This window comes from Leucogemmata humicola, from assembly GCF_055379415.1.
Genome location: NZ_AP040875.1, coordinates 4656419 through 4714089 on the forward strand (window position 1 = coordinate 4656419; position 57671 = coordinate 4714089).

Here is a 57671-nt window from a genome sequence, read left to right on the forward strand (position 1 = left end):
TTGCAGTCCAAGGAGCGTTTGCGCGATTCGAACGACGCGAAGCTTGTCCGAGCGATCGACGAACCAGCCTGCGTGCATCGAGACCAGCAGGATCGGAAACGACGACGCCGACGCGACCAGTCCGACCATGAACGGGCTATTCGAGAGCTCTAATGCAAGCCATCCCTCGGACATCGACTGCATCCACGTACCGACGAGCGACAGCGTCTGCCCGAACCAGAACAGCCGGAAATTCCGATGCCGCAGGAGGGTCTGAAAGGGATTGAGCGACGCGGGCGCAGGCACTTTGAATAGTAAGTCCGTCTTTCACCGATGACGTAACGGCCACAGATTCTTTGTTCGAACATCCCAACGAGGATAACGTGCACGCAGCTCGATTTGGTTTCGCCGTCGGCGCATTGCTCGTCGCGGGAATCGGTCCGTCCCGCGCGAATGCCCAGCAGCCGCTCGCCTTCTCGTGCCACTTCGCGATGGTACCGGTGCGTGACGGTGTGAAGCTGCACACGAGCATCTGCGAGCCGCGCGGCGCTCATGGACCGCTGCCGATCCTGATCGCGCGCACGCCGTATGGCATCGCTGGCGATACGGTCGTAGCGGCCGGATATCGCTTTCTCGCCGCCGACGGCTACGTGATCGTCACCCAGGACATTCGCGGCCGATACGGCAGCGAGGGCCAGTTCTTCATGAATCGGCCGCTGCACGATCCCGCCGACACCAAGGGCACCGATGAGAGCACCGACACGTACGACACCGTCGGCTGGCTGCTCAAGAACGTCCCGAACAACAACGGTCGCATTGGAGTGCTCGGCGTTTCGTACCCGGGCTTCTTGGCGACGATGGCCGGGATCAATCCGCACCCGGCGGTCAAGGCGATTTCGCCCCAAGCGCCGATGACGGACACCTGGATGGGCGACGACTTCTTCCATCAAGGTGCGTTCCGGCTGTCGTATGGATTCGAATATGCCGGCGACTTGGAGCTCAGTAAGAATCAGTCAGTGCCGCTGCCAATCAACCGCTGGGATACGTACGACTGGTACCTCGAGCTCGGGTCGTTGGCCAACGTGGAGTCGAAATACTTCCACGGGAAAGTGCCCACGTGGAAGGCGTTCACCGAGCATCCCACGTACGACGCGTATTGGCAGGCGCGAGCTGTTGAGCGTGTTCTCAAGGCGCCGACGGTGCCGACGCTGACCGTCGGCGGATGGTGGGACCAGGAAGATCGCTGGGGACCGCTCGCGACGTACAAGGCGCTCGAGCTGGGCGACACGAAGCATTTGAATTTTCTCGTCATGGGCCCGTGGAATCACGGCGGGTGGCGAAATCCGGCGCGCGCTATGCCCGTGGTCGATCCGGGCACGGCAGACGCGTACCTGCGCGACGTCGAAGCACCGTGGTTCGCGTACTATCTGCACGACAAGGGCAAGCTCACGGAGCCCGAGGCATATCTCTACGACGCGGGCACCAAGGCGTGGCGCTCGTTCGACGCCTGGCCGCCAAAGAACGGCACGGCACGCAAGCTGTACCTGCACGCCAACGGCGTGGTGTCATTCGACGCGCCGGCCGCGAGTGAAGCGCAGTTCGACGAATACGTCTCCGATCCGGCGCATCCAGTTCCGTATCGCCCGCGACCGATCGAGCAGACGTACGATGCGCGCGGATCCAAGTGGCGCACCTGGGAGACACAGGATCAGCGCTTCGTGCAGGGACGACCCGACGTGCTCTCCTGGTCATCGACTCCGCTGACGACCGACGTGACGATCGCAGGCGATGTGATTGCACACCTCGTCGCGTCGACGACCGGCCAGGACGCCGATTGGGTCGTGAAGCTCATCGACGTTTTCCCCGACAGCATTCCCGACAACTGGGCGCTTGGTGGATATCAGCTCATGGTGGCGCACGAGATCATGCGCGGCCGATATCGCGAAGGCTTTTCCACGGCGAAACCGATTCAGCCGAACACGCCGCTGCCCTTCACGGTCGATCTGCACCAGCAGAGCTACACGTTCAAGAAGGGCCACCGGATGATGGTTCAGGTGCAGAGCACGTGGTTCCCGATCTATGACCGAAATCCGCAGACGTGGGTACCGAACATTTTCCAGGCGAAGGCAACTGACTTCAAGGCGCAGACGCATCGGGTATGGCACACCGGACCGAACGCGTCGTACGTCGCGGTGACTGTGCTGCGGTGAAGGATCGCGTCGACCGACGGCTGAGCTTCGGCTCGCCGTGGGTCGGCGCCGTTCCGTGGCACTCCCGTCTTCCAGAGGGTATTGTTCGATAGGAGGATCGCCATGCGCTTCCACACGTATAGCAAGTTCAGCCCCGAGTTCGCCGACGCGGTCGACCTGCAGGCGCTACTCGACAAGCTCGCCGACTTCCTGTTGCAGTCCGGCTTTGCTGGCGGCGACAACCAGTCGTACTACGACTGGGAGGGTGGCGACGAGGGCAATCGCTCTCTGGACGCGCTCAAGCAGGCGATCCTCGACGCGCTGATGGAGAGCGGTCAGTTCACGCCCGAAATGCTCGAGGCGCTGCGGGGCGGCGACGACGAAGAGGGTCAGGCGAAGCTCGCGAAGCTGCTCGATCAGCTCGTCCAACGGCTGATGGAAGAGGGCTACCTCAACCTCGAGAACGCACCGCAAATGCCGGGTGCGCATCAGCCCGTCACAGGACCCGGAAGTCTCGCCAAAGCCGCCGCCCGCGACGTGCAGTTCAATCTCACGGACAAGGGCATCGACTTCCTCGGCTACAAGACGCTCCGCAGCCTACTCGGTTCGTTAGGCAAGTCGAGCTTTGGCAGTCACGACACAGCGTATCTCGCGACGGGCATCGAAGCGGACGGCTGGAGCAAGCCGTACGAGTTCGGCGACGTCCTGAACATCGACGTTAACGAAACGCTAAAGAACTCGCTGGCGCGCACCGGCAAGATCGAAGTCCCGATGGACCTCGACTACTCCGACCTCATGGTGCGACAGGCGGAGTATCGATCGTCGTGCGCCACGGTGTTGATGCTCGACTGCTCGCACTCGATGATCCTGTACGGAGAGGATCGCTTTACGCCGGCAAAGAAAGTCGCGCTCGCGCTCACACACTTGATTCGCACACAGTTCCCCGGCGACACGCTCAAGGTCGTACTCTTTCACGACTCGGCCGAGGAGATTCCGCTCGCAACGCTCGCCACCGCGCAGGTCGGACCGTATCACACGAATACGGCCGAAGGATTGAAGCTCGCGAAGCGCTTGCTGATGGCGCAGAAGAAAGACATGCGCCAGATCATCATGATCACGGACGGCAAGCCGAGTGCGCTGACGATGCCGAACGGTCAGATCTACAAGAACTCGTTCGGGCTCGATACGACGGTGATCTCGCAGACGATTCGCGAAGTGGCCAACTGCCGCCGCGCCGGGATCATGATCAACACGTTCATGCTGGCGCGCGACCGTACGCTCGTCGAGTTCGTGAAGCGCGTTTCCGAGATCAGTCGCGGAAAGGCTTACTTCACGTCGACGATGACGCTGGGTCAGTTCATTCTGATGGACTTTCTCAAGCGCAAGACAAAGAAGGTCAGCTAGGCAGGTCTGAGGTCTCTGGTCTGAGGTCTGAGGTCTCTGGTCAAACCGCAGCGACCTGAGACCAGTGACCTGAGATCTGAGACCTGAGACCAGTGACCAGTGACCTGAGACCTGATCAGATCTCTTTCGCCAGAACGCGGCGCAGTGTTGCGCTGTCGATGTTTCCTCCGCAAAAGATCACGCCGACACGCTTTCCGGCGAGGCGATCGCGGAGCTTCGAGAGCGACGCAACGCCCATCGCCCCGGCGCCTTCCACCAGATTGTGCGTCAGCGAGACGATCGTCCGAAGACCTTCGGCGATCTCGGCGTCGGTAACCGTCACGAAATCGGTGAGTCCAGCCTGGAGTGCGGGGAACGTGAGGTCGTAGGTCGTCCGAGTCGCGACGCCTTCGGCGAACGTGTCCGCGCGCGGCGTGGTCAAACGCTTCTTCGCGTGCCACGAGTCGTGAATTGCCGACGCGCCCGCGGCCTGAACACCGTAAACCTCGAGCGACGGCGCTAGTTCGCGCGCGACGGCGAGAGCGCCGACGGCCTGCGAACCGCCTCCGACGGCGATCACGAGCGCGTCGAGCGTCGGTTCCTGCTCGAGAATCTCGAGGGTCATCGTCGCCGCGCCGGCAATGATGCGCGGATCGTTCGTCGAGTGCGCGAGCACGCGCCCCTGGTCGGACGCGAGTGACAGCATGACTCCGACGGCTTCGTCGTAGTCCCTTCCCTGCTCGACCACTGTGGCACCGAGCGCGCGCATTGCCGCGTTCTTTTCCGGGTTGTTTCCGGCGGGAACGCAAATTGTCGTTTCGATGCTCAGCAGTTGCCCGCCAAAGGCGATTCCCTGTCCGTGATTTCCCGTCGATGCGGCAACGACGCCACGAAGTCGCTCGCGAGCGGAAAGGGCCGTCATGAACGACAGACCATTACGAATCTTGAATGAATTCGTCGGCTGATAGTTCTCGTGCTTGACGAACACCTGCGTTTCGCCGCCAAGCAACTCGCTCAGTTGCGGGTAGTGCCGAAACGCCGTCGGCGCGATGTACGGGCGAATGCGATCGTGTGCGGCGCGTACGTCATCAAGCGTAACCGGCCACTCGGCGGCAGTCAGAGGCGACGCGTTGGTCATCTGCAAAGTCAGGCCTGTGGGAGCGCAGTTGCGACGAGGAGTGCCGTGATCGCAAGGATCACTGCGCCGATGATCAGCTCACCCGTTGCGCTGCGGCGGAAACGGAAACTCGTGTCGTCATCCCATTCGGGCGTAACGACGCGCTTCCAGTGGAAGAGCCCGAAGCCGAGCGCGATGAGCACGAAGATGATCTTTCGGAACAGCATACTGCCGTACGCCGTCGTCCAGAGATCGGAGAACGCGTTGAGACGCATCCAACTCGCGCCCACGGCGGTGGCGATCACCAACGTGACGCACTGGACCGCGGCGTTGTGATAGGCACGAACCAGCTGACGTCCGGCAGAGCGCCGCGTGCTTCCACCGAGCTTTCGCATCGCCGGAAGTCCACACATCACGACGGCGGCGAGGCCACCCAACCAGCCACCCGCGCTCAGCACGTGAGCGACGTCAAACGAAACAGCGAGGGCCATTTGGCGTGCCGCGGCCGCATGGCCGGTAAGCGCCTCGCCGACGCAGATCGCGACAACTCCAATTCCGGTGACGATCCAACCGATCATCGATTCGGAGGCGACGAGAAGTCCGATCGCAGCGACTGCGACGCCAACGCCGCCAATGAGCCAACCGTGACCCCAGCGCGTATCTCGCACCACGGAAAGCATTGCTGAAAAGCGCGCCGAGCCCGCGGTGGGAATGAGATCGGACTGCGCCGCCACGCGCCACACCGTAGTAATGGCGAACAGGAGCAGAACGGCGTTCGCCAACCGGCGCGCCCGATCGATCGCGTCGGCGTTCACGTCGCCAGAGAGCCCGGCTTCGCGCAGAACGAACAGGCGGAAAATCACCGTACCGATGAGCGTGAGCAGCGCCACGAGCTCTGCCCATCTGAATTCTGGCGAGAAGCCGGCGTAGTACGATGGCGTCGCGACCGAATTCGGAATCACGCGCGCCGTGGGTGCCTGGCCGGCGAAGGTAGTTTCGTGGACGACCGGGGCGGGCGTCGTGGCGGTTGTCGGCACGACTGCCGGAGCAGTCGTCACGACGAAATGGAATTTGCCCGAACTCGCGTGACCGTCTGACGCAGCGGTTTTCCATGAGACGGTGTAGCGGCCCGCCGTCATTGCGCCCGTCACCGGCACGGTGACGCCCATAGCGTCGCCCTGAACGATCGCGACGGTGCCGAGGGGGACGACGACTCCCGTTGAATCGAGCAGCTGAATTGTGGTGAAGCGCAGCTCTGGCGCTTCGGAGAACCAGAGGCTCAGGGCGGTCGGAGGCGCGGAGAGTCGGCCATCAATCGCAGGCGTGCTGCGGACGAGGCGCGCGTGGGCATACAGAAGCGCCGGCGTCACGATCACCGCCAGCGCTGCGATGAGCCCAGCGAGGGCTCGCATTCGAGACGAGAGTTGCACGCACATAGATTGGCCAGCGCGGGGTCGCAACGCAACGCACGAGAGCGCCAAGCTGTGCTTTCTTCTACTTTGACGCATGCCTCCAACGATCGCCCCCGCGGTCCGCATCGAGTTTGGCCGGAAGCTTCGGGCTTGGTACCGTCGCAACGCTCGCGACCTTCCCTGGCGACGAACACGCGATGCCTACGAAATCCTGGTTTCGGAGCTGATGCTCCAGCAGACCCAGGTCTCTCGCGTCGTCACACGCTATGGCGAGTTTCTGGAGCAGTTTCCGACCCTCGGCGACGTTGCTCGCGCCAAACCCACTCAGGTAACCGAGGCGTGGGAAGGACTTGGCTACTACGCCCGGGCGCGGAATCTTCATCGCCTCGCCCATGAGGTGACCGACGGTGGCCGCGAGCCTCAGCGCGCACTGCCGGCGGACGCCGACGCCCTGCGCAAGCTTCCCGGAATCGGCGCCTACACGGCCGGTGCGGTATCGTCGTTTGCCTACGAGCGTCGCGCTGCCCTGGTCGACACGAACGTCGCGCGTGTTCTCAAGCGAGTCTTTGCCCCATCGGCGGACCTCAAAACGACCAAGGGTCAAAAGACTGTTTGGCGATTGGCCGAGCTGCTTCTGCCTCGCACTGGCCGTGTCACCTGGACGCACAATCAGGCGCTCATGGAGCTCGGCGCCCTGGTCTGTACCGCGCGAGTGGCCCATTGCGACCGCTGTCCGGTCCGAACCCTTTGCAAGACCGCTTCGAAACAACCAGCCGCCTCTCGTCCGTAGTCAGAACGAGAGTCAGGCTGGTCATTATTTCGAAGGAGGAAGTGTGGATCGGAACGTGTTGCAGGACATGATGCTCTTCGTGTGCATCATCGTTGGCATGGGCTGCTTTACGGGCATCGTGACTACCTATCTCCGCCGCCGCAGCCGTCAGGTCGTCAGTACCGAGCTTGGCGCGCGACTGGAAGAGATCGCCGACCGCCTGAACCGGATCGATACCGCGGTCGACACCGTGGCGGTGGAAGTCGAGCGGATCTCCGAGGCCCAGCGCTTCACGGCCAAAGTGCTGGCAGAGCGAGCCGCCGCGCCGGCGGCGTTGCCAGAAAAGCGACCAGGCTTCGTGACGCCCCACTAGAACAACGGCAGGCTTAACCCTTCCCGCTCCGGCCTAGGTAGATTTCCCCCAACGTCAAAAGACCAGACCATCTAGGGAGATCGTGAGCATGGGTAACACGCCGCCATCTGGCGAGCTTAAGGCGACGGGAACGCTGGAAATCAAGGATTCTCGGACCGACAAGAACTACTCAGTTCAAATCGTACAGGGCGGCGTCGAAGGTGATACGGCGACGCGCGCCATGGATCTTCGACAGATCAAAACGTCGCCCGAAGAATTCGGGCTCATGACGTACGATCCCGCGTTTATGAACACTGCATCGTGCAAGAGCGCGATCACGTTCATCGACGGCGATAAGGGTATTCTCAGATATCGCGGCTATCCGATCGAGCAGCTCGCCGAGAAGGCGACGTTCCTCGAAGTCGCGTGGCTGCTCCGTCATGGAGAGTTGCCCGCTCAGCCCGAGTACGATCAGTGGGTGCACGACATCACGTACCACACGTACGTGCACGAGAACATCAAGACGTTCTTGCAGGGCTTCCGCTACGACGCGCATCCGATGTCGATGCTGTGCTCGGCGGTGGCTGCGATGTCGTCGTTCTATCCGGAAGCCAAAAACATTCACGATCCGGAAGCGCGCAACATCTCGATCGTGCGCTTGCTCGCCAAGCTGCCGACGCTTGCCGCGTTCTGCTATCGCCACGTGAAGGGTCTTCCCTTCATCTACCCCGACAACGATCTGAGCTACACCGAGAATTTCCTCTCGATGGTCGCTCGCATGTCGGAGTCGAAGTACGAGGCGAATCCGGTGTTCGTGAAGGCGCTCGAGATTCTCTTCATCCTGCACGCCGATCACGAGCAGAACTGCTCGACGAACGCGGTTCGCGCCGTCGGCTCATCGGGCGTCGATCCGTTCTCGGCGACGGCAGCCGGTATCGCGGCGTTGTACGGTCCGCTGCACGGCGGCGCGAACGAGCAGGTGCTGCGAATGATCAGCGAGATCGGTCATCCGAAGAACGTCCCCGCCTTCATCGACGAAGTGAAGGGCGGAAAGGGCAGCCGCTTGATGGGCTTCGGCCATCGCGTGTACAAGAGCTACGATCCGCGCGCCAAGATCGTGAAGAAGCTTGCCGACGAGATTTTCAAGATCGTCGGAATGGACAAGGATCTCGAGATTGCGCTCAAGCTCGAAGAAGCCGCGCTGAACGACGACTACTTCGTGTCGCGCAAGTTGTATCCGAACGTCGACTTCTACACGGGCCTGATCTATCGCTCCATGGCCTTCCCCACCGATTTCTTCACCGTGCTGTTCGCGGTGGCGCGCACGGCGGGATGGTTGGCGCAGTGGGAAGAGATGCTCACGGACAAGGAGCAGAAGATCGCTCGTCCGCGTCAGATCTACGTCGGCTACGGAGAGCGTCCGTTCTCCAGCCAGCTCACTGATCGTTTTCCGAGCGCCAAGAAGGACGCGATCCGGAAATAAGGTCTCTGGTCTCTGGTCTGAGGTCTCAGGGAGGGCTGACGCGTACGCGTCAGCCCTTCTTTTTTGCAGCCATTTTGATCACCGTCTCGTACTCCTCGGCTGTAACCGGCTGAACTGACAGACGCGACAGGCGAACAAGCGCCATGTCGGCGAGCGCTTTCGTTTTCTTGACCTCGTCGAGGCTCACGGCGTTCGGCAGCGGTTTCACGGCGCGGATGTCGACCATGAACCACGTTGGATCGTCGCGCTTGCTCTTGGGGTCGTAGTGCGAGTCCTTTGCATCAAACGCGGCGGCGTCGGGGTATGCCTCGCGAGCCACCTCGGCCACACCGACGATGGCGCTCGGATTCGCGTTGGAGTGGTAAAACAAGACCAGGTCACCGAGCTTCATGGCGCGAAGGTTGTTGCGCGCGGTGAAATTGCGGACGCCGTCCCAATGCGTCGTCTTCTTGGGTGCGGCAACGAGATCGTCGAAGGAGAATACGCTCGGTTCTGATTTCACGAGCCAGTGCTGGCGAGTTGGCATCTTTCAAAGGATTGGGGTAAGGCGGTGACGCTGGTCGCGCGTTTTTCACGCACTAGTGAGCAGTCGCACAGTTAATTTGCCTCGTTGGCGGTTTCATTCCAGGAGCATGGCGTCCCCTTTGGTCGCACGGTTGATCCGAATGGTGCTTCGCCTCCCGGGCAAAGCAGTCCTCCGGCACGCGAGTGTTGCGGCCCTGGGGGCTGGCGTGCTGGCTGCGCAGGCACCGCAGCCAGGCAGCGTCGGGGGGCACTACCCGCCGTCGGCTCGTGGGGCGCAGGCCGATGATCTGAACGGCATTCGGGTATCCGACCCGTACCGATGGCTCGAGGCCGTGAGCTCCTCTGCCGTTCAGGGGTGGGTCGCCAGCCAGAACGCGTTCACCGAAGCCTATCTCGCGCAGTTGCCGCAGCGCGCCGCGGTGCTCGAGCAGGTCACGCGCTCCTGGACATATCCGAAAATCCGCGCGCCCTTCGCCGCCGGGGACCGGCTGTTTTTCTACGAGAACAGTGGCCTGGAAAATCAGTCCGTGCTCTACGTGCAGGAGCGGACGGACGCGTTGCCGCACGTTCTGATCGATCCGTACAGCTTTTCCAAAGACGGTTTGATCCCCGTGCTCGACCAGGCACCGTCGACAGACGGACGCTACCTCGCCTACGCGACTTCGACTCGCGGTGGATCATCTCGGACGGTGCGCATTCGCGACGTTCGCACCGCGCAGGACATCGGCGATGAACTCACGGGAATCAAAGACGGTCCGCTCTCCTGGACGCGCGATGGCCGAGGGTTTTTCTATGTGCGCTCGGATGCTGCGCAGCCGGCCACGCCGGCCAATCCACTCGCGCCGGATGGCCGACAGCGATTGTTCTATCACCGCGTGGGAAAGCCGCAGTCGGACGATCAACTGATTTATGAAAATCCTGATCATCCTGACTGGCGGCTTCGCGCCGACGTCAGCGACGACGGTCAGTATCTCGTCCTTGCGTTGCGCTCCGGCACCGAGCTACACAATCGCCTGTACTTTATCGACCTCGACAATCCGAAGCGGCCGAACCTTGGCGCGCCGCTCGTAAAACTGTTCGACACCGGCGACGCCCTGTACGACTTCGTCGCCAACCAGGGTCCGGTGTTTTATCTCCGCACCTCAAAGGGTGCGCCGCGAAATCGGCTGGTCGCCGTCGACATCAACACGCCCGACGTGAACCGCTGGACGCCCGTAATTCGCGAGACATACGATCCCTTGATCGACGTTCGTCGAGTGGACGACCGTTTCGTGGCGCACCACCTTCACGACGCGCACTCGGTACTCGAGCTCCTTGCGCTGGACGGTGGCGTTCGAGGCACCGTGCAACTTCCTGGCGTCGGCACTGTCACCGAGCTCAATCCGCGCGCGGAGTTGCGTGAGTTCTACTTCACATACACGTCGTTCGTGCAGCCGCCGGTGATTTATCGGTACGACCTCGAAACGCGAACCGCGTCGCCGTACAAGGAGCCGCGCACCGACGACCTTGGAGCGCATTTCGAGACGACGCAGCTGTTCTACACGAGCAAGGATGGAACACGTGTGCCGATGTTCATCACGGCAAAACGCGGCCTCACGCTCGATGGAACGCGGCCAACACTACTGAGCGCCGTCGGGAGCATGAACGAGTCGGCAACCCCGGTGTTTTCGCCCGAAGTCGCTGCCTGGCTCGAACTCGGCGGCGTGTACGCGGTCGCAAACGTGCGCGGTGGCGGCGAGTACGGACGTGCATGGCACGACGCAGCGACCGGAGCGCGGAAGCAGGCGGCAATCGACGACTTCATCGCGGCGGCTGAATTCCTGATAAGCCAGCGCTACACGCGGGCAGCGTCGTTGGGCATTTCGGGCCGCGGATTCGGGGGCCTACTCGCGGGCGCGGCGATGACGCAGCACCCGGAGCTCTTTGGCGCGGTGGTCACCGACGCAGGACTCTTCGATATGACGCGCTTTTCGCGCTTCACCATCGGCGCCACCTGGATACCGGAGTTTGGCTCGCCGGACCGACCGGCCGACCTACGAGCGCTGCTCGCCTACTCGCCCCTGCAGAACGTCCGAGCGGGGACGCGCTACCCGGCGACGCTCGTCTCCGCCGGCGAGCGCGACGACGTGATCGCGTCGGCACACAGCTATAAATTCGTGGCGGCACTTCAGGCGGCCCAGGCTGGCCCTGCTCCGATTCTGTTGCGCGTGGAGCCCGACCAGGGCGACGCCTCGACGATTCCGATCTCCCGGCAAATCGCGGCGAGCGCTGACAGGCTGGCGTTCCTGATCAATGCGCTCAAGAAATAGGGTTCGGGTCCTGAGCCCCTCCCACCCTGAACTCTGCACTAGGTTTACGGCATGAGCGTGCTCGCTGCATACGCCGAGGCAGTCGCCGTCACTCGGACCGTCCTGCTGTATCTCGCGATCCTCGTCGCGGCGGTCTGCGCATTCGATTGGGCGGTCCGAACGCGCCGCATCAATCCGTTCAACCGCGTCGCGCGTTTCTTTCGCGGGCGGATCGAGCCGATGATGGTTCCTGTCGAGCGCGTGGTGCTGCGATCGGGCGGCTCGCCGTCGGCAGCTCCTTGGTGGGCGCTTGCAGCTGTCATCGTTGGCGGGATTCTCTTGATCTCGCTCATGCAGTTGGTCGGCTCCATCCTCGCGCAGGCACTGTTCGGACTGAACGAACCGTCGCGGATCCCGATGATTCTCCTCTCCTGGGTCTTCTCGATTTTCCGGCTCGCGCTGCTGGTTCGCGTGCTGGCGTCGTGGCTGCCGATCTCACCGTTCTCGAAGTGGATTCGGTGGGCGTTCGTGCTCACGGAGTGGATGCTGGCGCCGCTACGCCGAATCATTCCGCTCGTCGGTATGATCGATCTGACGCCGTTGATCGCCTGGTTCCTGTTGAACCTGCTGCAGAGCGCGCTCGGAATTCCTTGAGCGGTCTGAGCATCACCGAGGCGCATGGCCGAGTGCGCTTTCAAATTCGTATACAACCGCGCGCGTCGCGCACCGAAGTCGCTGGACTGTACGGAGATGCCATCAAGATTCGTGTCGCTGCCCCGCCGGTTGATGGCGCGGCGAACGACGCACTCGTGATTTTTCTCGCGAGCATCTTCGCAGTGCCGAGAAGATCTGTTAGAATTCTCGCCGGTGAGGCCTCGCGCTCGAAGGTTGTCGAGATCGACGGAGTGACCGCCCAAGCGGTGCTTGACGTCGCACAAACCACCGGACGTTGATGCAGGAGTCCATGACGCAGATTCTGTTGGTCGGTGGAGAGCTCGCGCTCCTCGAGGGGCTCGCTCAATCATTCGCCGCACTCGGATTCACGCCGGTCGTCGCGCAGACACTGCACGACGCGCGAGAACTCGCGACTCACGAGGCGCCGCTCGTCGCCGTCATCAGCCGACGACTTGCCGCCGAGTCGAGCGCTGAAGCGCTGAGCGTTCCGCTCGCGCCGGGTGGAGCGTTGGTGCTCTTTCGCGAGGTCAGCAGTTCGCTCGTCACGCTGTCGCCAACGGTACAGCGCGTCGTGCTGGCCGACCTGACGCTTCCCCTCGAACGCAACCGTCTGTTCGCGCTCGTGCAGCACGTCGGTGAGCGCGCCAAGGCGCGAGGCCGCGAAATCGACGACGGCGACAACCTCCGCGTCGAGCGCTAAGCAACGCCGTAATAGCTGGTCGTTGGGCGACACTCTAGACGCCCAACCTTTCCCGATCGGACCGTGTCAGAAGGGTTGGTAAATCAGTTCACCACCTGCCCTTCACCGACCGGATCATGCTCCGACCTTGGACCCAAGCGGCGCGGAGTCTTGCCCGCCGCCCCGGATTTGCCATCAGTGCAATCCTCATCCTCGGCGCCGGCATCGCCGCCACCACCGGCGTCTTTTCGATAGTCGACGCGGCCGTCCTCAAGACGCTGCCCTATCCTGAGCCCGACCGCCTGGTCCTGGTTCTCGAAGCCAATACATCGAAGACCGACGCGGCCGGATTGCTCGCGCCAGCGCGAATCGAGGACTGGAACAAGCTCAATCGCACGTTCGACGGAATCGCCGGGAGCTACGGCGAGAATGTCACGGAGACGAGCGGCGATTCGCCGGAGCGTCTGGCGTCGCGACGAGTGTCGCCAAGGTACTTCTCCGTCTTCGGCGTTCGTCCGGTCGTAGGCAGAACGTTCGTACCTGAGGAAGACGTGAACGCCGGACCTGCCTCGGCGGTGATCAGCGACGATCTATGGGCGCGCCGATTTCAGCGCAGTCCAAACATTCTCACTCGACGGCTGACACTCGGTGGTCGCAGCTACGCGATCGTCGGCGTCATGCCGCCGACGTTTGCCGACCGCGGCGTGGACCTCTGGATTCCAGCGCAGACGCCAGCGTCGCTGATGCAAATTCGCGACGCCCGGTTCTACACGGGCGTTGGCCGCATGAAGCGCGGCGTTACGATCGCGGCCGCGCAGCGCGATCTCGCGCGCGTGCAGGGCGAGCTGGGCAAGCAGTTTCCGAGAACTGACAAGGACTGGTCTGCGCAGCTCACCGACCTCAAGACAAGCCGCGTCGGCCAGTACCGCGATCCGCTCGTGTTCATTCTCGGTTCGGTCGCGCTGCTGCTGCTGATCGCGCTCGCCAACACGGCGGGACTGATGCTGACGCAACTACAGCGCAGAGAGGGCGAGCTCGCGATTCGCGGTTTTCTCGGCGCCACGCGCGCACAGGTGGTGTCCGGCGTCGTTCAGGAAGTTCTCATTCTCGTCGGCGTTGCGACGCTCGTCGCGATTGTCGCCGATATCGTGCTCTTGCGCGTTGCGTCTGCGGCGCTGACATCGCTGCCTCGAACGGCCGGGCTGTCGATCGACTGGCGCGCGCTCGCCGTCGCGTCGCTCAGTGGAGCATTGGCCGCTCTCGTTTGCGGCGCCGTGCCGGCTTGGAGATCCACTCGGCGCCAGGCGGGCGCCACTCTATCACGAACGAGCCGCGGCAATTCATCCGATAGTCGGTCGCAACAGCTTCTCGTCGGTGGTCAGATCGCGATCGCGACACTACTGCTCTGCAGTACTGGGCTGATGCTTCGGAGCTACTACGCGCTCTCACACACGGATCCCGGCTTCGACGCGTCGCGCTCGGCGACATTTCATGTTGGAGCAGCGTGGGATGAGAATCGCACCGCAGTCGGACAGATGCAGCAGCGGTTCGTCACCGAGCTCGCAAACCTTCCCGGCGTGACCGCAGTGGGCTTTAGCAATTTCTTACCAGCTTCGAACGCGACGATTCGCTATCAGGTGCATCTACAAGATGCTCCTGATGCCGACGGACCTTCCAACGCGGACAAGCTCACCGTCGGCGAGCGCAGCGTCACGAGCGGATACTTTCAGGCACTCGGCGCTCGAATGTCCAGCGGGGCAACGTGTCCCGAGATCACGAGCATTCGTGGCGCGACACCCAAGGCAATCGTCAATCGCCGTTTCGTGGAGACGTACACCAAGGGCCGGGGCGTCGTCGGACGCTTCGTGCGATTGGAGGGACAGCCGGGCGCTCCGATGGAAATCGTCGGCGTCGTCGACGACATTCGCGAGGACAATCTTCGATCACCGGCCGTTCCGTATCTCTACGCGTGCATCGGCCTGGGCGACTGGCCCGACCCGGAGTACGTCGTGCGCGGCGCGGGTGACCCGCGCGCTCTACTCGCGAGCATCCGGTCCGTGGTGCACAGCATCGACCCGAATCGGGCCGTCTTTGGCATCATGCCGCTCGAGGACAACCTCGGCGCGACGCTCGGGCAGACGCGGTTACAGACGCAGATGATCGCCGCATTTGGTGCGGCGGCCGTGGCACTCGCGGTTGTCGGACTCTACGGTCTCGTTGCACTCGCGGTGACCACGCGACGTCGAGAGATCGGAATTCGGATTGCGCTGGGCGCAGATCCGAAGCGCGTCGTGTGGGATCTGGTGGAGCGAGTGAGTTGGCTCGTCGGCGGCGGTGCCGCAGCGGGGCTTTTGATGACCGTTCTCGCACAGCGCCAGCTCCGCGCGGTCGTGTTTGGTGTCGCTCCGCTCGACCCAGCGACCCTGATCGGCGCCGTCGTCGGTCTCGGCGTCGCAGCAACCGTGGCGACGCTCGTTCCGGCACTGCGCGCGGCCAAGATCGATCCAGTCAGGGCGATGCGCGAGGGCTGAGCGTCTTTCGGGCCTGACCCTTCACCGTCGGCCCACACGTGACTACACTATAGAGAACAACCGTTGTATGTGGCGATTTCCGGCAACTTGCGGCCACACTAAAAACTCCGCTAAAGCGCCAGCCCGGGCGCTTGCGTTCCGGGCATTTCTTTTTGTCCGACCAGGTCGATGTCGCAAACGAGCAGTGTCATTCCGGCTAGCACGCCTCACACCACGGAGCCAAGCGCTTACCTGCGCGCCCTGGCGGATCGCGTGTTGGTATACGACGGCGCGATGGGGACGAACATTCAGCTGCACCATCCTACGCCAGAGGACTTTGGCGGGAAGGCGCTCGAAGGCTGCAACGATCATCTTGTCCTGACTCGCCCCGACATCATCCAGTCCATCCACGAGTCGTTCCTCGCTGTTGGATGCGACGTCGTGGAGACGTGCACCTTCCAATCGACTCCGCATCGGCTGCGCGAATGGGGAATCGAGGAAAAGACGCGTGAACTGAACGTGGCCGCAGCGCGACTCGCGCGTGCGGCGTGCGACAAATACTCCACGCCCGACAAGCATCGCTTCGTCGCCGGATCCATTGGCCCAACGGGGCTGCTGCTCTCGAGCAGCGATCCGGTACTGTCGAATACGACATTCGGCGAGTTGGTCGAGAACTACTACATCCAGGCGAAGTATCTCGTCGAAGGCGGTGTCGACGTACTGCTCGTCGAGACGGCCCAGGACATTCTCGAAGTGAAGGCAGCAATCGCCGGCTTCGAGCAGCTGTTCGCCGAGATCGGACGGCGTGTCGCGATTCAGGCGCAGGTAACGCTCGATACGAGCGGACGCATGCTGCTCGGCACCGACATCGCCAGCGCGATGACGACGCTCGAATCGCTGCGCGTGGATGTGATCGGTCTCAATTGCTCGACGGGACCGGAGCACATGCGCGAACCGATCCGCTTCCTGGCCGAGAATTCGACGCGACCGGTGTCGTGCATTCCGAATGCTGGACTGCCGCTGAATACCGGAACTGGCGACGCCGTCTATCCGCTCGAGCCCGAGCCGATGGCTGACATGCTCGGCGAATTCGTCGAGCAGTTCGGCGTGCGGATCGTTGGCGGGTGCTGCGGTACGAGGCCGGAGCACCTTGCCGCGATCGCCAGTCATCCTCTGATCGCGAAAGCGATCGGAGGACCTAGTGTGCGTACCGCGACGTCTGTCACAGGCGCGACGAAAGTAGATCCTCCGGTCGCTTCGCGACCAGAGGATGACTACCGCCCGGGAGCAAACCACACCTCCAAGGTCCCGCGCGCTTCGAGCGCCATGCGCGCAACCGACTTCGATCAGAATCCCAAGCCGCTGCTCATCGGCGAGCGCGTGAACGCGCAGGGGTCGCGTAAGGTCAAGCGACTCTTGTTGGCCGACGACTACGAAGCAATCGGCGATGTGGCACGCGAGCAGGTGGAGTCAGGCGCCCACGTGCTCGACGTGTGCGTCGCCGTTACCGAGCGCGCTGACGAAGCGGAGCAGATGGCGAAGGTCGTGAAGCTGCTGTCGATGACCGTCGACGCGCCGATCATGATCGACTCGACCGAGCCCGCGGTGATCGAGCGCGCGCTCGAGGCAATTCCGGGACGCGCGATCATCAACTCCATCAACATGGAGAATGGTCGCGAGCGCATCGATCGTGTCGTGCCGCTCGCCAGAAAACATGGCGCGGCGCTCGTCGCGCTGACGATCGATCCGATCGGCATGGCCAAGACACGCGAGCGAAAGCTCGAGGTCGCGAAGAAGATCTACGATATCGTCGTCGGAGAATACGGTCTCGCAGCCGGCGATTTGATTTACGACGATCTCACCTTCACGCTCGCGACGGGCGATCCAGAATGGATCGACTCGGCCGTCGAAACGATCGAAGGCATTCGGCTCATCAAGCGAGAGTTGCCGGGTGTGTTCACGAGCTTGGGCGTGTCGAACGTGAGCTTTGGTCTCGCGCTCGAAGCGCGCGCCGTGCTCAACTCAGTGTTCCTCCACCACTGTGTCGAAGCAGGACTCGACATGGCGATCGTGAATCCGGCACACGTTCAGCCTTACGCTGAGATCTCGGCCGACGAGCGCGCGCTGGCCGACGACCTGGTGTTCAATCGCCGGCCCGACGCGCTGCAGCGCTTCATCGAGCACTTCGACAAGAGCGGCAAGCGCGAAGCGGCGGCGGAAGGCAAGGAAGATCCGACTGCGGGGATGACGCCGGAGCAGAAGGTGCACTGGATGATCGTGCACCGGAAAAAGGAAGGAATCGAAGCGGCGCTCGATCTCGCGAGAGTGCGCGAAGAACCTGTACGCGTGCTCAATGAAGTGCTGTTGCCGGCCATGAAAGAAGTCGGCGACAAATTCGGTGCGGGCGAGCTCATTCTTCCGTTCGTGCTGCAGTCGGCCGAAGCCATGAAGAAGGCCGTCAAACATCTCGAACAATTTCTCGAGCGCGCCGAGGGTTACACCAAGGGGCGCGTCGTGCTCGCGACGGTGTACGGCGACGTGCACGACATCGGCAAATCGCTCGTCAATACGATTCTCTCCAACAACGGCTACACGGTCTACGATCTCGGTAAGCAGGTGCCCGTCAACACGATCGTCGAGAAGGCGATCGAGGTGAACGCCGACGCGATCGGTCTGTCGGCGCTGCTCGTGTCGACGTCGAAGCAGATGCCGTTGTGCGTGCAGGAACTCGATCGCCGGGGACTCAAGTTGCCCGTGCTCATCGGCGGCGCGGCGATCAATCGACGGTTCGGCCGTCGTGCGCTGTTCGTCGAGGGCGATCGCACTTACGGTCCGGGCGTGTTCTACTGCAAAGACGCGTTCGAAGGCCTCGAGACGATGGACCAGCTGCAGGACGAGGATCGACGCGACGCATTCGTCTCCAAGCTCATGGACGACGCGCGCAATGACAAATTCCTCGCGACCAACGTCGGCAAGGATACCTCGGCCGGAACGTCTGGCGGCGCGCGCAGTGACGTGTCGAGCGACAATCCGGTACCGGCGTCGCCGTTCTTTGGAACGCGCACGCTGAACGACATTCCCCTCGACGAAGTCTTTTCGCTGCTCGATCTCGACGAGTTGTATCGCCTGCAGTGGGGCGGCCGCGGATCGGGGCCCGAGTTCGAAGAGATGGTTCGCCGCGAATTCGAACCGACGCTCGCACGTCTCAAGGAATCGGCGAAGTGCGACGGCTGGCTGAAACCGCGAGCGATCTACGGGTTGTTCCCCGTGCAAACGCGAGGGAACGATCTTGTCGTCTACGATCCAGACGCATACGCCAAGGATGGCAGCACGGCCGAGATCGCGCGCTTTCACTTTCCTCGTCAGGAAGGTCGCGATCGCCTCTGCATCGCCGACTATTTCCGTGCTGCCGAATCAGGCGACGTCGACGTGGTCGGTTTCCAGATCGTCACGGTGAGTGACGTGGCGACTGAGCGCTTTCAGACGCTCCAGAACGCCGGCGAATATACCGAAGCGTTCTACGTGCACGGACTCGCGGTCGAAACAGCGGAAGCCGTCGCCGAATGGATGCATCGCAAAATGCGCCACGAGCTCGGCGTTCCTGCTGGTCAGGGCAAGCGCTACTCGTGGGGCTACGGCGCGTGCCCTGACCTCGAGGATCATGCACAGCTGTTCAAGATTCTGCCCGCGGATCGTGAACTCGGCATGGAGCTCACGAGCGCGTTTCAACTGATTCCCGAGCAGAGCACGGCCGCGATCATCGTGCACCATCCGCAGGCGAAGTACTACGCCGTGCGCGGCGAAGGCAGCGGAGCGTCGGCGTGAACGCGACCCTCGAGCGCGTACTCGATCCCAACGCAATCATCGTCTTCGATGGCGCGATGGGCACGATGCTGTACGGCAAGGGCGTGTTCATCAATCAGTGCTACGATGAGCTCAACCTGCGCGCGCCAGAGATGGTCGAGCAGATCCATCGCCAGTACGTGGACGCCGGCGCTGACGTCATCGAGACGAATAGCTTTGGCGCGAGTCGGCCCAAGCTCACGCAGTACGGCCTGGAGACGCAGGTCCGCGAGTTGAACCGCGCGGCGGCGCAAGTTGCCCGCAAAGCGGCGCGCGATCGTGCGCTCGTTGCGGGCGCAGTTGGGCCGCTCGGTCTTCGTCTCGAGCCGTACGGTCCAACGAGCAAAGACGAAGCGCAGGCGTTCTTCCGCGAGCAAATGGAAGGACTGGTCGAGGGCGGCGTCGATCTGTTCATTCTCGAGACGTTCGGCGATCTCGACGAAGTCGAACAGGCAATTCGTGCAGCACGCTCCGTCGCATCAGACAAGCCGATCATAGCGCAGATGACGATCGGCGCCGACTGTCTCACGCCCTACGGAGCCTCACCCGAAGACGTCGTCCGCGCGCTCGAGACGCTCGGCGCGGACGTAATTGGACTCAACTGCTCGGTGGGTCCGCAGACGATTCTCGAGTGCATCGAGAAGATGGCGCCGCAGACGCATCGAAAGTTGAGCGCGCAGCCAAACGCCGGAATGCCGCGCGAAGTCGGCGGCCGCAGCATGTACATGGCGAGCCCGGAGTACATGGCGACGTACGCGCGGCATCTCGTTCAGGCAGGCGCCAAGATCATTGGCGGTTGCTGCGGTACGACGCCCGACCACATCCACGCGATGGTTGAAGGCATTCGACCGTTGGCTCCGCGATTGGCTTCAGCGGGTGGCAAGCGCGAAGCGGGAAGCGCCACAGTAGAACGCGTCACCGAAGTGCAGACCCGTCGCGAAGTCGGAGTCGACGCGGTGCCGTTCGCCGAGCGGTCACGCTGGGCGGGCAAACTCGCGCGCGGACAGTTCGTGACGTCCGTCGAGATCGTACCGCCGCGCGGTGTGGACGCCACCCGCATGCTCAGCGACACCGGCCGACTCAAGACGGCGGGGGTCGACGCCGTGAACGTACCCGACGGTCCGCGCGCGCAGAGCCGCATGGGCGCGCTCATGACGAGCGTGCTCATCGAGCAACAGGTCGGCATCGAGACAGTCACGCACTACGCCTGCCGAGATCGCAACCTGCTCGGCATGCTCAGCGACTTGTTGGGCGCGTCGGCGGTCGGACTTCGGAACCTGCTCGTCATCACCGGTGATCCGCCGAAGATGGGGCCATACCCGGACGCGACGGCGGTCTTCGACGTCGATGCGATCGGGCTCACGAACCTCGTCGACAACCTCAATCGCGGCCTCGATCCGGGTGGAAATCCGATCGGTCAGCCCACGCGATTCGCGATCGGCGTCGGTGTAAACCCCGTAGCGATCGACCCCGATCACGAACTTCGCCGCTTCGAGTGGAAGGTCGACGCAGGCGCCGAGTTCGCGATCACGCAGCCGGTGTTCGACACTTCTCAGCTCGAACGTTTCTTCTCGCGCGTTGGCGACCGTCACATCCCGATCATCGCAGGAATTTGGCCGCTCGTCTCCGTGCGGAACGCCGAGTTTCTGGCCAATGAAGTCCCGGGTGTCTCAGTTCCCGACGAGGTCATCGCGCGGATGCGTCGGGCGAACGACAAGTCCAAAGAGCACGCCATCGCCGAGGGAATCGCCATCGCCCGGGAGATGCTCGATCGCATTCGTCCCCTCGTCCAGGGCGTACAGGTTTCGGCACCATTCGGCAAGGTCGAATTGGCGCTCGAGGTGCTCGCGGACACGCTCTAGGCGCCAGTCCGCGGCCCCATCGCTCGCTGTATATTCTCTCGCATGCGTTCGATTCTCCTGATCGACCACGGGTCGGTGCGCGAGGAGGCCAATCACATGCTCGTGTGCATGGCCAACCTGCTGCAGCACATGGTCGGTGATGACGTTTTGGTCAACTTTGCCCACATGGAACTCGCTGAGCCGACGATCGCTCAGGGTTTTGCGGCCTGCGTTCGCGACGGCGCCACCGACATCGTCGCGTTTCCGTACATGCTCTCGCCGGGCAAGCACTCCACGCGCGACATCCCGCGCATGGTTGCCGAAGCCGCCGCTGAATTTCCTCGCATCACGTATCGCGTCACCGAAGCATTCGGTATGAGCGCGCTACTCGCCGAAGTCGTCGCCCAACGTTCTGGCGTCGACGTCGTGAACCGTGTCACCGATGACACCTGCCGCTGCTGGGAACCGCTCGGGACCGTCGGCGAGTGTGGCGCCGCGTGCACCGGCAGGGCGCGCATCGAACAATCTGCCGGAGCCGCATGACGCACATCCCGCTGACCGTTCTCTCAGACGACGAAGAGATGTTTCGCGACGCCATCGCTGGCTTCGCAAACGATGAGGTTCGACCGCGCGTGCAGCAAATGGAGCGCGACGGCAAGATCGATCCGTCGCTCATCACGAAATTCTTCGAGATGGGCCTCATGGGAATCGAGGTCGCCGAGGAATACGGCGGCGCCGGCGGTTCATGCTTCATGATCGCGCTCGGCGTCGAGGAGCTGAGCAAGGTCGATCCCGCCGCGGCGATTCTGATGGACGTGCAGAACACGCTCGTCAATTATCCAATCCGCAGCTACGGTAGCGACCACATCAAGTCGACGTACCTCCCGCAGCTCACCGGCGAAAAGGTTGGCGCATACGCGCTCTCCGAACCGAGCTCCGGCTCGGATGCGTTCGGAATGCAGACGCGCGCCGAACAGCGCGGCGATCGGTGGATTCTGAACGGGCGAAAGATGTGGATCACCAACGGCGCCGAGGCGCAGATCTACGTCGTCTTTGCCAATGCGAATCCGTCGGCCGGCTACAAGGGAATCACAGCGTTCGTCGTCGAACGCGGGTTCAAGGGCTTCAGCGTTGGCAAGAAGGAAGACAAGCTCGGCATTCGTGCATCGAGCACGACCGAGCTTATTCTCGACGACGTCGAAGTACCGCTCGAGAATGTGCTCGGCCCCGTGGGTCAGGGCTACAAGATCGCCATCGAGACGCTGAACGAAGGACGCATCGGCATTGGCGCTCAGATGATCGGCACCGCTGCCGGCGCGTTGCGCGCGGCCACCGAATACGTGAAAGAGCGGACGCAATTCGGAAAGAAGCTCGCTGAGTTCCAGGGCATTCAGTTTCAGCTCGCACAGGCGCGTACGGAAGTCGAAGCGGCTCGTCTCATGGTGTATAACGCGGCGCGTCTCAAGGACGCCGGCCGTGACATCGCCATGGAAGGCGCAATGGCCAAGCTCTTCTCGTCGCAGGTGGCCGAGCGCGTGACGTCGATCTCGCTCGAGCTCTTTGGCGGTTACGGATACACGAAGGACTATCCGGCCGAAAAGTTCTATCGCGATGCGAAGATCGGCGCGATCTACGAGGGCACGAGCAACATGCAGTTGCAGACGATTGCGAAGGGAATGTTGAAGTAGGTCACAGGTCTCTGGTCACGGGTCTCAGGTCTCAGAATGCGAGCAATTCGAGTTCACGACGCGGGTGGGCCTGAGGTCTTGGTTGTCGATGAAGTAGCGGCGCCAGTGCCTGGGCCCGGCGAGTTGTTGATCGACGTCGAAGCGATCGGCGTCAACTTCATCGAGATCTATCAGCGCGCTGGGGCGTACCCTATGGCGCGACCATACACGCCCGGTGCAGAAGCAGCGGGCGTCGTGCGGCAGATCGGTAGCGGCGTGACTGAGTTCGCGGTCGGAGATCGCGTGATGTCCCAGGCCGTGAAGGGTGCGTACGCCGAGCAAGCGCTTGTCACGGAGGAGCGCGCGGTCCGGATCCCCAAGGGCGTCAGCACCAAGCAGGCTGCGGCTCTCTGCCTCCAGGGTTTGACGGCGCACTATCTCGCGACGTCGACGTTCCCACTGGCCAAGGGACATCGAATCCTTGTGCATGCCGCCGCTGGGGGCGTCGGACTTCTCCTGTGTCAGATCGCCAAAAGACGCGGGGCCTTCGTGATCGGAACGGCGTCGACGCCGGAAAAGCGGCAGCTCGCACGCGACGCCGGGGCGGACGAGGTGATCGACTACACCACGCAGGATTTCGCTGCGGAGACGCGCCGCATCACGAACGGTGAGGGCGTGGATGTTGTCTACGATTCAGTCGGGAAGACAACGTTCGACAAGTCGCTCGACAGCTTGCATCGTCGTGGTCTGCTCGCGCTGTTCGGCCAGTCCAGCGGCGCGGTTCCGCCGTTCGATCCACAGATCCTCAATCGGAAGGGCTCGCTGTTCCTCACGCGGCCAACGTTGAACGATTACGTCGCGACGCGCGTCGAGCTGCTCGAACGGTCGAACGAATTGCTTGGCTGGGTCGAGCGGGGCGAATTGAACGTTCGTATCGGCGGCGAGTTTTCGTTGGCTGACGCTGCGGCGGCGCACACGGCATTGGCGGCGCGACAAACGACAGGCAAGGTCATTCTCGTTCCGTGAGCGGTTGGGTGCCGGTTTAGAGGCGTGATTCCGGCACCTTTGCGGTGGGCCGGAGTATTGCATACAATTGCGATAGTGGCGGCCCATCGAGCGCACGGAGCGCGGCGATCGGGCCGACAGAATCGCTTTGCCTCGGAGGCAGTATGCGTGTCGCCCCGTTGTCGATTCGCCTCGCTCTCGTCGCCATCGCCGCGTACGGAGCCGCGCCTGCACTTGGCGCCCAGGACTCGAATCATGCCGTCGTCGAAATCACCGCGCGCGATTCGGCCGGCGTTCCGGTTCCCCAAGCGGAAATCACCATCACGCGCGCGTTACGCAATGTCGTCGCGCGAGGCGTGACTGATTCCGCAGGGCACGCGGCGCTGGTCGTCGAGTTGAAGGATTCGGCGGACTACCATCTCACGATGCGGAAGATCGGCTACCCCCGCGGCGATCGCTTCTTCGATGCCGGTCCGCGAGATACGGTTGCTGTGCTGGTACTCGTTCCAGCGCGCCGCATCGCCGACCTCGCGCCCATGCGCGTCACGGCCATGAGTAGTCTGAAATACAAGAGCTATCACCTCGACGCCGATGACATCGAGGCCGCCGACATGCCGTTGTACAATGGCTGGGACGTCGTGAAACGATTGCGTCCGGACATGCTGACCAGTCGCGGCGGTTGCGCCACCGGCGCACTCCAAATCTGGGTGAACGGCAAACGCATTCGGCTGCCACTCTATCCGACAGGAATCGCAGCAGCAACGGCGCTTGTCGGCCTTCCGCCGGGTGCGCGTTTCTCGTACTGGCCCGTATCCGTCCTGTCGGACATAGCGCCCGAGCACATTCGCGAGATGGTCTACCACGACTGTTTCGATACGTCGATGGCGGCTGTAGGCAATAACAACGCGATCTTCGTGACTCTACAACCTGGCGTGACGTATCAAGAGAACGTTGGCAGTTTCGTTGTGAGCCAAGCACTCGATCCTCACCACGATCACCACTAGCTCGTCGCTTCGCGCCGCAAATCCCGGCTCGACTCGTTGGAAACGGCGAGCGGGCCGGCGGAGAGAAGCCGGCAGAACTCGCGCACGTACAGCGGCGGCACCTGCTGTTTGAGTGTCGCCGCGTGCCAGGTACGATGCAGCCCTTCGGGAGTGACGCGCACGCCCACGAGACTGCCGGCGCGGACGTAGGGCTCGACCGCCCAACGCGCGAGCGCGGCAACGCCCAGACCCGCCTTCACCATTTCGACGATCGCCTCGGTAAGCTGAATTGCCGACACACGGCGAGGCACGACGCCCGCGGGGTCGAGCACGCGCTGAAAGATCGAGTTGTCGCTCCTCGGCTCCGTGTATACGAGCAGATTTTCATCGACGAAGTCCTGCGCCGTGACGTAGGGGCGCAGCGCCAGCCGATGCGTCGGCGGCACGATGAGCACGATCTCGTCTTTGAAGAGCGGAAAGAACTCGATGCGATCGTCCGGCGCGAAATCGCTGACGATCCCCACATCGATCTTGCCAGCGAGCAGCGCTTCGATCGGTCGCCTGGTTGCCTCCGCAACGACCTGGACTTCGACGTTCGGGCAGCGACGCGCGTACTCCTCGAGCAACGGTGACAGCCAATGGTATGTCGTATAGCACGCCGTGCTGAACCGGAGGAGCGCCTCATGTCCGGCAGCAATTCGCTTTAGAGAACTCTCAGTTCTACGGAGAATGCTCAGCGTGCGCGTTGCCGACCGCAGCAGGCGATCACCGGCCAGCGTCGGCACGAGACGCCGCCCAACGCGGTGAAAGAGCGGCGTCCCCAGTCGGCGCTCGAGCTCGACCAACTGATGGCTGAGCGCCGATTGGGTGAGATTGAGATGCTTGCCCGCGTTGGTGAGCGTACCGTACGCGGCCACGGATTCAACGAGCTGGAGATGCTTTACTTCGAGGATCATCGTGGCGTTCCGGTTGGTGCCGTCGGCGGTGAGACCTACCGTCCCTGCGTGGATGCCGCGCGCAGAAGCGTGTTCGGCATGCTGCGGAGGACGTCGGTCTCCTGACGCCGCCACGAGAAGCGCAGGAACTGAACCCCCCAATTCTCGGCTCCTGGAGTGACGTGGAATTCCGATAGCGGAATTCTCACCTCTACAGTCCAGCCCTTGTCATCGATACGCGTCGATGCATCCCACTTGAAGTCCCATGACTCATCGCGCGTTCCGTCCCGTCCGACAATCCAAGCCCGACGATTGCCGCTCGGCGCCACGTTGAATGCGAACGACGTGAGGTGTTCGCGATGCGCGTCGATCTGGATCTCGAAGTAATCGTCGAGGTAGCCACCCGCGGCGCCGTCAGTCGGCGGGCCGAGCGCACTGAGGATCGCGCGATAGTCGTCGTCCATGCGCGCACCGATCACGACCGCGTCGTCGGTGATGATCATGCGCACGTCGGTCAGCAGCGTCGCCGGTGCGCCTTCGGCTGGGTCCTTCTGAACGAAGTTCGTCGACGGACGCACGAAGCGCCAAATGGGTTCGTCGAGCCGACCATCGATTTTCATCGGCGCGTTCGCACGCGTCGCGACAATCGGGTTGGGGTTGGGAACGGTGACCGATGCGCCGCGCGACGCTTGCGCGAATGCACTGGCCGGAGAGAGGAGGAATGCGGCTGCGACTACACGACTGATACGGAGGAATCCTGCGCCTGACATACGCCTTCCCTGTTGGGTACAGGAATCCATACGTGAGAAGTTTGCGGACGACAAACGAGGTTTCACGCTGCTTTTGATGATGCGCGCTCATGGATCGTGATGAACTGGACGCCGAGCCTCGTGAGTCGCACTTTGATGATGCGGACCCTCATTGCGCGGACATATGGACAACAAAACCGACACCGAATCCGGACAAACTGTTACTCGCCGCACCTTCGTTGGCGCCGCACTCGGCGGAGTCATCGCTGCGCGAGGCGACGGTATTCGCCTTGTTGGTGCGGCCGCGCTCGCGCCAACAGCGACCGCGGGCGCCGAACAGCAACCGGTGGCCTTTGCGCTCGACGAAGCAACGATCGATGATTTGCAAACACGAATGCGCTCCGGTCGCGAAACGTCGGAGTCGCTGACGAAGCAGTATCTCGCGCGCATCGACGCGATCGATCAGCGCGGACCGTCGATCAATGCGGTGATTGAGCTCAACCCCGATGCGCTGAGCATTGCCGCGCAACTGGACGCCGAGCGAAAGAGCGGCAAGCTGCGCGGGCCGATGCACGGCATTCCCGTGCTGATCAAGGACAACATCGATACCGCTGATCGCATGCACACGACCGCGGGGTCGATGGCGCTGGCCGAGAACATCGCGGTGCGCGACTCGTTCGTCGCCGAGCGGTTGCGCGCTGCCGGCGCGGTGATCCTCGGGAAAACGAATCTCAGCGAGTGGGCCAACTTTCGTTCGACCCATTCGTCGAGCGGATGGAGCGGGCGCGGAGGGCAGACACACAATCCGTACGCCCTCGATCGCACGCCGTCGGGTTCAAGCTCGGGCTCAGGGTCGGCGACTGCGGCGAATTGCTGCGTCGTTGCGGTCGGTACGGAGACCGATGGCTCGGTGACGTCGCCCGCGGCCGCGGCGGCACTCGTCGGTATCAAGCCGACGCTGGGCCTGATCAGCCGGGCGGGAATCATTCCCATCGCGCACAGTCAGGACACTGCGGGCCCAATGGCGCGCACAGTTCGCGATGCGGCGATCCTGCTCGGCGTGCTGGCCGGTGTCGACGCGCGCGATCCGATCACGCGATCGAACGAATCGCATCGTCGAACCGACTACACGCTGGAACTCGATCGCAACGGTCTCCGCGGCGCGCGTATTGGAGTCGCGCGCAAACGATTCATGGGCTACAGCGTCGAGACGGACAAGCTGATGGCGAGCGCGCTCGATCTGATGAAGAAGAACGACGCTGTCATCGTCGATCCGGCCGACATCGCAACCGCCGGTCAGGCCGACGAGTCGGAGTTCGACGTGCTGCTGTACGAATTCAAAGCCGACCTCGACGCATATTTGAGCAAACTCAAGCCAAATGTCGCCGTGCGATCGCTGGCCGACGTGATCGCGTTCAACAACAAGAATGCATCGCGCGAGCTGCGGTTCTTTGGCCAAGAGATCATGGAACAGGCGCAAGCGAAGGGGCCGCTGACCGACAAGAAGTATCTCGACGCGCTCGCAAAGAACCGACGGCTCATGGGTGCGCAGGGCATCGATGCCACGATGAAGAAATTCAACCTCGACGCGATTGTAGCGCCGACGCAGGGTCCGGCATCGCTGACTGATCTCGTGAATGGCGATCCGAATGGCGGTGCATCGTTCACCGGCCCGGCGGCGATCGCCGGATACCCACACGTCACAGTGCCAATGGGGTTCGTCCGCGGGCTGCCGGTAGGATTGTCGTTCGTCGGTCGCGCGTGGGCGGAACCGACCTTGCTCAAACTCGCGTACGCATTCGAGCAAGCCGCGCCGGCGCGTCGCAAACCAACCTTCGCCGCCACGGCCGACGTGGGCGATACGAAGCGCGGCGCGTAACTCGCCCCGGCGGGCTTCCCCTTGCGCTTCTACAACACGGCTGATAGCCTCTTGTAGAAGCCAAAGGGGAACGCGATGACTGATGAACGACTCGACCTTCCGCAGGGCACCCTCGACCTCCTGATCCTCAAAGCGCTCTCGCTCGAGCCGCAACACGGCTGGGCGATCTCCGAGCGCATTCATCAGGTGTCGCGGGCCACACTGCAAATTCCGCAGGGATCGCTCTACCCTGCTCTGCATCGCCTCGAGCGACGCGGTTGGATCAAGGCCGAGTGGGGCGCATCGGACAACAATCGCAAAGCGAAGTTCTACGAGCTCACACGCACCGGCCGAAAGCAACTCGACGTCGAAACCGACGCCTGGCAAAAGCTCACGGTCGCGGTGTCGCTCGTGCTGGACATGGGCTGACCGATGCTCAGCGAATTCTGGAGCGAACTGCGCTACCGCCTCCGCGCACTCGTCCGCCGAGGGGACATGGAGCGCGAACTCGACGCCGAGTTGCAATTCCACGTCGAGCGCGAAGCGGAAAAGTACGTCCAGCAAGGCGTGCCCCGCCCTGAAGCCTTACGTCGCGCACGCCTCGCGTTTGGCGGTATCGATCGGATCAAGGAAGACACTCGCGAAGCACGCGGCGTGACCGTGATCGAGCACGTGATGCAGGACGTTCGCTACGCACTGCGAGGTCTGCGCGCGCATCCGCTCTTCACCGCCGTCGTCATCATCACGCTCGGACTCGGCGTCGGTGTTAACACAGCGATGTTCGGCATCCTCGATCGAACGTTGCTCCGCGCGCCGCGATATCTGATCGAGCCACAGTCGGTCCATCGCGTGTACGTCGAGTGGACCGGAAGCGACGGCCGCCGGAGTTTCGAGAGCGGGATTGAATACGCTCGGTATCTCGACTTCGCACGCTGGACGACCTCGTACTCGAAGTTCGCCGCGTTCGCGTATCGCAACATGGCCGTCGGCGACGGAGAAGGGACTGAGGTCCGGATGATCGGAATCGTCACGGCCACGTACTTCGATTTCTTCGACGCCAAGCCGGCGATCGGCCGATTCTTCAACGCGTCCGAAGATGCGATTCCCGCCGGCGAACCGGTCACTGTCCTCGGCTTCGGATACTGGCAATCGACGTATGCGGGCCGAGCAGATGTCATCGGGTCGTCGATTCGAATCGGCAACAGCTCGTATAAGGTCATCGGCGTTGCACCAGCAGGCTTCGAAGGTGTGAGCGACCAGCGCGTCCCGATCGCCTTTGTTCCGGTCACGACGTTCGCGCAGAGCACCCACGCTGGCTTCGAGAAAGACTATGGGTGGAGTTGGCTCGATGTTCTCATTCGACGCAAGCACGGTGTGACGCTCGAAGCGGCGAATGCCGATCTCACGAACGCGTTTCAACGGAGCTGGAACGCGGCGCGTGCGCTCGATCCGTCCCTCGCGTCAATCAAGGGCGTCCATCCGACCGCGATTGCGGGACCGATTCTCAGTGCGCGTGGGCCGGAGGCCGGACCAGAGTCCAGGATTCTCGTCTGGATCAGCGGCGTTGCATTCGTGGTGTTGCTCATCGCGTGTGCAAACGTCGCCAACTTGCTGCTCGCGCGCGCGTTGCGCAGGCGACGCGAGATGGCGCTGCGTCGCGCGATCGGCGGCACACGGACGCGCCTGATGCAGCAGCTGCTCACCGAAGCGCTCGTTCTCGCGCTGTTTGGTAGTGTCGCCGGATTGCTCGCCGCGCAGATGGCCACAGGCAGCTTGCGTCGCCTGTTCAGCAAGCCGACCGAAAGCTGGCCCGTGCTGACCGATGCGCGCACACTCGGCGCTGCACTCGTGTTGACTCTGGTAACAGCAGCGCTAGCGGGAATATTGCCCGCGCTGCAGTCCGGTCGAGGCGATCTTGCCGGATCTCTCAAGGCCGGCACGCGCGAGAGTACTTATCGCCAATCGCGCATGAGAATTGGCCTGTTGCTTTTTCAGACCGCGCTCTCCGTTGTGCTCCTGATCGGAGCCGGTCTCTTCGTCCGTAGCTTGCAGGCGGTTCGCGGCGTTCGCCTTGGCTACGACGTCGATCGACTGGCCTATGTCGAAGGCAGCATGCGCGGCGTGAAGCTCACCATTCCGGAGGGCGTGCAGCTCGCCGAGCGACTGCTGGGCGAAGCGCGCGCCACGCCGGGCGTCGACAACGCGGCGCAAGTGGTGTCAGTACCCTTCTGGTCGTTCGAGGGGCGCGGACTGTACGTGCCCGGAATCGATTCTGTTCGCAAGCTCGGCCGCTTCACGCTCCAAGCGGGCACGCCGGAATACTTCTCCACGATCGGGACGCGCATCGTTCGCGGACGCGGCATTCTCGCTGACGATCGCGCCGCTACACCGCGCGTCGTCGTCGTGAGCGAATCGATGGGGAAGATTCTGTGGAAGGGGCAAGATCCAATCGGAAAGTGCATTCGCATTTCGAGCGACACGATGCCTTGCACCACCGTCGTGGGCGTCGCCGAGGACATCAAAGTGCGATCACTGACGTCTGACGCGGAGTTCGCGTACTACCTGCCGATGGCACAGTACGTCGCCGCATTCGGGCGACCGCCGATGCTCGCGATGTTCGTGCGCGTGCGCGGCCGCGCCGACGATCAGACGCAGGCGCTTCGCGCTCGGCTCCAGAAGATGATGCCGGGCGGTTCTTACGTGACCGTGCGTCCAATGCACGAGATCATCGATCCGCGAATGCAGTCGTGGACGTCGGGCGCCAGCATGTTCCTGGCCTTCGGCGCACTGGCCCTCACCCTGGCAGCGGTTGGGTTGTATGCGGTGATCGCGTTCGCCGTCGCTCAACGAACCCAGGAGTTGGGCGTGCGCATCGCGCTCGGAGCGCGGGTCGCCGACGTCGTGCGCCTGGTGATCGGCGAGGGCATTCGCGTCACGCTCGGCGGACTCGTGATTGGAGCTCTGCTTGCGCTAGCGGCGAGCGGTGGGCTCACGAGCATGCTGTTCGGAGTGTCGCCGCGCGATCCAGTGATCTTTGGCATCGTGGCGCTGACCCTGCTTGTCGTCGGGATTCTGGCGAGCGCCATTCCGGCTCTCCGCGCGGCTCGTGTGGACCCGACCGTGGCACTCCGCGCCGACTAGGTGGACGCGAACGACTCTGGGCGACAATATGGTGGTGCCACCGTTCGATCCATCGCTCAGGGAGAGGTCCGATGTCGCCACTATTTCGTCGCGTCCGCGCTGCTGCGCCACTCGTCTTCGTGGTGCTCGGTGCACGCAGCGTCGCAGGGCAGTCCACCGGTAGACGCCTTGCTATCGAGGATTACTATCGTGTGAAAACGGTCGGTACGCCTGACCTGTCGCCCGACGGAAAATGGGTGACGTTCACCGTCGCAACGCGCGTCGAAGCGACGAACGACAACACGAGCGAAGTCTGGCTTGTTCCCTCCGATGGTTCGACGGCGGCGCGGCGAGTGAGCGGCGACGGTGTGAACGCGACGGCGCCAGCGTGGCTCGACGATGGTCGTCTTCGCTTTTCGTCCGCTGGTCGCGGTTCGGTGCTCGACCCGTCGGCGCCGGACAAGGTCTCTGAACTCGACGCGACCGGCGGGCGCGGCGCTGGAGCGGCCGGCGGGCGCGGGGGGCGAGGTGGCGGTCGTGGCGGCAGCGGCGCGGCCATGACGAGTCCCGACGGCAAGTGGACGGCAGCCGTGCAAGACACGCCGCCGCCGAAGCGCGAGAAGGTCTACGAATCAGAGTTTGCGAAACGCCATGAAGAGCGCTTCAAGGGGGTGGAATTCGACTGGATGGATTTCCAGCGCGATGCAGCTCCCTTCCCGCTCCCGAATCGCGTAGACCCCGACGTGAATCCGCCGCAGGAAATCTTCGTCGGTCCCGCAGGTGGAGAGCGGAAGCAGCTGACGCACCTCGGCCTGCGTCCCGCAGGAGCAAACTGGAATCGCGCGGGCACCATGCTCGTGTTCACCGCCGACTCGACCTATCGCAACGAAAACATCTACGGCCGCAGCGACATCTGGACGGTGAACACCGACGGGCACGTGAGCAAACTCACGTCGCGCGTCGGATACTCATATGCGAACGCACAGTTCTCTCCCGACGGAACGTGGATTCTCGCTACACGCTCCACGCCGACTGACGCCGTGATCGCGAACAAGATGGACAACGGCGGCCCGGTCGACATCGTCCTGCTTCCGGCGAACGGCGGACGCGAGGTCAATCTCACCGAGAACTGGGACTACCTCCCGTCTGGCGCATTCTGGAGTCGCGACGGCAAGTACATCTACTTTACCGGCGGCATCGGCGGCACGACACACCTCTTCCGCGTGTCACCGGAGGGCGCAAAGGTCGAGCAGGTGACGACCGGCCAACGCCGGCTGAGCGGTTTCAGCTACGACCGCGCGCAAGCGAAGATGGCCTATCAGGTCGGCACGTTCGAGGCGCCGTCGGAGATCTTCGTCGCCAACATCGACGGCAGCGGTGAGAAGCAGCTCACCCACGTCAACGACGCCCTCACGAAGGAAATTGCTCTGAGCAAGTCTGAGCGACTGCAGTTCAAGAGTCTCGACGGCACGCCGGTCGAAGGGTTCTTGCTCTACCCGTATGGCTACAAGCCGGGTAGTTCTGGATCGTACCCGCTCATCGTCAGCAATCACGGTGGCCCACACTCGGCCAACGAATACGGCTTCGATTTCAAGAATCAGTATTTCGCGGCGAACGGCTACTTCGTGCTCGAGGTCAACTTCCGTAGCTCTACGGGCTACGGTGAAAAGTTCTTGTGGGGCACGTGGGGCGCCTGGGGCACGAAGGACGGCCAGGACGTCATGGCCGGAGTGGATTACGCGATTGCGCACCATCCGATCGACAAGAAGAAGGTCGCGTCGATTGGCCACTCGTACGGCGGGTTCATGACGAACTGGCTGATCACGCAGTATCCGGATCGCTTCGCCGCGGCCGCGTCTGGTGCTGGCATCGCGAATTGGACGAGCGATTACGCCAACTCGGACATTCCGCGCACCAAGGAGACGGAGTTCTACGGCCCGCCGTCGGACCCCAAGGCGCGCGAGATCATGATCAAGCAGTCACCAATCACGTACGCCAATCGTGTGCGCACGCCGACGCTGTTCATCAACGGCGAGATCGATCACCGCGTGCCGTTCTCGGAGAACGAGCAGCTGTACGTGGCAATCAAGAAGCAGGGTGTGCCGGCCAAGATGATTCAGTATGCCGGCCAGCCCCACGGCATCGCTGGCTCGTGGAACAATGTTCACAGAATGCTCAACGAGCGAGCGTGGTTCGACAAGTATGTGAAGAACGAGGTCAGGCCTTAGCGAGCGGTATGAGGGGTGCGGCGTGCGGCGTGACACGGATGGCGGCAGACAAAACAAAACGGGAGCGGCAACCGCCGCCCCCGTTTCCTTTTTTCTAGCTCCTAGTGCCTAGCGCCTAGAATCTCTATTGCTGACACCCTGCGAACGGACTCGCCGGCTTCGTCTTGTCGACGGCAACACGGTGATCGAGGTCAGCAACCTTGACTGCGATGTCGAACACGAGTTTGTCGACGCGAGCCATGTGCTGGTACTGGATGTACTCTGGCTCGTCCGTCACCTGGTGATAGTCGGCATGGCCGCCGGTGGTAAAGAAGATCACCGGAATGCCGTACCGCGCGTAGTTCGCGTGATCGCTGCGGCAATAGATGTTCTGCGGATGTCCGTTCGCATCCATCGCGTAATCGAATTTGAACGGCATCGGCTGCTTCGCGCTGACTTCCTCGGCGATGTCGCCGAGTTCCGTCGAGAGGCGGCGTGAACCGACGAGTTGCAGATAGTTCGGCGCGCCAACGAGTTCCTGGTCTTCCTTGTTCTTCCCCGTCACGTCCGTCGCTTCACCTCGGCCCACCATGTCGAGATTGAGGTCAGCGACGATCGAATCGAGAGGAATCGTCGGATGGTTCGTGAACCACTGCGAGCCCCACAGTCCCTTTTCCTCGCCCATCTGCCAGATGAAGATCAGCGAGCGCTTCGGCTTCACTGGACCCTTGGCGAAGGCTTCGGCGATCTCGAGGATCGATACCGAACCAGTGCCGTCATCGTCGGCGCCATTGCTGATCGAATCGAGACGCGCCGGGTAGACCTTTCGCAGCGAATCCTTCAGTGCGTTGATGCGCACCCACTGCTCGGGCGTCGGCGGAACGGCGTTACGCGTGTCTGCACCTTCGACGCGAGCAACGATGTTGTACGCCTTGAGTGAATCGTGTTCGACGATCGGACGCGCCGACGACAGCCCGACGTGATCCGAATGCGCGCCGATGACGATGTACTGACCCTTGAGCTTCGGATCGGTACCCGGAATGATCGCAACGACGTTGCGGGTGGGCGCGGCCACGGTCTCGACACGAACGTCGATCGTCGCAGAACCGCCCTTGTCGCCGCGTGCAGCGCCATCGACTGACTTGCCGAGCAACGCGGCAGCAACCGCTGGTGTCACCGTTACGGTGATCGGACCGGCACCGCCGCCAGCACCGCGACCACCGCGGCCCCCACGACCGCCCGGCGTCGGATTGGCGGCAGCGTACGCCGCGCGTCCTTCGTTTTGCGCCGTGTCGTTGAGCGTGAACTGCGCACGCGGCGGCGTGAGCGTTTGTGCAACCGTGACAATGGCCTCCGCGCCGAGCAGCGGATTGTTCGCTCCCGCGCCACCGCGACCGCCGAAGCCACCGCGACCAGCACCGCCCGCAGGCGCAGTCACCACGACGATCTTGCCGCGAACATCGTCGGCTGAGAGCGAGTTCGTCGTATCGCCCATCGTTCCGCCGAATACCACGTCGCCAGTGACCTTGCGATCAGTGGCGCCCGCTGCGACGAAGTCCGCTGGTGCGTGAAATGTCTTACCGCCTGCGCTAATGCTCGACGCCGAGCTGAGCACGCGAGAGGTGACGGGCATGTTCTGGAAGAACGTACCGTTGTCGCCGCCCGGCTTGAGGCCAAGCCGACGTACCTCGCGCTCGATATACGAAGTCGCACGCATTGCGTCCGACGTGCCGGCCTCGCGGCCACGCATCGAATCTGCGGCGTAGATATACAGACGCGTCATCAGGTCACACGCGGTGATCGCGGCAACCGTTGGGCCGCCGGCGTACGTCAGCGGCATCTTCGCGCCCGGCTTTACCGCGGCGCAGGTTTGCTGCGCGCCAGCAGCAGCGGCGGCGCAGGTGAGCGCAACGGTTGCCGTCGTGGCAACGCGCGCGATGGTTCGGTATGTCACTGGATTCCTACTGGCTGTTCGAGGTGAATTGGTGCGTGAGTGCGACTACTCGATCGGTCCACCCTTCTTGGTCTGCGGCACGCCGTCGGTCATCCATTTCGGCGCGGGCGTTCCCTTGAGGTAGTGATCGAAAAACTGCTTCATGCGCTCCTGGAAATCCTTCTGGTTTTCCTTCTTTGCCAGATGGTGCGGTTCACCAGGATACGAGAGCAGAATGACCTGCTTGCCCCAACGGCGCGCCGCGCCATAGAGCTCGAGCCCCTGGTGCCAGTCGACCGCGTTGTCCGCCGTGCCGTGCAGAATCATGAACGGCGTCTTGATGTCGCGAACGTGATACAGCGCCGACTGATCTTCGAAAAGCTGGAGGTTGTCGAACGGGTTCGTGCCCATTCGCACCTGCCCCACCTCTACGATACCCTGCTGCAGCGTTCCAGTGCCCGGGTACGTCTCGTCATAAAAGCTCACGAGGTTCGTTGGCGGCGCGCCGGTCACCACAGCGGCGAACATGTTCGTTCGGGTGAGAATGTACGACGTCTCATAGCCGCCCCAGCTGTGGCCCTGGATACCGATGTGCGACGGATCGGCGTAGCCCATCTCGATGACTTTCTTTACACCGCTCGTCACGCAGTCCAGAGCGGAGCTGCCGGGCTTTCCAGTTTCGTAAACGATGTCGGGCTGGAACACGAGATAGCCGTCGCTCGCGTACTCGGCGAAGTGCGGCCGGTCGTCGAATTGCGGCGTGGGGAACGAGTGGTGTGTGTTCGAAAGCAGCTCGTAGAAGTACACGAGCATCGGATACTTCTTTCCGGCCTGGTAGTTGGCCGGCAGCGTGAGTGTGCCCTGCAGTCGCTGGCCCTTAGCATTCTTGAAATCGACGAGCACCTTGCTTCCCCAGCCGTACTCGCCGATGAACGGGTTCGCATCCGTCACCTTGGACGGCGACGAGAACGACGTGTTCGTCGACCAATAGTCCGGGAACTGTGAGAACGTTTGACGAGTGAAGATCGTGCGGTCGGCGTTTTGTGCTTTGATCGCGCCGCCAACCGACGCGTCCTCGTAGATCAACGGCGTCGGCTTTGCACCCGGCGCGAGCGTGTAGTAACCCGACTTCTTCGTCCAGTCGCCGTAAGCTGAGAGGAGCACGGGCTTCGTGAGATCCACGCCCTCGTCTTCCTCCCCGCCTCCGGCTCCGAACGCGCCGCCGCCGCCACCGCGACCACCACGTCCGCCACCGCCGCCGCGCTCGAGGCGCACGAGACGGAAGACAATCTGCTGCGCGTCACCGACGCCGCCGGTCAGGTTAGTCGCCTTGCTGCCGTCGAGCGGAACCGAGTAGAGATCGTATCGGTGATTGAGGATGACGGCCTTACCATCCTTCGACCAGCCAGCGACACCGTACGTCGGCTTCTCGTACGGATGATCATCCTCGGCGTCGATGAAGCTCAGCTTTTCCGCCGAGCCGAGGCTCGTGCTCTTTGCGCTCTCGGTGTTGTACGCGAAAACCTTCTTGTCCTTGAGATACAGGAACCACTTTCCGTCGGGCGAGCTACCCATGGTGCGCGTCAACGCGCGGTCGATCAGCGTACGCTCACCGCTTTCGGTGCTCACGCGATAGTAGTCGGACTTGGTACCGCCCCACTGCACTTCGGTGCGATACGTTGTATCAACGCGACCAATGGCCCACTTCGGATCAGGGGTTGGCGTGACGTTGCGCATCACCTCGTCGGAAATGCGAACGAGCTTACCGCTGCCGATGTTATAGACCGCCGGAAGCGTCGCACGTCGCTCTTGTGGCAGACGGACGACCTGCACCGACTGCACTTCGTTGTCCTTCCAATGCCAGACGTCGACGTTCGCCTTTGGCTCGGCGCCCGCTGCGGGCGCACCCGGATCCGCTTCCTGATCCTTGAGTCCGACATAGAGCTTGGCGCCATCGCGCGTCCAACGCGGCGCGCTGAACTCGCTCAGCACGTAGCCCTTGGGGAACGCGGCGTCTTTCGACGGATCGTATTCCGTTGCACGCGGCTTGGCGGCGCTCACGTCCTGCCACACGAGCAGCGAGTTATCGCGCTGGAGATTTTCCTTCTTCTTGTCGCCACGCAGCACGGCGAGCGAGGCTCCCTTGTCGCCCCACGCAAGCTGGTCGTAGTCGAGCGACGCCGAGCTCAGAACCTTCGACTGACTCGTCGCGAGGTCGACGACATACACGCCGTTGCCGTTGCGGTCCGCGGCGTCGACCGTGTACGCGAGCATTTTGCCCGCGTCATCGAAATCGTAAAGGTTCACATTGCCGATGTTCTGGCTGATACCGCTCGTCAGTTCACGAAGGACGAGGTCGGCGCCGTTGTGCTTGGCGGTTGCCGACGCCTTGTTGGCGCGCACGGCGAGGAACTTCGAGCCTTTAGAGAACTTGAACGTCGCCGCATCCGGAACCGGATATTTGTCACCGCTCGCCAAATCGAGGAGCTCGAAGCGGCGCGCGCCGCCCGCGGGTGCAGCCGCTGCCGCCTGACCTCGACCGCCACCGCCGCCACGTCCACCGCGACCGCCGCTCGCACTGGCCGGACTCACGAAATACCCGACGTACCGCGAGTCGTCCGAGAACACCGGCGCCGAGCCGACGGGAATCGTGAATGTTTTACCGCCGTCGAACTGGCGGATGTAGAGTGTGCCGTCGCCCTCGTTCGGCGTGTAGATGTACGTCATCCACTTGCCGTCCGACGACAGCGCCGCGTTGCCGATGCGATTCCATCGGCCGATGTCGGCGAGACCGAGCACCCTTTTGGCGCCGGGATCGGCCTTCGCCGCCCCCTGAGGCGCAGGGCCAGCGTTGTTCTGTTGTGCCGGAAGAACGGCGGCTGTCGTTGCGGCAAATGCCCAGACGAACGCGGTCCGGGCGAGCGGGAGAATACGGGGCATGCGGGGCTCCAGCGAGGGCGTTGAGAGGCTCAACGATTATACGCATCGACGCCCCGAAGCGCTTCCCAGCCGCCGTACCCTCCCGGTGGCCCTATCGGCGACTCACGAGGCGAATTCGCCGAAGCGTCCAGCCACTCCCCTGAGGCGCAAAAACCGCCTCGAAGGATCCCACGGAGTTGCTCCGGGCACCGAACGACGACACCGACACGAGGTGCAGCGTAAACGGCGCGACGACCTGACCGTCGGCGGGTTGGGTCGCGCCACGCTGCAGCTCCGAAGCGATGACCTTATGTCCTTTCTCCATCAGCCCGCGGATTTCTTTCCAGCTCGCCGCGTCGTTGATCATCCTCTGGAGACCGTCGCCATTCTGCGCATTCAGCGAATCGACGAAGCTCGCAATTGCAGCTCCGGCCCAGCGATCGGCCGCGGCATCGAACGACGGAGCCGCAGGCTTTGCGGGCTCGGCCGCAACGACCGGCGCTGGAGCGTGCACTGTAACGACCACCCGAGCCGCGCGATCCTCAACCGACGCCGAGATTGTCGCCGTTCCCGCCTTGATCGCGGTCACGTTCCCAGAGTTGTCGACCGTCGCGACGTCTGTGTTCTCTGAACGCCACGCGAGTTCGCGCGCGAGAACGCCATCGCGGGCATCGCGAGCTGTCGCTTCGAGCCGCACTCGGGCGCCCTCGAGCAATGTCGGCGGAGCAGTCGCAATCACGACTGTCGCAACAGCGGGCGGGCGCGCCGCACGACTCGAGTCAACGGCCGGCCGCGCGGTCGCGGCCGGGCTTTCCGTTCGCTGAGTCACGACGGCGGGCGACGGACGCGATTCGGTGCGCGTCGGCTTCACGGCGGGCGACGCCGGTTGATCCGGGGCGCTCGGCACCTTTGCCGCGCTGTTCGAAACCGTTCGCGTCGCGGAATCACTGGGTGCCGGGGCTGGCACCACCGATTGCTGCACGACGGCGTTCGGCACGTCGGGCGATCGACTATGAGAAAGTGCATACGCACCGCCGACAATGACGATCAGCGCTCCAGCGCCGGCCACCATCATTCTCCCGCGCCTCGATCCGGCCGATGCTGATTCGCCTGTTACTGCGACAGAGAGATCGCGCGGCGGTGGATCAGCCACGACAATCGGCGCGGGCGCAGGCGCAACGACGGGCTCAACGACTGCGACCGGCTTCTTCTCACGGATCTCGATCTGCGCGGATCCGCGCACACCCTGCGCTTCGGCCCAGACCATCGCCGTGCCAGGCGCTTTCGCCGACAGCAGCCCATCGTCCGACAGTTCGACGATGTCGATTTCAGCACTCGCCCAGTGAACAGGCTCCGGCAGCACCGCCGAGCTTTTGTCCTCGGCGCGCGCGGTCAAACGAACGCGATCACCAACGCGCATTTCGCCCGGCGGCAGCGAGATGTTCACCGCCGCGACTCGCCGAGGAATAACGGCGAGGCGGAACGACTCGTGGATCTCGCCCGACGTCGCAGTGACAGTGACCGGACCGGTGGTGAGCGTGTCGACGATTCCAAGCTGCGCGTCGATGGACGCGATTGTCGCATCGTCGACCGACCAGGTGATGGAAATTCCTGGAATCGCTGCGCCGTCGGCGCCGTGCGCGACCGCCGCGAACGTGGCGACGTCGCCAACCTCCACGCTTTCTGGCGGAGCGGTGATCGACAGTGCGACGACGCCCGCCGGTGCGGCGTTCGCTGGCGGCGAAGTCCGTTGCTGCGCGATCGTCTCTCGGTGTTGGAGCACCGTGCTGAGCGCGTCACGACGAGCGGTTGGCGCGGTGCTGGCCAACATGCCGAGCGCCTGCTGGAAGGGATCGTCGGCCGACAGCGGCGCGGCACCAAGCTCGGCAAGCGCGTGCTGCATCGTCGGCCACCGGTCGGCCGGGTCCTTCGCCAACATGCGGAAGATGGCCGCCTCGAGTTCGGGCGGGCACTCCGGGTGCGCGTCCCGAATGGACGGCACCGGGCGTTCGGTGTGCGCGGACATCACCGCGAACGTCGGTCCCTCGAACGGCACGCGGCCGGTCACCAACTCGTACGCGAGGATGCCCAGCGAATACTGATCGCTCGCTGGCGTGGCCGGATGCGCGAAGCACTGCTCCGGGCTGATATACGCCGGAGTGCCGACCAGCATGTTGGTCTGCGTATACGGGGCCGTCGCGTCCTGCGCCACTTTGGCGATGCCAAAGTCGGTCACCAGCGCCGCGCCGTCGTCGCCGACGAGGACATTCCCCGGCTTCACGTCGCGATGCACGACACCGCGACGGTGCGCATAGGCCAACGCCGAGCCAACTGTGTGCAGCAGCGAGCGAACCATCGGAATCGGCAGCGCACCGACTTCGCGGACGATGTGGTCGAGCGATCGCCCCTCGACGAACTGCATCGTGAAGAAATGCAGATCGTCAAGCTGACGGACGGCGAACACGGTAACGATGTTCGGATGATTCAGCTTTGCGACGGTCCGCGCTTCGCGCTGGAACCGTTCGACCATGCCCATACCCATCATCAGGGCTGGCGACATCACCTTCATCGCCACCGGTCGATCCAACGCCAATTCTCGCGCGAGGTATACGGCAGCCATGCCGCCCCGCCCGAGCTCTCGAACTACCTCGAACTCCGACACGGTGGCTGCTCTGAGCCGGCGAACGACTTCAGTCCACGGGTCTGCCTCGTTCGCGCCGCTGATTATCTCGCTGGACATCGAAACCAACCTGTCTTTACGCGATGCCCGGCGCAAGGACGTGGTCAGGGCACCAGGAGACGAGGGCGACGTCAATAAACTTTTCTTAGTCTGGGTGATTGGCACCATGTAGCGCCCTTGACCCTCCTCCTGGCGACGGTTAACGTCGCCCGCTCTGTCGCAACCGTCGGCAAACGCAGATCAGGCAAATCGAATGAGACAACTGGGACGCACCATGGCCGCGGCAGCATTTGCCGTTGGAATGCCCACCGCTGTCGTTGCGGCACAGTCGCAGCAGGCGATTTCGGTGCAGGTATCGGCACTCATCGCACCCGTCTCCGACGATGCCTATGAGAACCTCAAGACCGGCAAGGGCGGCGAGGTGCAGCTTCGGTATTCGCCGAGTGCATTCTCGTTCGGTCTTGGCGTGCAATTCACCGGGCATGACGGCGCTGCCGGCGTCGGTCCCAGAACGGACTTCTCGCTGCTCGGCGCCTTCTTTGAGCCGCGCTACGTCATCGATCTCGGGTACACGTTCGCTCCGTACGTGTCGAGCCGCGTTGCCGTGCTCCGGCAGAGCGTTCACATCCCGAATCAGGCCGGCACCAACGAGCAATCAGGTACGTCGTCCAGCGTTCAGCTGAATGGCGGCGGCGGTCTCCTGCTGAGACTCTCCAGTGCCGTGAATCTCGATGTCGGCGTGACGTACGGATATATCCGCTTCGGCGACGCGACGATGACCGATAAGTCGACTGGCGTAGTCGAAGCCGGCGAGAAGAGCTCCTCCGGCATGAATGCCGTCTACCGCATCGGCTTCGCCGTCGGCGTCAAGTAGTCGGCGTTGCGCCGGTAGCGACCTACTCGGCGCGTAGGATTGCGGCTGGATTCTGGCGTGTTGCACGCGCCGCCGGAATCCATGACGCAGCGGCGCTCGCGGCAACGAGCAAAACAACAACGCCCGCAAAGGCGACTGGATCATTCGGAGCCACGCCGAACAGCAGCGACGTGAGTGCGCGCGTCGCGAATAGTGACGCTGCCGCACCGATCACGAGACCGACAACCGCTAAGCGGAGGCCGTGCCCGAGCACGAGCCAACGTACACGTCCGAGCGGCGCCCCGAGGGCGACGCGAATGCCCATCTCGCGCGCGCGTCCTCGAGCGAGTTGCGCGAGCACGCCATAGACGCCCACGATCGCCAGCACCAATCCGACGGCCGCAAAGACACCGAGCACTGTCGCGAAGAATCGTTGCCGCGCCATCGACTCGGCGCGCATCTGTTCGAGAAAGCGCGGCGGATTGAGCGCGATACGAGGATCCATGTCGTGAAGAATGGCCCGAAGCGGTGCGACGAGCGACACGGGGTCGCCGTCAGTGCGCAGCACGATGTAACCGCCGGACAGCGCGGAAAATGGATGAATGATTGCGACGCGCGCCGGGTCGATTAGAGATCTATCACGAACATCGCCGACGACTCCGACGATCGTAAACTCGGTCATTCCAGGAATTGTCGGCTTGTCGAACGTGAGTCGTTGTCCGATTGGGTCCTGTCCTGGAAACTGAGTATTCGCGAACGTCTCGTTGACCAGGATGACAGGTGAAGCTTCGTCCGCCTTGGTTAGCAAGCGTCCTCGTCTCAGCGGCGCGCGGATCGTGGCGGCGTAGTCAGGCGTCCAGAACCAATGTTGCGCGTCAACTCCGCCGTCGGCGGAACGACCAACGACGTGGAAGCCGCTCGTCCACGCATTCCACATCAGGGGGAGGACGCTAGTGATCGCGGCGCTGCTGACGCCCGGAATGTGTTTGGCGCGCGCAAGAAGTTCATCGTCGAATGCGTGGCGTGCCGTCGCGCTGTCATATCCGTGGCGATACAGCGAGAAACCGGCAGCAACTACTCCGCGCGGCTCGTAGCCGGCATCAACGCGCGAAACCTTCCAGGCGCTGCGGACGAGCAGCGCGGCACCCGTCGTCATCAGCAGGGCGAGCGCGACCTCCGCGACGACGAGCCCGTCGGCCCAACGGCGCATACCGCGCGTCTGCGTCCCGGAACGCGAGGCACCACGAAGCACGTCCGCCGGATCGCGCCGCCGGGTCCACAGAGCCGGCGCGACGCCAAACAACAAACCAGCGATGGTCGTGACGAGCGCGACGTAACCCGTCACTCGATAGTCGACGCCAAACGACTTCACACGTAGAAGCCCCTCGGGCTGGAGCGCCGACAACGCGCGTGAACCGGCCCAACCGACCGCGAAGCCGCACGCGCCACCGATCAACGACAGCACCAGGCTTTCAGTGATCGCCTGCCGCACGACGCGCGCACGGTCAGCGCCGAGCGCCAGCCTCAGCGCAATCTCTCGCTGACGATCTGCCGCTTGCACGAGCAGCAGGTTGGCGACGTTCGCGCACGCAATGAGCAGGAGAATCGCGACCGACGTGAGAGGAACCAGCAGAGGAAGACGCGTATCGCCAACGAGAAACTCGTGGAGGCCCGTCACACTCACACGGAGATTTCGATTCAGCTTCGGAAAATCGCGTTCGAGTCGCGCGGCGACAGCGTTGAGCTGCACGCTCGCCATTGCGGGTGACACGCCCGGCTTCAATCGCCCGATGACACGCATCCAGTGTTCGCGCCGATACAACTCCGTAACGCGAACCGAACGACTGAAGTGCAGTCCGACCCAGCCGTCGAGATTGTCCCACGGAAACGCGAAGCTCGCCGGCATCACGCCGATAATGGTGTTGGCGTCGTTGTCGATCATGATCGTTCGCCCAATCACCGACGGATCGCCGCCAAAATCGCGCATCCACGCGGCGTGACTGAGCACCATGGTCATCGGTGCATCGTCCCACGTTGCGCTTTCGTCGAACGTCCGGCCCAACTCGGCGCGCGCGCCGAGTACCGAGAAGAAGTTGCCGCTGACGTTGCCGAAATTCCCGCGCCACGCGTCGCCAATGCCGGTCACGGTTCCGCCCGACGGCGAGTAGTCGTAGGCAGCGATATCGCTGAACACAGTGACACCGTCACGCCAATCGAGCCAGTTCGCGAGACTGGACATCTCGAGATGCCAGTGCTTCTCGGGATTCTCGTCAGCGAGCATGACCAGACGATCGGGCTGGGTGAATGGCAGCGGCTGCAACACGACTGCATTGACCGCGGAGAAGATGGCGGCGTTGGCGCCGACTCCGAGCGCGATAGTGATCACCGCCGCGACGGTCATCACCGGCGACCGTTTGAGCATGCGCAGTGCGTAGCGCACGTCTCCGAGGATATCCTCGATCAACCGCAGCCGACGTACGTCGCGGTGCGCCTCGCGCACCTGCTCAACGCCGCCGAAATGTGCGAGCGCAACTCGCTCCGCCTCGGCCGGTGTCATACCGGCGCGAACGTTCTTTTCCGTCTCGAGCTCGATGTGAAAGCGAATCTCGTCGCCGAGATCGCGATCGGCAGCCCCGCGACGAACCAGGGCACGGAGACGGGCGCGCAGACCTCGGACGATGCTCATGCCCCACGATACCACGGCTCCTGTCGGATTTCAACAGGAGCCGTTTTCCGCTCCCCCAACGCCTAGTTCGCCGGCGGCGCCACCTGGCCGAGTCCGATGACTTCCCCGCTCGCGAGAACATGACCCTTCATCGCGTCGGTCATCGTGGCGTACGACGCCAGCGCGTCGGCGCCGAGTGTGGTATCGAGCGCGAAGACCTGGAAGTGATAGCGGTGCTTGGGACCCGCAGGCGTACGCGGACCCATGTACGCTTGCGCCGCGCCGCGAATGTTCGGACCGTAGGTCGCGCCGGCCGGCGGTGCAGCCATGGCAGCATCGAGCTTCGTGACGTTTCCCGGCACGTTGGCCATCGTCCAATGCAGAATTGGCGCGCCGCGTACCATCGCGTCACCATCCTGCAGGATCACGGCGTACGACTTCGTTCCGGCCGGACCCGCGGTCCAGGACAGGCCCGGAAAGACGTTGCCGCGATATTGAGTATTCTCGAATGGAATATCGCCGCCCGCCTTGAACGCCGGCGTCGTGACCGTGAGCTTGGCGTCGCCCTTGACCGGAAGGTTGAGCAGCGCGAGCTGCGACGCGCCAGGTTCGGTCGCCGGCGGCGCCTGTTGCGCGAAGGCCGGAATGGTCAGGGCGAATTGCGCGGCGATCGCCGCTCCCGCTATGTAGTGCCTCATTGGTGCCATCTCCACAAAGGATTGAATTCTGTTGGGACAATTGTACGCACAACCCGAATGGCACGATATTCGTTCGATGCAAGCTCGCCGTCCACTCGCCCTCCTCGCGGCAGCCGTTCTTGCCATGGCCTGCGCCAACTGGCCGCGACACGAAGCTCCCGCGCCCACGCCCGCGCCGCCGCGTGAACCAAGTCGTCCGCTGCCATACCCGGTCTTCGAGACGAAAGCATTCGCGCGCGCCGTCGAACGCGGAACGCGAACGCGTACCGGCGTTCCCGGACCAAACTACTGGCAGCAGTTTGCGCGCTACCGCATCGATGCAGAGTTGGTACCGGCGGCGAGCCAGATCAACGGCCGCGAAACAGTCCGGTATTTCAACAACTCGCCTGACACGTTGCGAACGGTGTGGGTGTTTCTCAACCAGAACCTGTTCGCCCCTACATCACCGCGTGGCGAGTCGGTTCCCGTCACGGGCGGTACTGAAATTCTGCGCGTGGCCGTCGGAGGGCAGGCGCTTGCCAAGCGAAGCACCGGGGTAGCCTACTCCGTGGACGGCACGCTGATGCGCATCGGTCTGCCCAAGGTGCTCGCGCCGAAAGACTCTGTCGACTTCGACATCGCATGGGCATTCCAGCTCCCGCCCGACGGCGCACCACGCGAGGGCACGACGGGCGACGTCTTCATGGTCGCGTATTGGTATCCGCAACTCGCCGTCTACGACGACGTCACCGGTTGGCAGATCGACCCATACCTCGGCACCGCCGAGTTCTACATGGGGTACGCCGACTACGACGTGAATCTGAGCGTACCGCAAGGCTGGCTGGTCGGCGCGACGGGCGAGCTCACGAACCCGAACGACATCTACTCGCCGCAGACGCGCGACCGTCTGGCCGAATCGAAACGCACGGCGACTGCGGTGCACGTCGTGCGAGAACAGGACCGCGGCGCAGGAAACAATCGCGCAACGCGCACTGGCTTTGACGGAATTCTCACGTGGCGCTTTCGCGCGCGAAATGTGCGCGACTTCGACTGGGGCGCATCGGCGAAGTTTTTGTGGGACGCGACCATAGCCGTCGTTGGCGATCGCGATCGTGACGGTCGTCCAGATACGACGGCGATCAACACACTGTACCGCCCCGAAGCGCGCGCATGGTCGTGGGATCGGTCGGCCGAATTCGAGCGAGGCTCCGTCGAGTTTCTCTCCTGGTACCTGTGGCCGTATCCGTACCCGCAGATGACGGCGCTCGAGGGACCGGTGTCGTGCACGGGCATGGAGTATCCGATGCTGACGTGCATCGGCGGCCCGCGCGATTCGCTTTCACTGTACTCGGTGCAAATCCACGAGACGGGCCACATGTGGTTCCCGATGCAGGTGGGCTCCGACGAGCGACGGTTTGCTTGGCAGGACGAAGGCCTCACGCGCTTCAACCAAGCGCAGGGAATGCAGGCCTTCTTCAAGGGCTATGATCGTGAACGCATTTCGCGCGACGCCTACTTGGCGTTGGCACGAACCGATAGCGAAGTGCCACTGATGCGTCACGGTGATCAGTATCCGTTCGGCACGCCCGCCTACACTATCGCGACGTATGACAAGATGGCGACGAACATGGTTGCCCTGCGCGCGTTGCTCGGCGACGAGCCGTTCCGTTCGAGTTACCAGACGTACGGCCTGAATTGGCTGGGCAAACACCCAACGCAATTCGACTTCTTTAACAGCTTCAACAGCCTCGGCGGCCGTGATCTGTCGTGGTTCTGGAGAACCTGGTGGTACGAGACGTGGACGCTCGATCAGGCGATCGGTTCCGTCTCGAGGTCACCGGTCGGAGATACGCTGCGCGTCGCGATCGATGATCGCGGTCTCGCGATGATGCCAGTGCGACTCGCAGTCACTCGCGCGAATGGACAGGTCGAGCGCATCGTCGTTCCTGTCGACGTCTGGCTGACGGGCACGCGACATCACACCGTATCGATCGCCAACGGCGCGACTGTCGTCTCGATCGAGATCGATCCGGAACAAGTTTTCCCGGACATCGATCGTTCGAACAACCGATGGGCGAAGCCGTAGCATCATGAGCAACGCGCGCACGGGCCGGCTCCTGCTAACGGTACTTCTCGCGTTCTACGGCTTTCGGCTGTTGCTGCACCCCGACGCTGGATCGCTGATGGACAGCGTCGACCTGCCGATTCACGAGACCGGCCATATCGTGTTCTCGCCGTTCGGTGAGTTCATGCAGTTCCTGGGCGGAACGCTCTTTCAACTGATCATGCCGACAGCGTTTGTCGTGTACTTCTGGCGGCGCAAGGATCGGCACGCGGCGTCGGTCGCGCTGTGGTGGGTCGCGCAGAATTTTTGGAATATCTCGGTCTACGTCCGCGACGCGCGCGCGCAGGACTTACCACTCGTCGGTGGCGGCGAGCACGATTGGGCGTACATCCTCGGCAGGTTCGGCCGGCTCACGCACGATCAAGTCATCGGCCAACGATTTTGGTCGATTGGGCTGCTTTTGTATATCGTCGCGATCGCGGGCGGCCTCATCGCTCTGACCGCGAAGACCGCGGAGAGTGAAGAGGCCGCCGAGGCGGTCAGCGATTCGATTGCCGGTCGCTAGAGTCGTCGTCGTCCGACGATTTGTCCGAGTCGGGCTGGTCCGGTAGCGTCCGGTACGTGCTCGAGCCACTGAGGTTGTGGTCCTCGCCCGTCTGATCGCGAAGCCACTCTCCGTTCTCGTCGCGCCGATTCGGCGCCAGGTCCTCGCGGAGTCGCTCATCCGCGGCACTGTCTTCGCTCTTCTTGCCTTTGTTCTGATCTGCCATCACGCGCTCCAGTTGAAGGTCGAGCGCATGAAGTCGCAGGCCGCGTGCCGCGACAAGCGCGGGACAAACACAGAGAAGCGAGAGGTGAGCATATGTCGATATTCGAACCTTCACGATCGGTATGGACCGGCAGGATGCTGAGTCTTTTGCGCATCGTCGCCGGAGTGCTGTTCATCGAGCATGGAACGCAGAAGGTGTTCGGATGGCCGCCGACCACGGCGATCCCAGTTCCGGTGACGCTGATGTCGATGCTGGGCGTGGCGGGTGTGATCGAGATCTTCGGCGGAATCGGGATCATTCTCGGCCTGCTGACGCGACCCATCGCGTTTCTGCTCGCGGGCGAGATGGCCGTTGCCTACTTCACGGCGCACTTTCCGCGGTCGCTCTTCCCAGCGAACAATGGCGGCGACCCGGCCATCCTATTCTGCTTCATCTTCCTGTACTTTATGTTCGCCGGTGCGGGCCCGTGGAGCCTGGACGCGATGATCAGGTCCTCAGGTCGCACTGCACCTCCGGGTGAATCCTCTCGTCAACGCCACGCCGAAGCTGCATGACCCGTCCGTACGTTCTGGCCGAAACAACCTGGAAGACGGTGGACGCGACGCCCTACACCGTCGCGATCCTCCCCTGGGGAGCGACGGAGGCGCACAACTACCACCTCCCGTACGCGACAGACAACATCCAATCGGAGCAGGTCGCGATTCGCGCCGCGGAACGAGCATGGGACCGCGGCGCGCGTTGTGTCGTGCTGCCCACGGTTCCGTTCGGCGTCAATACCACGCAGCTCGACATCAAGCTCTGCTTGAATCTGAATCCGAGCACGCAGGCGGCTCTGCTCGCTGACCTCGTGTCCGCGCTCGATCAGCAGGGTGTTCACAAGTTGCTCATTTTGAACGGACACGGCGGGAACGATTTCCGGCAGATCATCCGCGAACTGCAGCCCAAGACGCGTGTGTTTCTCTCGGCGATCAACTGGTGGTCTTGCGTCGATGCACGTGAATTCATGGAAGAGGTCGGCGATCACGCTGGCGAAACCGAGACGAGCGCGATGATGCATCTCGTGCCCGACCTCGTGCGGCCTCTCGGCGAAGCTGGGTCTGGCTACGCTCGTCCGTCGCGATTGACCGGAGTGCGCGAAGGGTGGGCGTGGGCGCCGCGACGCTGGACGCAGGTCACAGCCGACACGGGCATCGGAAATCCCGCGAAGTCCTCGGCGGCCAAGGGCGCTGCGTACGTGGAAGCGGCGGTCGAACGCATTGCGGGTTTTCTGACCGAACTTCACGCGCTGGATCTGGCGAACCTGTACGAGTAGCCGTGCGTCGGGTTGTCCGTCAACCGAATTGAACCACAGAGGACGCAGAGTTTTCTCGAGAATCAATTCTCGAAAGCTTGATTGCCGAGTCGCGATTTGCGACTGAAGGCAGTTCTCCGCGTCCTCCGTGTCCTCTGTGGTAAACAGGCCCGCAGCGCTCTACACGCCGCTCGGATACGTCTCGGGCGCCTCTCCGTCGACACGAATTGGGAAGTGCAGCGGATCCACCGCGCGCGATTCCTCGACGTAGATGAACGCGTCGTATCGCTGCGGAACGATGCTCGGCACGTAGTTGCCCCAGCGTTCGTGATGCGGATCGTAGACGACACCAATCGCCCGATGGCCGATCGGTTCGTTCAGTTTGGCGATACCGCCATTCTCGCTGCCGTCGAACAACAGCAATGCGTCGCCAACCCCAGCATCGAATAATGCCTCCTCGAAGCTTCCTGCCTTCGCGGCCGGCACCGACATTCGCTCCATCGGCGCGCCCCACTCTTCGGACGCCATTACCGTCCCGCGGTGCGTGCCAAAGCCGACGATCCGAACGTCGCGTGGCACGTTCGCCTGCCGAACCAACTGGCCGACGTTCACCATCCCGGCGCGCACCATATCCGTGTACCGCGCGTCGCCAACATGCGTGTTGTGTTCCCAGACGATCGCCTTGGCGTTCGCGCCGTGATGCAGCATCAGGCGATCGAGCGTTTCAACCATATGGCGATCGCGCACGTTCCACGACGACGGGCCGCCCCGCACCATCGTGCGGTAGTACAGCTCCGCGTTCTTGGCGACTAGAGCATTCTGCTCGGCGTCGAAATAGCCCTCCGCGCCATCGTCGCGAAACATCGTTGCGCGCGCGCGAACTTCGCGCAGGATCTCGACGACTTCCGGTTCGCAGGACAGCGGGACTAATGCCGTCGCTCTCGCATACTCCTGAACATCCTCGGCGTATGGCTCAAAGCAGGCGTACGCCTGTCGCGCGACCGCGGCGAGGTGCGGATCGAGGCGGTGCAGATAGTCCACGACAGCGTGCATCGAATCCCAGAGCGAGTACACATCCAGACCGTAAAACCCCGTGTGCGAGTGGGTGGCATCGTTGTGCGCACGAAGCCATTCGGTGAGCTCGACGATCTCACGATTCGCCCACATCCAGGTAGGCCAGCGTTCGAACGCGTGTAGCACGTCCTCCGCACTCTGGCCAGAATTCCGCATGCCCTGCACGTACCGATTCACCCGATAGCAGTCGGGCCAATCTCCCTCCACCGCGATGAACGAAAACCCGCGCTCTTCGATCAGGCGTTTAGAAATGGCCGCGCGCCACGTGTAGAACTCCGACGTGCCGTGCGAAGCTTCGCCGAGGAGGACGATCCGCGCCTCGCCGATTGAATTCAGCAGCGCGTCGAGGTCGGCCGGCGACGCGAGCGGTCGAGCGTTGTCCTGAAGGCCGGCGACCATCTCCGGGTTCGAGCCTGCAGCCTCAGCTTCGTTGCTTCCGCCCCTGCGCCACGGCATCGCCCACGCTCCTCGCGCTGTCCGCCTGGGCTCTTCTGCAAATTGAAGGCAATCACGGCAGCCAGTTAGTTTTCTGCCATGTTACGCGCCCTATCGCGCGGCGTACTCGCGCTCGGCATTGCCACTTCCCTGCTGGCGCAACGTCCTGGCCCGCTGCGGCCGGTTCCCACGCCCGCACCCGTCGCCACTGCAATCGACCCGCTCCACGCCGCCGGAAAGGACGTCACGATTTCCCTGCTGACGATGGGAAACGGCGACGAGATCTGGGAGCTATTCGGCCACGACGCCCTGCTGATTCACGACAACGTCACTGGGCGCGACACCGTGTTCAACTGGGGCGTGTTCGACTTCCGCCAGCCGAATTTCATCGGGCACTTTCTCATGGCGTCGAACCTCTACGCCATGGGTAGCGATTCGCTCGGCCTCGTGATGTACGGCTACCGATACATGAATCGCCCTGTACGCTCGCAGGAGCTGGACCTCACGGCGGCGCAGCGCGATACGATCCTCCGCACCATTCAGGTGAATGCGCAGCCGGAAAACATCAATTACCGATACGACTATTTCCGGAATAATTGCGCGACACGAGTGCGCGACATCCTCAACCAGGCCCTCGGCGGCCAACTGTACGCGCAATCGCAGACGCTGACGGGCATGACCTACCGACTGCACGCGCTGCGGCTAATGCAGAGCATGCGAGCAATCGTCCTCGGTGTCGACATCGGACTTGGACGACCGTCTGACCGCGAGCTCACCAAGTGGCAGGAGATGTTTCTGCCGAAGCAGCTTCACGACTTCGTCGCCACGATGAAGGTGCGCGACAGCACGGGCGCAATGCACCCGCTGGTGCGCGACGAACGCGTTCTCTTCGCGTCGACGCGTGGACCGGAGCCGGAAACGCCGCCGCGTTTGGGACCGTGGCTTCTTCTTGGCGGGCTCGTGACGGCCGCTGTCTTCCTTTGGCTCGGATCACGGGCGACGGCCGGAAACACGTTTGCGCGCGCTGGCGCGGCGATTGTCATGGGACTCTGGGCATTCGCCGCTGGAATCCTCGGCGTGCTCGTGACGCTGCTGTGGGCGGTCACGGATCACGTGTTCGCACACTCGAACGAGAATGTCCTTCTGTTCAACCCGCTCTGGTTGATTCTCGCCGTTTTGCTCGCGATGTCGCTCTGGAAAGGCCGACCCAGCGTGTGGACTCAACGCTTTGCTGTCGGCCTCGCCACGCTCAGCGTTCTCGCGCTGGTCGCGCACATCGTTCGGCTATCGGCGCAGAACAACCTGCCGATCATCGCGCTCGCGCTTCCGCCCACACTGGCAATCGCCTGGTGGGCGAGAAAGAACGCCTAAGCCAATCGCGGCGTGTTCGCCTCGTGCTCGCCGCGCAGCAAAAAGCGAATGGCAGCCACGAGATCTCGCGGGTCGAACGGCTTGCACATGTAGGTGCTGCATCCGGCGACAATCGATGCCGTGCGCATTTCAGGCGCTGCGTCGGCACTCAGCGCAATGATCGCCACAGCGTTGCCGTCGGATCGCAACGCGCGCGTGGCGTCGAGTCCGTTCATCAGCGGCATCAGCACGTCCATCAGCACAACGTCGAACGTGCCTGACCGAGCCATGGCCAGCGCCTCTCGCCCGTTGCACGCATAGTCGACGAATGCACCGTCGACGCGCAGCGATCGGCCAATGGCCAGGCGAAGATCTGCGTTGTCGTCGGCCAGCAGAATACGTACGCCAGCCAACTCACGCGCAATCGGTACGATGTCAGGCGAACGCACCATTCCAGGCTTCGGCAGCTCGGCGAGCCGGACCGCGAGCGACAGACGGAAGGTGCTGCCGAGACCGGGCTCGGTGTGCAACAACGTGAGCGTTCCTCCGAGCTGCTCGGCAAGTCGACGCGAGAGCGCGAGACCGAGCCCACTGCCGCCGTGAAGGCGTACGATCGACGAATCCGCCTGGCCGAATGGAACGAAGAGGAAGCGGCGTTGATCCGCCGGAATACCAATTCCCGTATCGGCGATGTCGACCGTCAGCTGGTTTTGCCCTGATCCCATCGCGAGGCGAATGGCAATCCGGACGCCGCCACTCGACGTGAACTTCACCGCATTGCCCACGAGATTGACGAGAATCTGACGGAGCCGAAGCCGATCGGTCTCGATCATCGTTGCCTCGGGCATCTCACTCTCGATGCGAACGTCGAGCGCCTTGCGACGTGTGTCTGTTTCGAAGCTGTTCACGACTTCGCGCAGCACTTCGACCGGCGCAACCGGCTCGCTGGAGAAGGCCAGCTTGTCGGCATCGAGTCGCGACAGGTCGAGCACATTGCCGACGAGCGACAGCAGCCCGCGGCTATTGGCGCGAAGCCGCTCGACGAGATCAGCACGGTCCTCGTCGGACACACCGCCGAGCGCGAGCAGATCGGCGATGCCGAGAATCGCCGCGATTGGCGTTCGAATTTCGTGGCTCGCCGTTCGCAAAAACACGGACTTCGCTTCGTTTGCGCGCTCCGCCGCATCGCGCGATTGTCGTAGATCCTCAGCGACGCGTCGCTCGGCTTCCGTCATGCGCGCGTAGGTCCACCGAAGTTCGTCGGCGAGAACGTTGACGGCATGCGCCACGGCGTCGAGTTGATCGCCGTGCTCGGAGAGACCGAGCTTTCGCCCCTTGTCGCCGCCGGCCATCTCCTCGAGTGTCACGAGCAGCGCTTCGACGCGCTTGCGCTCGAACGTGACGACGGGCTCCGACTCACTCATGACAGATGACTCCGCAACCATTCGTGTGCGCGCGCTTCCGCAGTGAACAGACGCGTGGGAATTCCCGGCCGAGCGACGCGGAAATACACGTTGCCCATCATCGTTCCAAGCGGACTCGCGTCGACCAGAAGTCCGAGCGCGAGAAAACCGTCGATCAATACCTGGCCCGAGTAGTAGTGGCGCACTTCCGCGTCGAGCGGCTTGGCGCCTCGAATATCGATTAGAAGCGGCCGTCGCTGACCGTCGCGCTCAGCGAGTGCAGCACCGAGATTCTCCTCGGCGTTGGCAACCGACTGGTGCGCGCCTGACTGAATTCGAACGGTCAACACGCCATCGTCGCCGAGTGCGACGCGTGCAGTTTTGGTTTCGCGCATGGGATCGACGGATGAGAGGTCGACGTGCGTCGAATTTCGCACTTTTCCAAAATATCGGAAAGGGCGACGCATCACTTCGCGCACCAATCCGTTCGTTTGCGCCGAGTCAGTCGGCGCGCAGCGTGATCGCGGGATCGATGCGAGCCGCGCGCCATGCTGGAGCCCACGTCGCAATCGCCGCAACGGCGAGCATGACGAGCACCACGCCAGCATACGTGACCAGATCGAGTGGTGACACGCCGAAGAGTAGTGTCGCAATGAAGCGACTCGCGACGAGTGCCCCGATCAAACCGATCACAATTCCCGCGATCGTGAGCGCGGCTCCCTGTCGCGCAACCAACGCGAGGATGCTCGCTCGCGATGCGCCGAGTGCGGAGCGCACACCAATCTCGCGGACACGCTCGCTCACAGATGTCGAGAGCACCCCGTAGATCCCTGCCGCGGCGAGGATCATCGCCGCGAGCGCAAATGCCTCGAACAGCGTGAGGGCGAAGCGGCGCTCGGCCGCCGACTTCGCAACGAGATCGTCCATGGCCGCCACGCGAACGATCGGCTGGTCTCGGTCCACCGACCAAACGGCCTGACGCACCGCGGGCACGAGCGCCAGCGCATCACCGCGGGTGCGAACGACGAGTGAGATCGCGTTGTCGGCCCAGCGCCATTGCGTGGTAGTCGTGTACACCGCTTCCGTTTGCGCCAAGGCGAGCGACGCTTGCTTCACGTCACCGACCACGCCAACGATGGTGTACGGCGCCACGCCCGCGCCGCCGCCGATCGTTACGCTGCGGCCGATCGGCGACTCGTTACCAAATCGCAACTTGGTGAGTGATTCGCTGATCAGCGCGACACGCGGCGCACCGGCCCGATCGCCCTCGCCGAGCAAGCGACCGCGCACGAGCCGAATGCCCATCGTCTCGAGATACTTCGGGCTCACGGCGTAGCGGTACGCGTCGTAGCTGGCCGCCGGCTGCGTCGACGTCGCCGCGAAATGAGCACCGTATTCATCGAGATCACCGCTCAACGGAAGTTGGCTCGTAAATCCAGCCGACGTGACACCTGGAATTTCGCGAACGGCGTTCAGCGTCCGTGCAAAGAACGCGTGCGCAGTACTGTCGTCGCTGAATCGGCGGCCGACTGTCTGAACCTGCACGGTGAGCAGGTGCGACGAGTCGAAACCCACGGGAACGGCGAACAGGTGTTGCAGACTTCGCAGCAGTAAACCCGACGCGACCAACAGCACGATGGCCAGAGCCACCTCGGCGACAACCAACGCCCCGCGCGCCGCACGACGACCGCCCGCGGTGCGACGCGAACCAACCTGGAGGTCGAGCTGCGGATCGTTTCGCACGGCCTGGAGTGCCGGAATCACGCCGAGTACCACGCCGATGATCGTCGTGATGCCGAGCGCGAATACAAACATCGAAGCGTCGACGCCAATGACAGCGGCGCGCGGCAGCCCGGGCGGGCTCAGTAGGACAAGGGCGCGGACTCCCAATACAGCTATGACAATTCCAGCAATCCCGCCGAGCAGGGCGAGAACAAGGCTCTCGGTGAGCAGTTGACGAACGAGACGACCACCGCCGGCACCAAGCGCGGCGCGTAGTGCGAACTCGCTGCGTCGCTGAACGGCGCGTGCCAGCAGAAGGTTCGTCACGTTCACGCATGCGATGACGAGTACGAGCATCACGGCGCCGAGCACGGCGAGCAGGGCCGGCTTGACGCCGCGCGTCAACTCATCGCGCATCGAGAGGGGAGCGATTCGCGTGTTGAGGTCGTACGTCTCCGGGTGCTGCTCGGCGAGTACTTCTCGACCCGCACCCTCGATGTCGCGTGTCGCTTGGTCCATCGATACACCGTCGCGCAAACGCGCGATTGTTCTCAGATGGTGGCCCCAGGCGCTTCCTTGCGACATGTCGTACTGGAGCGGCGCCCACAGCTCCGCGGTTGGGGCGAGCACGTTCTCGAAGTCGCGCGGCATGACGCCAACGACCCGATACGAATTGTCATCGAGCGTCACCACTCGTCCGATGATCGACGAGTCGGTGTTGAAGCGTCGTCGCCAGAGTTGATCACTGATGACGACGACAGGTGGCCCTAGGAGAATGTCGTCTGACGGGAGAAAGTCGCGGCCCAGCGACGAGTGAACGCCCAACACGCGGAAGTAGCTCGCGGTCACGCGCTGACCGTTCATACGCTCCGGCTGCTGCGCGCCCGTGAGCGTCGGCTGCCACGGCTTGAGCACGGCTATCGACTCGACGGAGCGCGTGCGCTCGCGGAGCCCACGGTACATCCCGAAGGAACCAGCGCCGCGCGCGCCGCTGCTGCCGAACTCGACGATCATCGCGAGGCGATTGGCGTTTGGATAGGGCAGCGATTCGAACAACACGCGATTCACCGCGCTGAAAATCGCGGTCGTGCCGCCGATCCCGAGTGAGAGCGTTAGCAGCGTTGCGGCCGTGAACGCGGGAGCCGCACGCAGCCGTCGTAGCGCGTATCTAACGTCGGCGAGGGTCGTGCTCACGACGTTCTCCCAGCCATACGCGCGAATTTGCTCGCGCGCGACGGTCGTATTCCCGATCTGAACCAGGGCCATGCGCCGAGCCTCTGCGGGCGATATACCGCGAGCGATCAGAGCCGCCGCGGTTTGCTCCACGTAGTGGGCGAGCTCGTCGCTCACGTCGCGATCGGCGGCCGCGCCATTGAACAATGCACGAAGCCCGTGCGTGAGTTGTCGCCAGAGAGACACCTACGCCTCGGCTTTCAGGAGACGCGCAACGGCGCCGGCGCGACGGGCCCAATCCTCGGTCTCGACGTCGAGCTGTTTGCGTCCTGCGCGAGTGAGCGAGTAGAATTTCGCGCGACGTGCGTTCTCCGACTGTCGCCACTCGGCGTCGAGCCATCCGGCGCGTTCGAGGCGCTGGAACGCCGTGAGCAGCGATCCTGGATTGACCTTGAACACGCCGCGAGAGATCTGCTCGATTCGCCGCGCGATTCCGAAGCCGTGCATCGGCTCCAGGCTCAGCGTCTTGAGGATCAGCATGTCCAGGGTTCCCTGGATTACATCGGTGTTCGGCTCGTCCACGATGGGCTCCGCAATTCAGGCGACGTGCGTAGGCGAATCATTGCGCGCTACATCTTGACTGTCAAGATGTGATGATCAACCTGTCGCCCGATTGCGAACGGCCGGGCTGGCCACGCCCGCGGATTCTTTACCCGGACACGACCGGTGCGACGCGATCCGCGCGCGAAATGTGCAGCGGCATCGAGCCTCACCATGCGAGGCACGACATGAGCATCCCGATCTCCGACCCGCGGCCCATTCCAGAGCCGTATCCGCGTCCCAACCCAACGCCGGTCAATCCGGACGAGACGCCGCTGGAGATCATAGAACTGCCGCCGAGCCAGCCGTCGCCCGGCATTCCGCAGGACCCGCCGCCGAGCTAGCCCTCAGTCGCGCGGGTTGCTTCGTCCTCGGCGGTCGCGCATGCGCCGCGATGCACGACGCGATGGCTGAGGATGCGAACGTCAGCATCCTCATAGCGCGCGATCGGCTCACCGCAGCGCATACACCGCGGGAAAAGCGCGTAGATCG

45 protein-coding genes (2 of these 45 running past the window's edge) are annotated in these 57671 nt (G+C 63.2%); 27 read left to right on the forward strand and 18 right to left on the reverse strand.

Translation table 11 applies throughout. The features are described from left to right. A protein-coding gene (locus tag AC6H4Z_RS19945) for an MFS transporter (RefSeq protein WP_497543716.1) crosses the window boundary here: on the reverse strand, nucleotides 1-285 show its 5' end (the start). The gene continues 942 nt to the left of window position 1, outside the view; only the first 285 of its 1227 coding nucleotides appear in the window; the start codon lies at nucleotides 283-285; the stop codon falls past the left edge of the window. Nucleotides 286-362: 77 nt separating this feature from the next. Between AC6H4Z_RS19945 and AC6H4Z_RS19950 the strand changes: the two genes are divergently transcribed. Then, nucleotides 363-2189, forward strand: a complete 1827-nt coding sequence (locus AC6H4Z_RS19950; protein WP_497543717.1) for a CocE/NonD family hydrolase — start codon at nucleotides 363-365, stop codon at nucleotides 2187-2189. A 102-nt stretch (nucleotides 2190-2291) separates the two neighbouring features. Then, complete coding sequence (locus AC6H4Z_RS19955) at nucleotides 2292-3572, forward strand: vWA domain-containing protein (RefSeq protein WP_497543718.1); 1281 nt, start codon at nucleotides 2292-2294, stop codon at nucleotides 3570-3572. A gap of 115 nt (nucleotides 3573-3687) precedes the next feature. Here AC6H4Z_RS19955 and AC6H4Z_RS19960 read toward each other — a convergent pair whose 3' ends face one another. Continuing rightward, nucleotides 3688-4689, reverse strand: a complete 1002-nt coding sequence (locus AC6H4Z_RS19960; RefSeq protein ID WP_497543719.1) for a threonine ammonia-lyase — start codon at nucleotides 4687-4689, stop codon at nucleotides 3688-3690. A gap of 8 nt (nucleotides 4690-4697) precedes the next feature. Continuing rightward, on the reverse strand, nucleotides 4698-6080 hold the full coding sequence (locus tag AC6H4Z_RS19965) for a copper resistance CopC/CopD family protein (protein ID WP_497543720.1): 1383 nt from the start codon (nucleotides 6078-6080) through the stop codon (nucleotides 4698-4700). A gap of 94 nt (nucleotides 6081-6174) precedes the next feature. Between AC6H4Z_RS19965 and AC6H4Z_RS19970 the strand changes: the two genes are divergently transcribed. From AC6H4Z_RS19970 to AC6H4Z_RS19980, 3 genes are all read left to right on the forward strand, one after another. After that, nucleotides 6175-6870, forward strand: coding sequence for an A/G-specific adenine glycosylase (locus AC6H4Z_RS19970; RefSeq protein ID WP_497543721.1), 696 nt, complete (start codon nucleotides 6175-6177; stop codon nucleotides 6868-6870). 43 nt (nucleotides 6871-6913) lie between these two features. After that, nucleotides 6914-7222 (forward strand): hypothetical protein, encoded by a 309-nt coding sequence (locus tag AC6H4Z_RS19975; RefSeq protein WP_497543722.1) that lies wholly within the window; start codon nucleotides 6914-6916, stop codon nucleotides 7220-7222. 88 nt (nucleotides 7223-7310) lie between these two features. After that, on the forward strand, nucleotides 7311-8684 hold the full coding sequence (locus tag AC6H4Z_RS19980) for a citrate synthase (RefSeq protein WP_497543723.1): 1374 nt from the start codon (nucleotides 7311-7313) through the stop codon (nucleotides 8682-8684). Nucleotides 8685-8733: 49 nt separating this feature from the next. Here AC6H4Z_RS19980 and AC6H4Z_RS19985 read toward each other — a convergent pair whose 3' ends face one another. After that, nucleotides 8734-9210: an EVE domain-containing protein gene (locus AC6H4Z_RS19985; RefSeq protein WP_497543724.1), complete on the reverse strand. Its 477-nt coding sequence runs from the start codon at nucleotides 9208-9210 to the stop codon at nucleotides 8734-8736. A gap of 106 nt (nucleotides 9211-9316) precedes the next feature. Here AC6H4Z_RS19985 and AC6H4Z_RS19990 point away from each other — a divergent pair, with 106 nt between their 5' ends. The 11 genes from AC6H4Z_RS19990 to AC6H4Z_RS20040 all read left to right on the forward strand — a co-directional run bounded on the left by AC6H4Z_RS19990 (nucleotide 9317) and on the right by AC6H4Z_RS20040 (nucleotide 24721). Continuing rightward, on the forward strand, nucleotides 9317-11518 hold the full coding sequence (locus AC6H4Z_RS19990) for a prolyl oligopeptidase family serine peptidase (RefSeq protein ID WP_497543725.1): 2202 nt from the start codon (nucleotides 9317-9319) through the stop codon (nucleotides 11516-11518). A gap of 51 nt (nucleotides 11519-11569) precedes the next feature. Further along, entirely contained in the window at nucleotides 11570-12151 is a 582-nt protein-coding gene (locus tag AC6H4Z_RS19995; protein WP_497543726.1) for a YggT family protein, read from the forward strand. Then, nucleotides 12148-12450, forward strand: coding sequence for a DUF167 domain-containing protein (locus tag AC6H4Z_RS20000; protein WP_497543727.1), 303 nt, complete (start codon nucleotides 12148-12150; stop codon nucleotides 12448-12450). The genes AC6H4Z_RS19995 and AC6H4Z_RS20000 overlap by 4 nt, the downstream gene beginning before the upstream one ends. Nucleotides 12451-12461: 11 nt before the next feature. Next, nucleotides 12462-12872, forward strand: a complete 411-nt coding sequence (locus tag AC6H4Z_RS20005) for a hypothetical protein (RefSeq protein ID WP_497543728.1) — start codon at nucleotides 12462-12464, stop codon at nucleotides 12870-12872. A gap of 116 nt (nucleotides 12873-12988) precedes the next feature. Beyond that, on the forward strand, nucleotides 12989-15382 hold the full coding sequence (locus tag AC6H4Z_RS20010) for an ADOP family duplicated permease (protein ID WP_497543729.1): 2394 nt from the start codon (nucleotides 12989-12991) through the stop codon (nucleotides 15380-15382). Nucleotides 15383-15550: 168 nt separating this feature from the next. Beyond that, the gene (locus AC6H4Z_RS20015; protein WP_497543730.1) at nucleotides 15551-19186 is read left to right on the forward strand and encodes a methionine synthase; all 3636 of its coding nucleotides are present in this window, start codon (nucleotides 15551-15553) and stop codon (nucleotides 19184-19186) included. Then, nucleotides 19183-21066: a bifunctional homocysteine S-methyltransferase/methylenetetrahydrofolate reductase gene (locus tag AC6H4Z_RS20020; protein WP_497543731.1), complete on the forward strand. Its 1884-nt coding sequence runs from the start codon at nucleotides 19183-19185 to the stop codon at nucleotides 21064-21066. Before AC6H4Z_RS20015 ends, AC6H4Z_RS20020 begins: the two co-directional genes overlap by 4 nt. A 42-nt stretch (nucleotides 21067-21108) precedes the next feature. Next, nucleotides 21109-21588, forward strand: a complete 480-nt coding sequence (locus tag AC6H4Z_RS20025; protein ID WP_497543732.1) for a CbiX/SirB N-terminal domain-containing protein — start codon at nucleotides 21109-21111, stop codon at nucleotides 21586-21588. Beyond that, entirely contained in the window at nucleotides 21585-22733 is a 1149-nt protein-coding gene (locus AC6H4Z_RS20030; RefSeq protein ID WP_497543733.1) for an acyl-CoA dehydrogenase family protein, read from the forward strand. The genes AC6H4Z_RS20025 and AC6H4Z_RS20030 overlap by 4 nt, the downstream gene beginning before the upstream one ends. Before the next feature lie 36 nt (nucleotides 22734-22769). Then, nucleotides 22770-23738, forward strand: a complete 969-nt coding sequence (locus AC6H4Z_RS20035) for a quinone oxidoreductase family protein (protein ID WP_497543734.1) — start codon at nucleotides 22770-22772, stop codon at nucleotides 23736-23738. 143 nt (nucleotides 23739-23881) lie between these two features. After that, nucleotides 23882-24721: a carboxypeptidase-like regulatory domain-containing protein gene (locus AC6H4Z_RS20040; protein ID WP_497543735.1), complete on the forward strand. Its 840-nt coding sequence runs from the start codon at nucleotides 23882-23884 to the stop codon at nucleotides 24719-24721. On the opposite strand, the gene AC6H4Z_RS20045 is transcribed toward AC6H4Z_RS20040, so the two are convergent. Together AC6H4Z_RS20045 and AC6H4Z_RS20050 are read right to left on the reverse strand one after the other, a co-directional pair. Next, complete coding sequence (locus tag AC6H4Z_RS20045; protein ID WP_497543736.1) at nucleotides 24718-25656, reverse strand: LysR family transcriptional regulator; 939 nt, start codon at nucleotides 25654-25656, stop codon at nucleotides 24718-24720. The genes AC6H4Z_RS20040 and AC6H4Z_RS20045 overlap by 4 nt on opposite strands. A 35-nt stretch (nucleotides 25657-25691) precedes the next feature. Further along, nucleotides 25692-26405: a carbohydrate binding family 9 domain-containing protein gene (locus AC6H4Z_RS20050; protein WP_497543737.1), complete on the reverse strand. Its 714-nt coding sequence runs from the start codon at nucleotides 26403-26405 to the stop codon at nucleotides 25692-25694. Between the two features lie 163 nt (nucleotides 26406-26568). Here AC6H4Z_RS20050 and AC6H4Z_RS20055 point away from each other — a divergent pair, with 163 nt between their 5' ends. The 4 genes from AC6H4Z_RS20055 to AC6H4Z_RS20070 all read left to right on the forward strand — a co-directional run bounded on the left by AC6H4Z_RS20055 (nucleotide 26569) and on the right by AC6H4Z_RS20070 (nucleotide 33590). Next, a complete protein-coding gene (locus tag AC6H4Z_RS20055) occupies nucleotides 26569-28263 on the forward strand; it encodes an amidase (RefSeq protein WP_497543738.1) in 1695 nt (564 codons plus the stop codon). A gap of 75 nt (nucleotides 28264-28338) precedes the next feature. Beyond that, nucleotides 28339-28671: a PadR family transcriptional regulator gene (locus AC6H4Z_RS20060; RefSeq protein ID WP_497543739.1), complete on the forward strand. Its 333-nt coding sequence runs from the start codon at nucleotides 28339-28341 to the stop codon at nucleotides 28669-28671. Nucleotides 28672-28674: 3 nt separating this feature from the next. Beyond that, nucleotides 28675-31383 carry an ADOP family duplicated permease gene (locus AC6H4Z_RS20065; RefSeq protein WP_497543740.1) on the forward strand — a complete coding sequence of 903 codons (2709 nt, stop codon included), beginning with the start codon at nucleotides 28675-28677 and terminating at the stop codon, nucleotides 31381-31383. Nucleotides 31384-31454: 71 nt separating this feature from the next. Beyond that, nucleotides 31455-33590, forward strand: coding sequence for a S9 family peptidase (locus AC6H4Z_RS20070; RefSeq protein ID WP_497543741.1), 2136 nt, complete (start codon nucleotides 31455-31457; stop codon nucleotides 33588-33590). Nucleotides 33591-33714: 124 nt separating this feature from the next. On the opposite strand, the gene AC6H4Z_RS20075 is transcribed toward AC6H4Z_RS20070, so the two are convergent. The 3 genes from AC6H4Z_RS20075 to AC6H4Z_RS20085 form a co-directional block, all read right to left on the reverse strand. After that, nucleotides 33715-35523 carry a M28 family metallopeptidase gene (locus tag AC6H4Z_RS20075; RefSeq protein ID WP_497543742.1) on the reverse strand — a complete coding sequence of 603 codons (1809 nt, stop codon included), beginning with the start codon at nucleotides 35521-35523 and terminating at the stop codon, nucleotides 33715-33717. Between the two features lie 45 nt (nucleotides 35524-35568). Continuing rightward, entirely contained in the window at nucleotides 35569-38442 is a 2874-nt protein-coding gene (locus tag AC6H4Z_RS20080; protein WP_497543743.1) for a S9 family peptidase, read from the reverse strand. A gap of 91 nt (nucleotides 38443-38533) precedes the next feature. Further along, nucleotides 38534-41161 carry a protein kinase domain-containing protein gene (locus AC6H4Z_RS20085; protein WP_497543744.1) on the reverse strand — a complete coding sequence of 876 codons (2628 nt, stop codon included), beginning with the start codon at nucleotides 41159-41161 and terminating at the stop codon, nucleotides 38534-38536. 214 nt (nucleotides 41162-41375) lie between these two features. On the opposite strand from AC6H4Z_RS20085, the gene AC6H4Z_RS20090 reads away from it, so the two are divergent. Then, nucleotides 41376-41975 carry a hypothetical protein gene (locus AC6H4Z_RS20090; RefSeq protein ID WP_497543745.1) on the forward strand — a complete coding sequence of 200 codons (600 nt, stop codon included), beginning with the start codon at nucleotides 41376-41378 and terminating at the stop codon, nucleotides 41973-41975. Nucleotides 41976-41997: 22 nt separating this feature from the next. On the opposite strand, the gene AC6H4Z_RS20095 is transcribed toward AC6H4Z_RS20090, so the two are convergent. Continuing rightward, nucleotides 41998-44640: an ABC transporter permease gene (locus AC6H4Z_RS20095; protein ID WP_497543746.1), complete on the reverse strand. Its 2643-nt coding sequence runs from the start codon at nucleotides 44638-44640 to the stop codon at nucleotides 41998-42000. A gap of 62 nt (nucleotides 44641-44702) precedes the next feature. Beyond that, complete coding sequence (locus tag AC6H4Z_RS20100; protein WP_497543747.1) at nucleotides 44703-45317, reverse strand: YbhB/YbcL family Raf kinase inhibitor-like protein; 615 nt, start codon at nucleotides 45315-45317, stop codon at nucleotides 44703-44705. 76 nt (nucleotides 45318-45393) lie between these two features. Here AC6H4Z_RS20100 and AC6H4Z_RS20105 point away from each other — a divergent pair, with 76 nt between their 5' ends. Then, nucleotides 45394-47382: a M1 family metallopeptidase gene (locus AC6H4Z_RS20105; RefSeq protein WP_497543748.1), complete on the forward strand. Its 1989-nt coding sequence runs from the start codon at nucleotides 45394-45396 to the stop codon at nucleotides 47380-47382. 4 nt (nucleotides 47383-47386) lie between these two features. Then, entirely contained in the window at nucleotides 47387-47926 is a 540-nt protein-coding gene (locus AC6H4Z_RS20110; protein WP_497543749.1) for a hypothetical protein, read from the forward strand. Here the strand turns inward: AC6H4Z_RS20110 and AC6H4Z_RS20115 are convergent. Beyond that, nucleotides 47901-48131, reverse strand: coding sequence for a hypothetical protein (locus AC6H4Z_RS20115; RefSeq protein ID WP_497543750.1), 231 nt, complete (start codon nucleotides 48129-48131; stop codon nucleotides 47901-47903). The two genes, AC6H4Z_RS20110 and AC6H4Z_RS20115, sit on opposite strands and share 26 nt — an antisense overlap. 134 nt (nucleotides 48132-48265) lie before the next feature. Here AC6H4Z_RS20115 and AC6H4Z_RS20120 point away from each other — a divergent pair, with 134 nt between their 5' ends. Together AC6H4Z_RS20120 and AC6H4Z_RS20125 are read left to right on the forward strand one after the other, a co-directional pair. Beyond that, the gene (locus AC6H4Z_RS20120) at nucleotides 48266-48685 is read left to right on the forward strand and encodes a DoxX family protein (protein ID WP_497543751.1); all 420 of its coding nucleotides are present in this window, start codon (nucleotides 48266-48268) and stop codon (nucleotides 48683-48685) included. Continuing rightward, complete coding sequence (locus AC6H4Z_RS20125) at nucleotides 48682-49443, forward strand: creatininase family protein (RefSeq protein WP_497543752.1); 762 nt, start codon at nucleotides 48682-48684, stop codon at nucleotides 49441-49443. The genes AC6H4Z_RS20120 and AC6H4Z_RS20125 overlap by 4 nt, the downstream gene beginning before the upstream one ends. A gap of 159 nt (nucleotides 49444-49602) precedes the next feature. Here AC6H4Z_RS20125 and AC6H4Z_RS20130 read toward each other — a convergent pair whose 3' ends face one another. Beyond that, the gene (locus tag AC6H4Z_RS20130; protein WP_497543753.1) at nucleotides 49603-50952 is read right to left on the reverse strand and encodes an erythromycin esterase family protein; all 1350 of its coding nucleotides are present in this window, start codon (nucleotides 50950-50952) and stop codon (nucleotides 49603-49605) included. 78 nt (nucleotides 50953-51030) lie between these two features. Here AC6H4Z_RS20130 and AC6H4Z_RS20135 point away from each other — a divergent pair, with 78 nt between their 5' ends. Then, complete coding sequence (locus AC6H4Z_RS20135; RefSeq protein WP_497543754.1) at nucleotides 51031-52302, forward strand: lipoprotein N-acyltransferase Lnb domain-containing protein; 1272 nt, start codon at nucleotides 51031-51033, stop codon at nucleotides 52300-52302. Here AC6H4Z_RS20135 and AC6H4Z_RS20140 read toward each other — a convergent pair. From AC6H4Z_RS20140 to AC6H4Z_RS20155, 4 genes are all read right to left on the reverse strand, one after another. Beyond that, nucleotides 52299-53705 carry an ATP-binding protein gene (locus AC6H4Z_RS20140; protein WP_497543755.1) on the reverse strand — a complete coding sequence of 469 codons (1407 nt, stop codon included), beginning with the start codon at nucleotides 53703-53705 and terminating at the stop codon, nucleotides 52299-52301. The genes AC6H4Z_RS20135 and AC6H4Z_RS20140 overlap by 4 nt on opposite strands. Continuing rightward, complete coding sequence (locus AC6H4Z_RS20145; RefSeq protein ID WP_497543756.1) at nucleotides 53702-54121, reverse strand: DUF7793 family protein; 420 nt, start codon at nucleotides 54119-54121, stop codon at nucleotides 53702-53704. Before AC6H4Z_RS20145 ends, AC6H4Z_RS20140 begins: the two co-directional genes overlap by 4 nt. 64 nt (nucleotides 54122-54185) lie before the next feature. Continuing rightward, nucleotides 54186-56825: an ABC transporter permease gene (locus AC6H4Z_RS20150; RefSeq protein WP_497543757.1), complete on the reverse strand. Its 2640-nt coding sequence runs from the start codon at nucleotides 56823-56825 to the stop codon at nucleotides 54186-54188. Further along, the gene (locus AC6H4Z_RS20155; protein ID WP_497543758.1) at nucleotides 56826-57161 is read right to left on the reverse strand and encodes a PadR family transcriptional regulator; all 336 of its coding nucleotides are present in this window, start codon (nucleotides 57159-57161) and stop codon (nucleotides 56826-56828) included. It abuts the gene before it with no gap. 206 nt (nucleotides 57162-57367) lie between these two features. Here AC6H4Z_RS20155 and AC6H4Z_RS20160 point away from each other — a divergent pair, with 206 nt between their 5' ends. Beyond that, entirely contained in the window at nucleotides 57368-57523 is a 156-nt protein-coding gene (locus AC6H4Z_RS20160) for a hypothetical protein (RefSeq protein WP_497543759.1), read from the forward strand. Here AC6H4Z_RS20160 and AC6H4Z_RS20165 read toward each other — a convergent pair. Then, nucleotides 57520-57671: the 3' portion of a hypothetical protein gene (locus AC6H4Z_RS20165; protein WP_497543760.1), read on the reverse strand. It continues 52 nt past the right edge of the window; only the last 152 of its 204 coding nucleotides appear in the window; its start codon lies beyond the right edge, outside the window; its stop codon occupies nucleotides 57520-57522. The two genes, AC6H4Z_RS20160 and AC6H4Z_RS20165, sit on opposite strands and share 4 nt — an antisense overlap.

Excerpts from the sequence above, each read along its gene's own strand:
- AC6H4Z_RS20035 (WP_497543734.1), top strand. The coding sequence starts at position 22,770 with ATGCGAGCAATTCGAGTTCACGACGCGGGTGGGCCTGAGGTCTTGGTT.
- AC6H4Z_RS20010 (WP_497543729.1), top strand. The coding sequence starts at position 12,989 with ATGCTCCGACCTTGGACCCAAGCGGCGCGGAGTCTTGCCCGCCGCCCC.
- AC6H4Z_RS19990 (WP_497543725.1), top strand. The coding sequence starts at position 9,317 with ATGGCGTCCCCTTTGGTCGCACGGTTGATCCGAATGGTGCTTCGCCTC.
- AC6H4Z_RS19955 (WP_497543718.1), top strand. The coding sequence starts at position 2,292 with ATGCGCTTCCACACGTATAGCAAGTTCAGCCCCGAGTTCGCCGACGCG.
- AC6H4Z_RS20120 (WP_497543751.1), top strand. The coding sequence starts at position 48,266 with ATGCTGAGTCTTTTGCGCATCGTCGCCGGAGTGCTGTTCATCGAGCAT.
- AC6H4Z_RS20085 (WP_497543744.1), bottom strand. The coding sequence starts at position 41,161 with ATGTCCAGCGAGATAATCAGCGGCGCGAACGAGGCAGACCCGTGGACT.
- AC6H4Z_RS19980 (WP_497543723.1), top strand. The coding sequence starts at position 7,311 with ATGGGTAACACGCCGCCATCTGGCGAGCTTAAGGCGACGGGAACGCTG.
- AC6H4Z_RS20095 (WP_497543746.1), bottom strand. The coding sequence starts at position 44,640 with ATGAGCATCGTCCGAGGTCTGCGCGCCCGTCTCCGTGCCCTGGTTCGT.
- AC6H4Z_RS20070 (WP_497543741.1), top strand. The coding sequence starts at position 31,455 with ATGTCGCCACTATTTCGTCGCGTCCGCGCTGCTGCGCCACTCGTCTTC.
- AC6H4Z_RS20065 (WP_497543740.1), top strand. The coding sequence starts at position 28,675 with ATGCTCAGCGAATTCTGGAGCGAACTGCGCTACCGCCTCCGCGCACTC.
- AC6H4Z_RS19995 (WP_497543726.1), top strand. The coding sequence starts at position 11,570 with ATGAGCGTGCTCGCTGCATACGCCGAGGCAGTCGCCGTCACTCGGACC.
- AC6H4Z_RS20130 (WP_497543753.1), bottom strand. The coding sequence starts at position 50,952 with ATGCCGTGGCGCAGGGGCGGAAGCAACGAAGCTGAGGCTGCAGGCTCG.
- AC6H4Z_RS19985 (WP_497543724.1), bottom strand. The coding sequence starts at position 9,210 with ATGCCAACTCGCCAGCACTGGCTCGTGAAATCAGAACCGAGCGTATTC.
- AC6H4Z_RS20135 (WP_497543754.1), top strand. The coding sequence starts at position 51,031 with ATGTTACGCGCCCTATCGCGCGGCGTACTCGCGCTCGGCATTGCCACT.
- AC6H4Z_RS20055 (WP_497543738.1), top strand. The coding sequence starts at position 26,569 with ATGGACAACAAAACCGACACCGAATCCGGACAAACTGTTACTCGCCGC.
- AC6H4Z_RS20100 (WP_497543747.1), bottom strand. The coding sequence starts at position 45,317 with ATGAGGCACTACATAGCGGGAGCGGCGATCGCCGCGCAATTCGCCCTG.
- AC6H4Z_RS20080 (WP_497543743.1), bottom strand. The coding sequence starts at position 38,442 with ATGCCCCGTATTCTCCCGCTCGCCCGGACCGCGTTCGTCTGGGCATTT.
- AC6H4Z_RS20025 (WP_497543732.1), top strand. The coding sequence starts at position 21,109 with ATGCGTTCGATTCTCCTGATCGACCACGGGTCGGTGCGCGAGGAGGCC.
- AC6H4Z_RS20110 (WP_497543749.1), top strand. The coding sequence starts at position 47,387 with ATGAGCAACGCGCGCACGGGCCGGCTCCTGCTAACGGTACTTCTCGCG.
- AC6H4Z_RS20125 (WP_497543752.1), top strand. The coding sequence starts at position 48,682 with ATGACCCGTCCGTACGTTCTGGCCGAAACAACCTGGAAGACGGTGGAC.
- AC6H4Z_RS20160 (WP_497543759.1), top strand. The coding sequence starts at position 57,368 with ATGAGCATCCCGATCTCCGACCCGCGGCCCATTCCAGAGCCGTATCCG.
- AC6H4Z_RS20050 (WP_497543737.1), bottom strand. The coding sequence starts at position 26,405 with ATGTCAGGCGCAGGATTCCTCCGTATCAGTCGTGTAGTCGCAGCCGCA.
- AC6H4Z_RS20015 (WP_497543730.1), top strand. The coding sequence starts at position 15,551 with ATGTCGCAAACGAGCAGTGTCATTCCGGCTAGCACGCCTCACACCACG.
- AC6H4Z_RS20040 (WP_497543735.1), top strand. The coding sequence starts at position 23,882 with ATGCGTGTCGCCCCGTTGTCGATTCGCCTCGCTCTCGTCGCCATCGCC.
- AC6H4Z_RS19965 (WP_497543720.1), bottom strand. The coding sequence starts at position 6,080 with ATGCGAGCCCTCGCTGGGCTCATCGCAGCGCTGGCGGTGATCGTGACG.
- AC6H4Z_RS20045 (WP_497543736.1), bottom strand. The coding sequence starts at position 25,656 with ATGATCCTCGAAGTAAAGCATCTCCAGCTCGTTGAATCCGTGGCCGCG.
- AC6H4Z_RS19970 (WP_497543721.1), top strand. The coding sequence starts at position 6,175 with ATGCCTCCAACGATCGCCCCCGCGGTCCGCATCGAGTTTGGCCGGAAG.
- AC6H4Z_RS20105 (WP_497543748.1), top strand. The coding sequence starts at position 45,394 with ATGCAAGCTCGCCGTCCACTCGCCCTCCTCGCGGCAGCCGTTCTTGCC.
- AC6H4Z_RS20060 (WP_497543739.1), top strand. The coding sequence starts at position 28,339 with ATGACTGATGAACGACTCGACCTTCCGCAGGGCACCCTCGACCTCCTG.
- AC6H4Z_RS20005 (WP_497543728.1), top strand. The coding sequence starts at position 12,462 with ATGACGCAGATTCTGTTGGTCGGTGGAGAGCTCGCGCTCCTCGAGGGG.
- AC6H4Z_RS20090 (WP_497543745.1), top strand. The coding sequence starts at position 41,376 with ATGGCCGCGGCAGCATTTGCCGTTGGAATGCCCACCGCTGTCGTTGCG.
- AC6H4Z_RS19960 (WP_497543719.1), bottom strand. The coding sequence starts at position 4,689 with ATGACCAACGCGTCGCCTCTGACTGCCGCCGAGTGGCCGGTTACGCTT.
- AC6H4Z_RS20030 (WP_497543733.1), top strand. The coding sequence starts at position 21,585 with ATGACGCACATCCCGCTGACCGTTCTCTCAGACGACGAAGAGATGTTT.
- AC6H4Z_RS20140 (WP_497543755.1), bottom strand. The coding sequence starts at position 53,705 with ATGAGTGAGTCGGAGCCCGTCGTCACGTTCGAGCGCAAGCGCGTCGAA.
- AC6H4Z_RS20115 (WP_497543750.1), bottom strand. The coding sequence starts at position 48,131 with ATGGCAGATCAGAACAAAGGCAAGAAGAGCGAAGACAGTGCCGCGGAT.